General features: G+C 48.1%; 44 protein-coding genes, 1 pseudogene and 1 riboswitch (2 of these 46 cut by a window edge). Of the genes and pseudogenes, 10 read left to right on the top strand and 35 right to left on the bottom strand.

Annotation, left to right across the window (positions count from 1 at the left end; translation table 11 throughout):
• The 26 genes from ACAN56_RS29490 to ACAN56_RS29365 all read right to left on the bottom strand — a co-directional run.
• Positions 1–1,770: the 5' portion of a transglycosylase domain-containing protein gene (locus ACAN56_RS29490; protein WP_379147336.1), read on the bottom strand. Its footprint begins 111 nt before the window's first position; only the first 1,770 of its 1,881 coding nucleotides appear in the window; the start codon lies at positions 1,768–1,770; the stop codon falls past the left edge of the window.
• Positions 1,764–2,372, bottom strand: a complete 609-nt coding sequence (locus ACAN56_RS29485; protein ID WP_038597161.1) for a hypothetical protein — start codon at positions 2,370–2,372, stop codon at positions 1,764–1,766. Before ACAN56_RS29485 ends, ACAN56_RS29490 begins: the two co-directional genes overlap by 7 nt.
• An 85-nt stretch (positions 2,373–2,457) precedes the next feature.
• Positions 2,458–3,585: a sensor histidine kinase gene (locus ACAN56_RS29480; RefSeq protein WP_038597163.1), complete on the bottom strand. Its 1,128-nt coding sequence runs from the start codon at positions 3,583–3,585 to the stop codon at positions 2,458–2,460.
• Between the two features lie 20 nt (positions 3,586–3,605).
• Positions 3,606–4,337 carry a response regulator transcription factor gene (locus ACAN56_RS29475; RefSeq protein WP_379147333.1) on the bottom strand — a complete coding sequence of 244 codons (732 nt, stop codon included), beginning with the start codon at positions 4,335–4,337 and terminating at the stop codon, positions 3,606–3,608.
• 114 nt (positions 4,338–4,451) lie between these two features.
• Positions 4,452–5,378, bottom strand: coding sequence for a hypothetical protein (locus ACAN56_RS29470; protein ID WP_379147331.1), 927 nt, complete (start codon positions 5,376–5,378; stop codon positions 4,452–4,454).
• A 13-nt stretch (positions 5,379–5,391) separates the two neighbouring features.
• The gene (locus ACAN56_RS29465) at positions 5,392–6,687 is read right to left on the bottom strand and encodes an ABC transporter permease (protein WP_379147329.1); all 1,296 of its coding nucleotides are present in this window, start codon (positions 6,685–6,687) and stop codon (positions 5,392–5,394) included.
• Positions 6,674–7,411: an ABC transporter ATP-binding protein gene (locus ACAN56_RS29460; RefSeq protein WP_231578346.1), complete on the bottom strand. Its 738-nt coding sequence runs from the start codon at positions 7,409–7,411 to the stop codon at positions 6,674–6,676. The genes ACAN56_RS29465 and ACAN56_RS29460 overlap by 14 nt, the downstream gene beginning before the upstream one ends.
• A gap of 2 nt (positions 7,412–7,413) precedes the next feature.
• Positions 7,414–9,135: an alkaline phosphatase gene (locus ACAN56_RS29455; protein WP_379147326.1), complete on the bottom strand. Its 1,722-nt coding sequence runs from the start codon at positions 9,133–9,135 to the stop codon at positions 7,414–7,416.
• A gap of 175 nt (positions 9,136–9,310) precedes the next feature.
• Positions 9,311–10,102 (bottom strand): EFR1 family ferrodoxin, encoded by a 792-nt coding sequence (locus ACAN56_RS29450; protein ID WP_038597169.1) that lies wholly within the window; start codon positions 10,100–10,102, stop codon positions 9,311–9,313.
• 38 nt (positions 10,103–10,140) lie between these two features.
• Positions 10,141–10,548, bottom strand: coding sequence for an FMN-binding protein (locus ACAN56_RS29445; protein WP_379147323.1), 408 nt, complete (start codon positions 10,546–10,548; stop codon positions 10,141–10,143).
• A gap of 19 nt (positions 10,549–10,567) precedes the next feature.
• Entirely contained in the window at positions 10,568–11,530 is a 963-nt protein-coding gene (locus ACAN56_RS29440) for an FAD:protein FMN transferase (protein WP_379147321.1), read from the bottom strand.
• A gap of 358 nt (positions 11,531–11,888) precedes the next feature.
• Positions 11,889–13,901 (bottom strand): NAD-dependent DNA ligase LigA, encoded by a 2,013-nt coding sequence (gene ligA / locus ACAN56_RS29435; RefSeq protein WP_379147319.1) that lies wholly within the window; start codon positions 13,899–13,901, stop codon positions 11,889–11,891.
• A 100-nt stretch (positions 13,902–14,001) separates the two neighbouring features.
• Positions 14,002–16,359, bottom strand: coding sequence for a DNA helicase PcrA (pcrA, locus tag ACAN56_RS29430; RefSeq protein ID WP_379147317.1), 2,358 nt, complete (start codon positions 16,357–16,359; stop codon positions 14,002–14,004).
• Between the two features lie 63 nt (positions 16,360–16,422).
• A complete protein-coding gene (gene pcrB, locus ACAN56_RS29425) occupies positions 16,423–17,133 on the bottom strand; it encodes a heptaprenylglyceryl phosphate synthase (RefSeq protein ID WP_379147347.1) in 711 nt (236 codons plus the stop codon).
• A 266-nt stretch (positions 17,134–17,399) separates the two neighbouring features.
• The gene (locus ACAN56_RS29420) at positions 17,400–18,272 is read right to left on the bottom strand and encodes a phosphatidylinositol-specific phospholipase C/glycerophosphodiester phosphodiesterase family protein (RefSeq protein WP_038597181.1); all 873 of its coding nucleotides are present in this window, start codon (positions 18,270–18,272) and stop codon (positions 17,400–17,402) included.
• Positions 18,273–18,361: 89 nt separating this feature from the next.
• Complete coding sequence (locus ACAN56_RS29415; protein ID WP_038597184.1) at positions 18,362–19,762, bottom strand: undecaprenyl-phosphate glucose phosphotransferase; 1,401 nt, start codon at positions 19,760–19,762, stop codon at positions 18,362–18,364.
• A complete protein-coding gene (locus tag ACAN56_RS29410; RefSeq protein WP_052092736.1) occupies positions 19,759–20,706 on the bottom strand; it encodes a glycosyltransferase family 2 protein in 948 nt (315 codons plus the stop codon). The genes ACAN56_RS29415 and ACAN56_RS29410 overlap by 4 nt, the downstream gene beginning before the upstream one ends.
• Before the next feature lie 126 nt (positions 20,707–20,832).
• Entirely contained in the window at positions 20,833–21,792 is a 960-nt protein-coding gene (locus tag ACAN56_RS29405) for a glycosyltransferase family 2 protein (RefSeq protein ID WP_379147314.1), read from the bottom strand.
• A 237-nt stretch (positions 21,793–22,029) separates the two neighbouring features.
• Positions 22,030–22,890, bottom strand: coding sequence for a dTDP-4-dehydrorhamnose reductase (gene rfbD, locus ACAN56_RS29400; RefSeq protein WP_379147344.1), 861 nt, complete (start codon positions 22,888–22,890; stop codon positions 22,030–22,032).
• An 8-nt stretch (positions 22,891–22,898) separates the two neighbouring features.
• A complete protein-coding gene (rfbB, locus tag ACAN56_RS29395) occupies positions 22,899–23,921 on the bottom strand; it encodes a dTDP-glucose 4,6-dehydratase (protein ID WP_038597188.1) in 1,023 nt (340 codons plus the stop codon).
• A gap of 336 nt (positions 23,922–24,257) precedes the next feature.
• The gene (locus ACAN56_RS29390; RefSeq protein ID WP_379147312.1) at positions 24,258–25,931 is read right to left on the bottom strand and encodes a rhamnan synthesis F family protein; all 1,674 of its coding nucleotides are present in this window, start codon (positions 25,929–25,931) and stop codon (positions 24,258–24,260) included.
• A gap of 4 nt (positions 25,932–25,935) precedes the next feature.
• On the bottom strand, positions 25,936–27,240 hold the full coding sequence (locus tag ACAN56_RS29385; protein ID WP_379147310.1) for a glycosyltransferase WbsX family protein: 1,305 nt from the start codon (positions 27,238–27,240) through the stop codon (positions 25,936–25,938).
• A gap of 66 nt (positions 27,241–27,306) precedes the next feature.
• Complete coding sequence (locus ACAN56_RS29380; RefSeq protein ID WP_379147308.1) at positions 27,307–28,524, bottom strand: class I SAM-dependent methyltransferase; 1,218 nt, start codon at positions 28,522–28,524, stop codon at positions 27,307–27,309.
• Positions 28,525–28,545: 21 nt separating this feature from the next.
• A complete protein-coding gene (locus ACAN56_RS29375; RefSeq protein ID WP_379147306.1) occupies positions 28,546–29,856 on the bottom strand; it encodes an ABC transporter ATP-binding protein in 1,311 nt (436 codons plus the stop codon).
• Positions 29,857–29,868: 12 nt separating this feature from the next.
• Positions 29,869–30,669: an ABC transporter permease gene (locus ACAN56_RS29370; protein ID WP_379147304.1), complete on the bottom strand. Its 801-nt coding sequence runs from the start codon at positions 30,667–30,669 to the stop codon at positions 29,869–29,871.
• 2 nt (positions 30,670–30,671) lie between these two features.
• Positions 30,672–31,553 (bottom strand): hypothetical protein, encoded by an 882-nt coding sequence (locus tag ACAN56_RS29365; protein WP_379147302.1) that lies wholly within the window; start codon positions 31,551–31,553, stop codon positions 30,672–30,674.
• Positions 31,554–32,137: 584 nt separating this feature from the next.
• On the opposite strand from ACAN56_RS29365, the gene rfbA reads away from it, so the two are divergent.
• The 3 genes from rfbA (at position 32,138) to ACAN56_RS29350 (ending at position 36,551) form a co-directional block, all read left to right on the top strand.
• Positions 32,138–33,016, top strand: coding sequence for a glucose-1-phosphate thymidylyltransferase RfbA (gene rfbA / locus ACAN56_RS29360; protein WP_379147300.1), 879 nt, complete (start codon positions 32,138–32,140; stop codon positions 33,014–33,016).
• A 21-nt stretch (positions 33,017–33,037) separates the two neighbouring features.
• A complete protein-coding gene (rfbC, locus tag ACAN56_RS29355; RefSeq protein ID WP_379147299.1) occupies positions 33,038–33,592 on the top strand; it encodes a dTDP-4-dehydrorhamnose 3,5-epimerase in 555 nt (184 codons plus the stop codon).
• A 211-nt stretch (positions 33,593–33,803) separates the two neighbouring features.
• Entirely contained in the window at positions 33,804–36,551 is a 2,748-nt protein-coding gene (locus tag ACAN56_RS29350) for an O-antigen ligase family protein (protein ID WP_379147297.1), read from the top strand.
• 201 nt (positions 36,552–36,752) lie between these two features.
• Here ACAN56_RS29350 and galU read toward each other — a convergent pair whose 3' ends face one another.
• From galU to uvrA, 7 genes and pseudogenes are all read right to left on the bottom strand, one after another.
• Positions 36,753–37,640, bottom strand: coding sequence for a UTP--glucose-1-phosphate uridylyltransferase GalU (gene galU / locus ACAN56_RS29345; RefSeq protein ID WP_379147296.1), 888 nt, complete (start codon positions 37,638–37,640; stop codon positions 36,753–36,755).
• A gap of 256 nt (positions 37,641–37,896) precedes the next feature.
• Positions 37,897–40,413, bottom strand: a complete 2,517-nt coding sequence (locus ACAN56_RS29340) for a U32 family peptidase (protein ID WP_379147294.1) — start codon at positions 40,411–40,413, stop codon at positions 37,897–37,899.
• Positions 40,414–40,575: 162 nt separating this feature from the next.
• Positions 40,576–40,801, bottom strand: a pseudogene (locus ACAN56_RS29335) (hypothetical protein); the annotation flags it as partial.
• 101 nt (positions 40,802–40,902) lie between these two features.
• Positions 40,903–42,870: a stalk domain-containing protein gene (locus ACAN56_RS29330; RefSeq protein ID WP_379147292.1), complete on the bottom strand. Its 1,968-nt coding sequence runs from the start codon at positions 42,868–42,870 to the stop codon at positions 40,903–40,905.
• Positions 42,851–44,029 (bottom strand): S1C family serine protease, encoded by a 1,179-nt coding sequence (locus ACAN56_RS29325; protein ID WP_379147342.1) that lies wholly within the window; start codon positions 44,027–44,029, stop codon positions 42,851–42,853. The genes ACAN56_RS29330 and ACAN56_RS29325 overlap by 20 nt, the downstream gene beginning before the upstream one ends.
• A 186-nt stretch (positions 44,030–44,215) precedes the next feature.
• Complete coding sequence (locus tag ACAN56_RS29320; protein ID WP_038597219.1) at positions 44,216–44,425, bottom strand: DUF2759 family protein; 210 nt, start codon at positions 44,423–44,425, stop codon at positions 44,216–44,218.
• Between the two features lie 506 nt (positions 44,426–44,931).
• Entirely contained in the window at positions 44,932–47,805 is a 2,874-nt protein-coding gene (uvrA, locus tag ACAN56_RS29315; protein WP_038597221.1) for an excinuclease ABC subunit UvrA, read from the bottom strand.
• Between the two features lie 163 nt (positions 47,806–47,968).
• On the opposite strand from uvrA, the gene ACAN56_RS29310 reads away from it, so the two are divergent.
• The gene (locus tag ACAN56_RS29310; RefSeq protein ID WP_379147289.1) at positions 47,969–48,145 is read left to right on the top strand and encodes a hypothetical protein; all 177 of its coding nucleotides are present in this window, start codon (positions 47,969–47,971) and stop codon (positions 48,143–48,145) included.
• Positions 48,146–48,267: 122 nt separating this feature from the next.
• On the opposite strand, the gene uvrB is transcribed toward ACAN56_RS29310, so the two are convergent.
• A complete protein-coding gene (gene uvrB, locus ACAN56_RS29305; RefSeq protein WP_038597223.1) occupies positions 48,268–50,259 on the bottom strand; it encodes an excinuclease ABC subunit UvrB in 1,992 nt (663 codons plus the stop codon).
• Between the two features lie 181 nt (positions 50,260–50,440).
• Between uvrB and ACAN56_RS29300 the strand changes: the two genes are divergently transcribed.
• The 3 genes from ACAN56_RS29300 to ACAN56_RS29290 all read left to right on the top strand — a co-directional run bounded on the left by ACAN56_RS29300 (position 50,441) and on the right by ACAN56_RS29290 (position 52,758).
• Positions 50,441–51,226 carry a flagellar motor protein gene (locus tag ACAN56_RS29300; RefSeq protein WP_379147287.1) on the top strand — a complete coding sequence of 262 codons (786 nt, stop codon included), beginning with the start codon at positions 50,441–50,443 and terminating at the stop codon, positions 51,224–51,226.
• Positions 51,223–52,053, top strand: coding sequence for a flagellar motor protein MotB (locus ACAN56_RS29295; protein WP_379147285.1), 831 nt, complete (start codon positions 51,223–51,225; stop codon positions 52,051–52,053). The genes ACAN56_RS29300 and ACAN56_RS29295 overlap by 4 nt, the downstream gene beginning before the upstream one ends.
• Positions 52,054–52,122: 69 nt before the next feature.
• Positions 52,123–52,758: a hypothetical protein gene (locus tag ACAN56_RS29290; protein WP_379147283.1), complete on the top strand. Its 636-nt coding sequence runs from the start codon at positions 52,123–52,125 to the stop codon at positions 52,756–52,758.
• An 82-nt stretch (positions 52,759–52,840) separates the two neighbouring features.
• Here the strand turns inward: ACAN56_RS29290 and gcvH are convergent, their stop codons facing one another.
• The gene (gene gcvH / locus ACAN56_RS29285; protein ID WP_038597232.1) at positions 52,841–53,233 is read right to left on the bottom strand and encodes a glycine cleavage system protein GcvH; all 393 of its coding nucleotides are present in this window, start codon (positions 53,231–53,233) and stop codon (positions 52,841–52,843) included.
• A gap of 182 nt (positions 53,234–53,415) precedes the next feature.
• Positions 53,416–53,512: riboswitch (glycine riboswitch) on the top strand.
• 237 nt (positions 53,513–53,749) lie between these two features.
• Between gcvH and gcvT the strand changes: the two genes are divergently transcribed.
• The 3 genes in view from gcvT to gcvPB are tightly spaced (each overlapping or abutting the next) and all read left to right on the top strand, a layout consistent with a single transcriptional unit that may run on beyond the window.
• Complete coding sequence (gene gcvT, locus ACAN56_RS29280) at positions 53,750–54,874, top strand: glycine cleavage system aminomethyltransferase GcvT (RefSeq protein ID WP_379147280.1); 1,125 nt, start codon at positions 53,750–53,752, stop codon at positions 54,872–54,874.
• Positions 54,871–56,223, top strand: a complete 1,353-nt coding sequence (gene gcvPA / locus ACAN56_RS29275) for an aminomethyl-transferring glycine dehydrogenase subunit GcvPA (RefSeq protein WP_379147278.1) — start codon at positions 54,871–54,873, stop codon at positions 56,221–56,223. Before gcvT ends, gcvPA begins: the two co-directional genes overlap by 4 nt.
• A protein-coding gene (gene gcvPB / locus ACAN56_RS29270; protein ID WP_038597238.1) for an aminomethyl-transferring glycine dehydrogenase subunit GcvPB crosses the window boundary here: on the top strand, positions 56,220–57,671 show its 5' portion. 9 nt of this gene lie beyond the right edge of the window; 1,452 of the gene's 1,461 nt are visible here — the first part of the coding sequence; it begins with the start codon at positions 56,220–56,222; the stop codon falls past the right edge of the window. The genes gcvPA and gcvPB overlap by 4 nt, the downstream gene beginning before the upstream one ends.

Here is a 57,671-nt window from a genome sequence, read left to right as displayed (position 1 = left end):
TACAGCGGCTGTCCAATCCGGTGTGTAGCCGACAAACCAAAGATCCCGATTAGCCTTGCTGTCGACACCGGGAAGCGCTGCCTGAGTCGTTCCGGTCTTGCCGGCAACCGGTATGTTCATCCGCGCTTTTTTCCCGGTTCCTTGATTTACTGCATTGCGGAGCATGAACGTCATGCTTTCCGCAGTTCGCGCCGAGATCACTTGACGCTGGCTGGAGACATGCTTGTATAGAACCCGCCCGTGCGCATTGGTTATGCTGCTAATGGTATGAGCTTCATTAAACGTCCCCCCGCTCGCAAACACACTGTAGGCCTGGGCCATTTTCAGAGGAGATACCCCATTGTGGAGCCCGCCGAGCGCAATGGACAGATTATTATCCTCCTGCGGCAGTTCTAACCCCAGCTTTCCGGCAAATTGACGGGCGCTGGAGATTCCCACCTGCTTCAGCAGCCATACGGCCGGAGCATTGATGGATTGCTGGAGCGCCTGGTTCAGGCTAACTTGGCCACGGTATACGCCATTCAGATTACCCGGGCTGTAACTCCCGTAAGACTGCTTACGGTCGGGAACTATACTCGCTGGAGTAAAGTTGCCGCTTTCCAGCGCAGGCCCGTAATCAATAATCGGCTTAAAGGCGGAACCCGGCTGGCGTGCGTCAATAATCGCCCGATTAAGGCTGCCCGCTTGGGGATTGCGCCCTCCCATCATGGCGGCAATTTCTCCGGTGTGATGATTGAGTATCACCATGGCCGCCTCGACCTGCTGGTTTTTCCCGTCGGGAGGAAAGGCATCTGCGTTACGAAATGCTTGCTCCAGTGTCTTCTGGATGCCTGTATTCATCCCTGTCTTAATCCTGTAACCGCCTGTTTGCAGCTCTTCCCTCGACTTACCCGTAAGCCGGGAGGCTTCTTTCAGCACAGCGTCAATATAGGAAGCACCTGCAACCTCAGTCTCAACTTCTACTTGAGGCCGGTATTTCTGTTTGCGCGCGGCAACCATTTGCTGTGGGCTGATCAGCCCCCGCTGCTGCATGATTCCCAGAACAAGCTCCCTCCTCCCCTCGGAAACCGCATTGTTCTCCGCAGGATTATAGATGGAAGGACCTTTCGGGATAGCCGCTAAAGCAGCGATTTGCGAAATCTCCAGCTTTTTGAGGTCACTTACACCGAAATAGTACTCTGCTGCCGCCTTTATTCCATACTGCCCCCGGCCCATATAGATTTGGTTCAGATAAAGCTGCAAAATATCCTGCTTTGACAACCGTTTCTCCAAAGCTGTAGCAATGGAGGCCTCGTTCAGCTTGCGCAGCATATTTTTATCTCTGTTTAAATAGAGATTGCGGGCTAACTGCTGGGTGATGCTGCTGCCTCCCTCTGTTACTCTGAAGTTCACTGTATTGTTAATGGCGGCACGCAGGATTCCCGTATAGTCCAGTCCCTGATGGCTGTAGAACCGGCGGTCCTCGACTGCCAAAAAGGTGTCGATCAGCAGAGCCGGCATCTCTTCCAGCTGAGCCATCGTCCGATATCCCGATTCCGGCAGCGGAATTCGGCGCAGCACATTCCCCTCTGAGTCGGTAATGACGCTTGATTGATCTAAAACCAGCTTCCCGGCCTGACGGCTTACCACAGCCTCTCCATATACACGGACATAAAACAGCATTGCCAGCAGCAGTAACACGCCAATTACCGCAAGATCAAATCCGGTATAAAAAACACGCAGCAGCTTTCGCCGGGTGAGCCGGGTGCCGGTATTGCCCCTGCTCAGCACTTTGCAATCAGGTTCACAAGGAACCGCTCCAAGCCCGCCGCTTCACGTTTCACCGCATCCACCTGAACGGCTTCTCCTTCTGCAGCCTTCAGCTCATCCAGCAAGCGCAGCAGCGTCTTCATCCTTAGTATGAGGGCCATACTCTCTTCACTGCTCCATCCCGCTTCTTCTGCATCTGCCGATTCAATCTCTGCTGTACCGGTGAGTTTTGTTTGCTGGCCTTTGTTCAGTTTCCGCAGATTAGCAGCCAGCCTGCCCAGCTCTCCTCCGGTGGATACCTCCAGTTCCTTAAAGAAGCCATTCGCCGCAAGCTCATCCGATGCCCGCAGCAGCGCCTTGAAATCATCGGATAATTTTTGCGAACGCAGCAGAAAAAAACCGCCGGAAAGAGCGGTAAAAAGAATTACAGCCAAAGGCAACCTGCCGATATGATTGATCATCCAATGCATTAAGCGGACTGTAAAAGCCCCGGAATCCGCGCTATGCCGCGAATATAGAAAGGAAACCACCGCCTGTAGCACCATAAGAACACCACCGCTGAGCAGCAAGCTTCCTCCAATAACATACAAATATCCGGTTCGTACCGTATTTAGTCTTCTCAAGTTTATCCCCTCCCGGTATCTGTGCATTTACTACTCCATGACACATAGAATACCGGTAAGTTCTTAAGAACCTCCCGCACAAGTTCTAAAGATTCTCTAAAGACTCCTGTGGAGATAACGGGAAGCGGGTGATAAAGTCGGTACGGTTCACATCGCTTTGGGCTGTAATTTCTCCATGGTGGCGTTCCACAATCCCTTTGGCTATAGCAAGTCCCAGCCCCGAACCTCCGGTATGCCGGGAACGGGAGCGTTCGGCCCGGTAGAATCGTTCAAAAATATGCGGAAGGTCGCTTTCGGCAATCATTTCTCCAAAATTGCTGATCCGCACGACTGCTTCATCCCCTTCTCGGGTGAGTACGATCTCCAGTTTTTTCCCTTCACGCCCGTAACGGATGGCATTGGTAATCAAATTTTCATAAGCGCGCAGCAACTCGTAAGGCGCTCCCTGAATCCATAAGGATTCTGTATGATCCACCAGCTCATAGGCCATGCCTGCCCTGGCAAGCTCTGGAACCGCCTCTTCCGCCAGCTGCCGAATAAACGCCTTGAGGTCCAGCTGTTCTGCTGCAAGCGGCAGTCCTCCACTGTTGACACGGGTATATTCGAACAGATCATCAATCAGCTTACGCAGCACCAGTGCTTTCTGATAAGCAATGCCTACATAATAACGCACCTCTGTCTCTTCCCGGCAGCGGTCCTGCTCAATATAATCCAGATAACCCAAAACCGAGGTCAGCGGAGTGCGCAAATCATGAGAGACCCCGGTAATCAGCTCATTTTTGGCCTGGATCGCCTTACGCTCTTCAAGCAGGGACTGCTGCAGCCGTTCGGACATAATATTAATATTCTCTGCCAGTACACCTAGCTCATCACTGGTCCGCACTTCAATCCGGTGTGACTCTCCCAGTTTGGTGATTTGCTGAATCCCCTTTGTGATCTCTTCGAGATAGGATACTACTTTTCGTGTGTACAAAAAAAAGAACACCAAAAAGCTGATAATACCTACGGCTGTCATTACCGGCACTGAGCCAATATGGTTAATAATCCATTTCAAAACCAGGGAATAGGGTGCCGACGGTGAACTCGTGTTCATGTGAAGCAGAGAATTCACCAGCCGATAACCTCCCCATAACAGGATGGCTCCTGACAACATGCTGAGAATAAACGCCCAAATGAATTTCCAGCGGATAGTACTTATATATTTTGCATTCACAGCATTATCACCTCAAGTTCTCAAGATGGCCCGTCCAATTTATACCCGATCCCCCATACAGTTTGCACATAACGGGGCTGCTTCGGATCCAGCTCAATTTTCTCGCGGATATTGCGGATATGTACCATAACCGTGCTGCCTCCGTCCAGAAAAGGCTCATTCCAGATATTCCTGTAAATCTGCTCCATGCTGAGCACCTGGCCCTGATGTCTCGCCAGCAGCTCCAAAATGGAAAATTCACGGGGTGTCAGCCTTACTTTACGTCCATCCACGCAGACTTCGTGTTTCAATATGTCGATGACCAGATCCTCGAAGATCAGCTCATTGTCATTCATCCTTGGTTGGGTATCCTTGTTGAATTTATGATAGCGGCGCAGCTGTGATTTGGCCCGGGCCACAAGCTCCAGCGGATTAAACGGCTTTCCGACATAATCGTCGGCGCCTATACTGAGTCCAAGAATTTTATCCATATCCGAATTTTTGGCGGACAGCATGATGATCGGCATATTTTGCTCTTCACGGATTTTCATGCAGGCTTCTATCCCGTCCATCTTGGGCATCATCACATCCATAATAATGAGGTCCACCTTCTCCTCTTTTAAATATTCCAGCGCTTCCTGTCCGTCAAAGGCTTTGAGCAGCCGATAACCTTCGTTGCAGAAATAAATATCCATCAGGTTAACGATCTCCCGCTCATCGTCCACTAGCAATATTGTTTCTTGTCTCACAGGTAGGTATCCTTTCCATTCCATAAGTGGTAATCTACCTTCTAATATATTAGAAATTATCCAATCTATAAACCCAAAAAAAGCCCCGTATCCCCATAAGGTATACAAAGGCTGGTATTACTCATTTTATTAGTTCCATTAAATACTCTTGAAAGAGGCATCATAAAGCCGGAACATCGTTTTGTAGCCCGACTCGTCAATCTTGATACCCACGTCCAGACGTCCGGTAATTTGCAGTGGGCCGGAGGTATGCCGGAGCTTGCTGCCTTCAGGCACAAAGACAATCATAATCTTGTTCCAGTAGGTCTCATCCCCATTATCAAAGGGACACTCCGCCCCGGGCTCTGGAATCAGCAGAAACCAGTTCTTCTCAAAGGAAAGGACTTCACCCATAAAACCCTTAATCGTAACCTCGCTGCCGCTGAGATCCCAAAACTGCTCCGAGGGGCGGGTTTGGTCGCTGCCGTCAAAGAAGCCGTTCCAATCAATGGCAGTGTGGCCTGTGGAAGAAGTCTTCAATTGGGCCGCTGCGGTTGGGGCAGGGCTGGCCTCAGGGAGGGAGCTGGCTTGTGGAGACGGAGATGCAGCGCTGCTCTTTCCACCGCTCTTGTCTGCTTCACCTGTTTTAGCCTTTGACTTCGTTTCAGGTGCTGGAGATGCCGGGCTCTTGCTATTACTCTTGCTGGAGCCTACAGTCTTCTTCGATGTATCCTGAATAACTGCTGCTGGAGCAGAAGGTTTCGGCAAAGGTTTGGATGTACTTGGTGCGATGGATGGCGCCGCAGCCAGTTCGGGTTCCGGTGAAGGTCCAGCTGTGGCCGTGGCGGCTTCTGGAGAGCGCTCCATGGTTGGCGAAGCTGCCGGTGATTCTTTTGGAACTATGGGTACTTGTGTAGCTTCGGGTGATTGTGCCACATCCTCTGTTACCGGACTGTCCGCCTCCACCGCAGCAGCAAAGGACTCTCCACCGCCATCAGCTGCACCGTTCTGGCCGCATGCTTGAAGCAGCAGCATGCTTGTAATAGCAGCCGTCATCAGGATCAACCTACCCTTTAATGTTATCAAGTGAATGTACCTCCTAGGATTTGAACAAAGCAAGAGGATGCATCCGGTACATCCGGAATGCAGGCCCCAGCGAAGATAGCAGACCAATGGAAAGCGCCCCTGCAGCAATAAGCCAATGATCAGGTGTCCACTGATAAGGTTCAATTTGAATGCCAGCTTGGGCGAACAGTGCATCCTTCAGCAGGTAAGCGCCAAGATGACCCAGCAGCAGTCCGGCGATAAGTCCGGTAGCTGTCACCAACAGACCTTCGCTCGTTAAGGTCAACCATACATAGGCTCTGGATTTGCCGAGAAGACGCAATAGCCCCACATCCTTGGTACGTTCCCCGACTGCGGCAATCAAAGACAGTAGGATCGCTATCGCTGCCAGAATTACGCATAATGCCGTGAGCACACTCAATAGCTGTGCTCCCTGATCAACAGCGTTCAGCACGTCGGAAACCGCCTGGCTTGTATAGGCAGCCTGAACTCCATTACTGCCGTCCAGCACCTCTTTCAAATCATGGGCCCCCAGCAGACTGGCCGGTTTAACCAGCACGGCTGTAATCTCCCGCTCCTCAGGAGGCAAGCCATGTACGGCCCAGGCATAATCTACGGTCGTAAATACTGCGCGGTCATCAGGGGTATTGAGGGCCGGAAGAATGCCCACAACGGTATACTGGAAGCTTTCATGTGCGTGTTCTTCGCCATGTTCTTCGTCATGTGCTTCGTCCGGCGAATCTCCGGCCGCCTCGGCAGCATGGCCTTCCTCATGATCTTCCTCATGCTCCTCTGTGTGTTCCGCCTCCGCAGTTTCATGGCTGTCTCCCTGAACAAGTCCATGTGCGCCCGTAAATGTATCTCCAATGTGCAGACCCAGAGATTCCGCCACATACGATCCAATAATGGTCTCACCGGTGTGCGCATATAAATTCCCGTCCTGAAGGTTACGGTCGCCGTATCGGGTAACAAAATATCCGGAGTCCATGCCGACGATCGGAAAGCCTTTATAATTATCTCCCGTTGTCATCGCAAAGGCCTTATCCACATCCTGATCCTGCTCCACTTGATCCAGAACAGCAAGCGGGATATTGCCTGTCGGCGCACCGATATGATAAAAGGTATTCAGCACAAGCTGGGTTTCACTGCCGGCTGCACCAATTACGAGATCGAAGGGGCCATACCCTTTTTTGGCGCCTTGCTCAACGCTTTGCCGGGACAAGGATAGCAGGACGATAAAAGCAACCGTAACTGCGACCGCACATACCGTCAACAGCGACAGAAACCGCCGATGCAGCAAATTACGCAGTGTTAATTTAAAGAGACTCATACAATTCCCTCTTCCGTTTCTCCCGGCTGCTCTGGAGTTTGGGCGCTGATTCCCGGCGTATCCGGTTAATCTCTTGAATGTTCAGACAGCGGGGAAAACGGTTCGCCATATTGAGATCATGCGTTACAACAATTAAGGTATGTCCATGAGCGACGCTGAGATCCAGTAAAAGAGAGGCAATTTCATCTGCCGTTTCCCAGTCCAGACTGCCGGTGGGTTCATCCGCCAGCACAAGTGGCGGCTCATTCACCAGCGCCCGCACAATCGCTACCCTCTGCTGCTGCCCGCGGGAAAGCTGGGAGGGAAGATGCCGGCCCCGGTCTGCCAGACCTACCTGATCCAGCCAATCGTCGACTACCCTTCTTTTCTCCTTAAGCGGAAGCTTTGCGGTCATAGCGATCTCCACATTCTGCCTTGCCGTCAATGAGGGGATCAGATGGAAATCCTGCAGCACATACCCGATATTGGAAGCCCGGAAAGCATCACGCTTCGCCTCTGTGAGCTCGCGTAGCGGCTTGCCGTCCACGACAATCCCGCCGCTGTCGGCCAGCAGAATTCCGCTGATCAGATGCAGAAGAGTGCTTTTACCGGACCCGCTGGGTCCGGTAATCGCTACATTCTCTCCTTTTTCAACACTCCACTCAGGAATATCCAGTATCGGCACATTTCTTCCATCTACACGAAATTGCTTTTTCAAATCGTGAATTTGGAGCAACAGAGCCACTCCTATCTCAATTTAATACGTTCGGACAAGGCATCCCAAGTCAAGGTTGTGCCCTTCAGCTGGCTGAATGCACTAAGCGGCAGGTACAATACGCCGTTATCGATATCAACGATATAAGAAGCAGCCTTGCCGTTCAGCTTAGCGGTTTTGTCTGTCAGATTCACATCAATTACATTCTTCTGCAATGTCAGCTTCGCAGCAGCAGCATCCCCTTTGTAAGTGCCTCCCAGCGCCTTGATCAAAGCTTCAGCAGGATACAGTACTTTGTTATCGCGGCTGATTTTGAACTTCGGATATACGTATTGGGATTGAAGCTCTGCGGAACGTTTGTTCAAATCAAGGCCCAGTACGCTGGCACCCGCCTTCGCGATCTCGGTGTTGTCCACCTGTCCTTTTACCTGCTCCGCAATCGGACCATAAGCCCAGACACCCACATCTACTGCGGAATGGCCATGGCCTGACCAGCCCACGAGCAGACGTTTGGAAACCACTGCATTGTAGGCTCCTTCACGTTTATACGAAGACCCGTCGCCTTCCATAATTTGTGCAACCTCTTCGTCTGTAAGATCGGTAATCCATGTATTGGCTGTTACGATGCTGCGGATCTCTTCTGGTGTCTGTGCTGCTTCCAGAGCGGCAGCCAGGCTTTCCGAGGAATGTTTTTGCTTATCCCACAGGTCGATATTAATTTCGTAAATGTTGTCGCGGGAGAGGGACAGTCCGCCCGTTTCATGGTCGGCTGTGACCACAACGGAGGTGTTGCCGTTTTTCTTCGCGAAATCAATCGCTGTCTTGACCGCGGCATCGAAGTCGAGTGCCTCCTGGACAAGTGTCGGCAGATCGTTGGCATGACCGGCATGGTCAATCCGTCCGCCTTCAATCATCATGACAAAACCCTCTTTATCCGCTGATAAAATATTCAGCGCTTTGGAGGTCATTGTCGCCAGGCTTGGAATTTCCGCTGTACGGTCCGGAACATAAGCCACATGGGAACTGCCGAACAGGCCCAGCACCTTGCTGTTTTTGGAGGTAAGCGCATTTAAGGCTGTCTTATTTTCAACTACAGTGTAGCCTTTGGCTTTAAAATCAGGGAGGATGTTCTTATCCGTCCGTTTGCCCTTTTCATCTTTGGTTACAAAAAACTGCTTGCCCCCGCCCATCAGAACATCTACGCCGCTCTCCAGGTATTGCGAGGCAATCGCCGATTCATTATCACGGCTGCGGACATGGGAGGCGTAGACAGCTGGCGTCGCGTGAGTAATCCGGGCTGTGGTAACAAGTCCTGTTGCCTTGCCGCTTGTTTCCGCAGCCTCAATAATGGAGGCAAACGGTTTGGATACATCTTCATTGGAAACGCTGATGCCTGCGTTGTATGTTTTGTGGCCTGTAGCAAATGCAGTACCGGCTGAGGCGGAATCTGTAACGATCCCCGAAACGATTTTCCCGCCGTCCTCACCACGGTCTGCATATGTAGTCGCTTGTCCCACGTAGTACGGATCAAGATTAAGATGGCTGACTCCCTTGGTGTATTGCTGAAAATATCTTGCGGCAGAAATTTGGGCCGGACCCATGCCGTCACCAATTAGTACGATAAGATTTTTGGACTGGGCTTTTGCAGCTCCCCCAGAAGTTTTAGCACTTTGTGCCGCTCCGGCCAGTGTAGCTCCTGAAACTACAGCTGCTGCCAATCCTCCAATTACCACACTCTTCATCAGCTTTTTCATTATTAACCCCTTCCTTGTTATAAAGATCTTTAACCAATCTTACCTTCGAAAGGTTAACCAATTGTCAACTGTAGTCAGGGGTTGTATTAAATTATCAACTGTTCATATATCACCGGGACACAAAAGAACCCACACCTTGTCACCAAGATGAGGGCTAGTAACGTTTTCTGTACAATCATCTTTCATTTATAAATTCAGCAATGGTTATATGGGGATTTGTATATCTTCCTTTGTTTTCGGTTTTTTGGCCATATTGAATGGCTTTGACGGGGCAATAATGAATACACGCCAAACATAGCGTACAATTTTGCCCCCACTGTGGTTTTTCAGAAACTTGAATGTTATTGCAGTTACAGACCTGCTCACAAGTACCACAGCCGATACAACTATCATCTGCCTGAAACTTGGTCGGATCAATGGCCTTTTTAGTAAACATCGGATTTATAATACCGGTTAACAGCCACGGAAACTTGCCTTTATCTATCCTGAATGCTCCTGTTGTTCTTTGCTTAATGTCATGGTTGATTTGTTTTAGAGTCTCCTCTGCTGCAGATAGCTTGTGGTGCTCCACTTCTTTGGAATCTACATCGCCCATGATGATAAAATTATTTGGCATTTTGATAGAAAATCCGCTGTTTAATTTTATCTTTTTTCTGCTCAGACAATCCTTCATCACTTTCATTGAATTGCCGATGCTGCCTCCGCAGGTTGCGACGGAAAAAACGTAGTTCCCCTGGAAATTGTTCAGCTTAAGCTTTCTAATAAATTCAAGGACGATTCCAGGCGGTCCCCACGAATAAGTAGGATGGACAAATCCAATAATTTCATGATCCTTCAGATTATATTCATTGCATTCATTGCCTGTGTTCTCTGCGGCAGATATGGAAATTAACTCTTCACCCGAATGAAGGGCTATATTTTTAGCAGCATATAACGAGTTCCCGGTTCCCGAAAAGTAAAATATCATCGGATGCTCCTCTCGATTCCTTGTAATGATTCCCTTGATTAATCCAGCGCATTTTCTATCGCTTTGAGAAAAGCTTTGCAGGTGAGCGTTGCACCACTTATGGTATCTACCTGCAGCGACTGCTCCCGGATTACCCTGCCGAACAACTCATCTGTGAACTCGGCCGGTTTTTTCTCTGCTTGCTCTAACACCTTGATGTCTGTAACTTTGCTGGAGGTCACAGTCACTTGAACTTTATTGGCCCTCCATTTGTACATACCTCCCTTATATTCCCCAACATATGTGCCATTCTTAATCTGCTTAAAATCCAGTGCTCTGATCGGGAGGTTTTTAGCTTCACACCGTTCCCCCGCAGTAAAGAGTAATGCTCCCCCAGCACCCCCCGCAATGAGTACCACCAGTACAATAACTGCGATTAGCATTTTGTTTCTCCCCTTTCGTTTCATTGCAATCTACTCCCGTCTTTTATCCTAAGATATTCGCTCTTATCCCCATCTCCGGCTGAAAGCAGTTGTTGAGACCTCGGGTAACATGAACCTGCAAGTCCGTATCCACGAGAACCGCTTCGGTTCCAGGGAAGCTTGTAAGAAGTTGAATCCCCTTATTCATCCCGGCTACAAATACCAGAGTAGACAACGTATCCGCAAGCGTAGCGTTATCAGCAACAATGGTCACGCTGATCAAGCCTGATTCCGCCGGATATCCGGTATGCGGATTCAGGATATGATGACGCCTTCTCCCCTCACGATCGATGAAGAATCGCTGATAATCCCCGGAGGTAACCACAGCTTTGTCCGCTACAAACACAGCTCCAATCAATCGATTATCCTGCCTGGGGTGACGGATACCTACACGCCAAGGGGAACCATCCGGCTTCACTCCCACAGCTGCCACATTTCCGCCAATGTTTGTGAAAGCCGATGAGATACCAAATTTCTTAAACAGCTCTACAAACTTATCGCTGGCATATCCTTTGCCTATCCCCCCTAAATCAACGGACTGCCCCACTCTTTGAAGTCCAGCAGTCTTTTCATGAGGATCTAATATCAAATCTGCAGCATTCACCATACGAAGTACCTCGGTAATTCTTACCTCATCGGGAATTTCGGATGAATTCTTATAATTCCATAGATCTACTAAGGGGCCGATAGTGACATCAAAACATCCATCACTATAATTTGAGAACTCAGCAGCAAGCGACAGCACCTCATAGGTATCCGGACTCAACTTCTCACATTTCATACCCGCTGACCTGTTAATCCTGCTTATCTCGCTATCGGGTATAAAGCGGCTTAGTAGGTTTTCCAGCCTGGCAGCTTCATACTCGACAGCTCTGAGTACTTCTTCCCCATGATCGCCGAAAACTTTGTGGATCATCTCTGTACCCATCCCATAGTGAACAGACTGGGCCGTCATGGCTTTATTCATCTTTAGTCCTCCTTTCATGGACCGTTACAATGAGGCGTATGCTTGACCAAGGCAATTGATAAATCTGCAGCTACAACCATGTATATGTGAATGAATATATTATTATTCATTCATTTTAGCATAGAAATGATTCGCCGCCAGGATTAATTTTCCATTCAACACTGCACTTCTCTTTCCACCACAACTCGAAAGAAAAGCTTCTCCTCGACAGGGATGATCCTGCTGTTGCAGATGTAAACGTAGAATTGTATATCCTTAAATTTCAAAAAGCCCTGTGACCTTTCGCAGGAAGCGAAATGATCACAGGACTCTGTATCTTGCTGTACATTGATATTCAGTACTATGTCGTAAAACAATCTTAAATCTCCAGCAGCCGGATCAATTCTTCCTCATCCTCAATGACCTGAATACCCAATTGCTGTGCTTTGGCCAGCTTGCTGCCCGCTTTTTCGCCGGCGATGACCAGATCGGTTTTCTTGGAGACACTGCCCGATACTTTGGCGCCAAGTGCCTCGAGACGTTCCGCAGCTTCCTCACGGGTAAGCTTCTGCAGCGAGCCGGTTAACACTACGGTCTTGCCGCTGAAGAAGGAATCGGTACTCACCGGCCGCGGAGCCTCAGGCGCCTTAGCTTCTACACCCAAAGCCAGCATGCGGTTAATGCCAGTTACCACAAAAGGATCAGCGAAGAAGCCCACGATGCTCTCTGCCACTATCCCGCCGATATCCGGCAATCCAGATAATTCCTCTGCTGTAGCAGACATTACAGCCTCCAGACTTCGGTAATGATCGGCCAGCATCCGTGTGGTTGCTTTACCGGTATTCGGAATGCCTAGGGCAAAGAGGAACGAGGCTAAATCACGCCCTTTGCTCTCTTCCAGCGCCTTCAGCAAATTGTCTACTTTCTTCTCACCGAAGCGATCGAGCTTGACCAGCTGTTCAAAATTCAGTTCATATAAATCGGCAGGCTCCCGCACATTCAGCTCTTCGTGCAGCTGCCCGGCCGTCTTGTCGCTGAAGGTCTCAATGTCCATCGCATCACGGGAAGCGAAATGGGTGATCCGTCCGATAATCTGCGGCTTGCAATCCAGCTTGTTGTTGCAGAAAAGATGCGCCCCGCGCATTTCGAGCGGGAAGCCACATGACGGACAATTCTCGGGGAATACAATTTCCCCGCCGTCGCTTTCTTCCGTCACCTTGCCAAGTATCTCTGGAATGACATCATTGGAGCGGCGGATAAACACCCGCGTGCCCAGCGCATGCTTAAGATTCTTGCGTTCGATATCCCCGACGTTGTTCAGCGTGCAGTTCTGGACAGTAACTCCAGCCAGTTCTACCGCCTCCACACGGGCCAGAGGTGTGACTTTGCCTGTGCGGCCTACGTTCCAGCTGACTGACTCCAATATCGTCGTCGTTTCTTCAGCTTCGAACTTGTAGGCAACCGCCCAGCGCGGGAATTTATCGGTATAACCCAGCGCTTCGCGGATACGGAAATCGGTAACCTTGATTACCGCACCGTCAATCAGATAGTCCAGACCGGAACGGCTCTCTTCAATCTCCGCCAGCTGCTCTGTAACCTCGTCAAAGTTAGCGAAGTAGGTGAGGTACGGATTCACCTTAAACTGGTTGGTCCGCAGGAAATTCATCATCTCCTGATGATCGGCAAACTGCACCCCTTCAGCATAACCCACGTTATAAAAGAAAGCATTTAGCCTGCGGTTCGCCGTAGTCTTAGGATTAAGGTTGCGCAGCGCTCCGGCAGCGCCATTGCGTGCATTCTTCAGCGGTTCGGCAGCCCGTGTATTGTAGTCGGCCAGCACCGAAAGGTTCATAATCCCCTCGCCCTGCACTTCGATAAGACCTTCCTTGAACGGAATCGTTAATGGAACAGACTTGATCGTCTTCACCTGAGCCAGTATGCCTTCACCCGTCACTCCATTTCCTCTTGTCGCCGCCTGCACTAACACACCGTCACGGTAGGTCAGGTTCAGGGTCAGGCCGTCGAATTTCAGTTCGACGGCATAACAAGGCTCGGGCAGAGGTGTATCCGGATTCTTCGTGTTGTAGTCGTTCACGAGACGCAGCACACGGGCATTCCAGCTCCGCAGCTGCTCAATATTCTGCGCTTTGTCCAAACTCCATAGCGGAGCAAGGTGACGATGCGGGGTAAAGCCTTTCAGCAGTTCCCCTCCCACACGCTGGGTAGGAGAATCCGGCAGCACAATGCCGCTCTCTGCTTCCAGGGCCACCAGCTTATCGTAAAGCACATCATATTCCTTGTCGCTGACCTGCGGCGCATCCAGCGTGTAATAATGGTAATTGTATTGATTCAGCTCAGCCACAAGCTCTTCCATCGTATGCATAACGTCCATCCGGGCGTATCCCTCCGTCATAAGGATAATGTAAAGCATGTGAATGATACTTCTACCTTATCTTTATATTCTAAAAATGCATTCGTTAACCGTCGCCGGATTATTCGACTTTGGTAATCGGGGCAAAACCCGCAAGCAGCCGTTTCACACCGACCGGTGCCGGAAAAGCAATTTGCAGCTCCGTGTCGTTGCCGCTGCCTTTAACGGACACAATGGTGCCGGTGCCCCATTTGCCGTGGGCTACCTTGTCGCCGGCTTTATAATCGCCTGGCGCCGCGGCCCCCGCTCCTGATGCGCGCTGTGCGCCGCTTCCGGAGGTTACGGTCACGCGGCCTGCTCCGGCCGCTGACGCTGTGCTGCCGCCAAAGCCGGCGGTCCCGCCGCCTGCCGGCGCATTCCCGGCAGCGCCTCCGCGGCTGCCGAAGTTCCCCCGGGCGCCGCCGGTGAAGCCACGGCCGCCATAGGCACCACCAACCTCCGCGCCACCGCGCCGGAAGCGGTCCGAAGCAGAGCCGGTATCTTCCTTCAGCTCCTCCGGAATCTCCTCCAGGAAGCGGGACGGCGGGTTGGCCGTCGTCCGTCCGAACAGCGTGCGGCTGCGGGCACAGCTGAGGAACAGCTGTTTCTCCGCACGCGTAATGCCTACATACGCCAGCCGCCGTTCTTCTTCCAGTTCGTCATTGTCCTGGAAGGCGCGGCTGTGCGGGAATACGCCCTCTTCCATCCCGATAATAAACACGGTCGGGAATTCCAGCCCCTTCGCGCTGTGCATGGTCATCAGCACTACAGCATCGTCGCGTTCCTCCTCATCGTCATTCACACTGTCGATGTCAGCGATCAGCGCCAGATCCGTGAGGAAGGAGACCAGCGACTTGTCTTCGTTATTCTTCTCGAATTCCATCGTCACGGACAGGAACTCATCGATGTTCTCCAGCCGTGAGCGGGATTCTAGCGTATTCTCGTTCTGCAGCTCCAGCCGGTATTGCGAGAGCTCCAGAATCTTCTCCGTCAGCTCCGTTACCGAAAGGAATTCGACCATCCGGTGCAGCGCTTCGATCATATCATAGAACTCCACCAGCGTATTGCGCGTCCGTCCGGCAAAGCCCAGATCGTCCACCGTCTGCAGCACACGGAAGATGGATACCCCACGTTCTGCTGCTGCTACAGCCAGCTTGCCTACAGTAGTATCACCAAGTCCACGCTTTGGTACATTGATAATACGCGTCAGACTGATGTCATCATCCGGATTGGAGAGCAGGCGAAGGTACGCCAGCAGATCCTTGATTTCTTTACGGTCATAGAACTTGATCCCGCCGACGATCTGATAAGGAATGTCCGATTTGATCAAAATTTCTTCTATTACACGAGACTGTGCATTCGTGCGGTACAGGATGGCATGATTCTGGTAAGCCTGGCCCTGCTTGGCATTCTTACTGATCTCTCCGGTGACAAAATAACCTTCATCATGCTCGGAGTCGCCGCGGAACACTTTGATCTTCGGACCTTCCTCTGAATCCGTCCACAGCTTCTTCGGTTTACGTCCGGAGTTCAGCGCAATTACGCCGTTGGCTGCGTTCAGAATATTGGAGGTCGAACGGTAATTCTGCTCCAACAGAATCGTATTGGCTTCCGGATAGTCTTCTTCGAAATTAAGGATATTCGTAATGTCTGCTCCGCGCCAGCGGTAAATCGACTGATCGCTGTCACCAACTACGCAAATCCGGTGATGGCTTTCTGCCAGCATGCGGCAAAGCATGTACTGCGCACGGTTCGTATCCTGATACTCATCCACATGAATATATTTGAACTTCTTCTGGTAGAAATCAAGTACCTCAGGCACTTCCTTGAACAATTGGATCGTCTTCATAATTAAATCATCAAAATCCAGCGAGTTGTTGCTTCTCAGCCGATGCTGGTACTTGGTGTACACTTTAGCAACAAGACCTTCAAAATAATCGCCAATCTTCTGCTCGTATTGCGCCGGAGTAATCAGCTCATTTTTGTTTGTGCTGATGACGGCCTGGACAGCCTTTGGCTCAAATTTCTTCGTATCGATATTCAGGTCTTTCATACAGTTGCGGATGACGGACAACTGGTCTGTAGAATCGAGAATTGAGAAATTGGAGGTGAAGCCAATCCGTTCTATATCCTTGCGCAGAATCCGTACACACATCGAGTGAAACGTGGATACCCATATATCCCGTCCTTCTGTTCCAACCAGCTTCGAGACACGGTCCTGCATCTCCCGGGCCGCCTTATTCGTAAAGGTAATCGCCAGAATTGCCCACGGCGGAGCCTTACGGTTCGCAATCAACCATGCAATGCGGTGGGTAAGCACCCGGGTCTTGCCGCTGCCCGCGCCGGCCATAATCAGCAAGGGACCTTCAGTAGCTTCTACAGCCTGGCGCTGTGGAGGATTAAGCCGGCTTACGGCTTCCTGTATGTTAACAAGTTGCATGTGTGACATGCTCCTTTCTCAGTTTAAGCTTAGAATGTCAAGAGCAGCGCTATCTCAAACTTGCTACTCCCAATGCATCTGCGGGGTCTTCTTTACCGCCTGCACGGTGAGCAGTGCTTGCTGTATATCCTGGTAAATAATATTCCCGACCACTACGGTGTCGCAGAGGGCAGCTGCCTGCTCAGCCTCAGCCTCGCCGGTAATACCGCCCCCGTAAAACAGCTGGCTGTTCTCCACCATCTCTCTTACCGAACGAACCGTCTTCATATCACCGAACATGCCGCTGTATTCAAGATACACTACCGGAAGCTGCATCAGCTTGTCCGCAATCTGGGCATAAGCCGCAGCCCCCTCGGCACTAAGCGAATGGTCTGCACCCGTAAGCCGTGCTACGGAAGAATCTCCATTCAGGACAATATATCCTTCAGCCAGCAGCAGTTCCCATGGAATCAGGCTTCCGTAACGTTGAATGGCTTTGCGGTGTTGTCCAATAATCCAGGCCGTGTCTGGTGTATTAAGCACCATAGGAATCATATACAAATCAAAGCCGGGAACGACTGCCTCCAGATCCGAAATCTCCAGTGCGCAAGGCAGCTCATAACGCCGCAGCCGGTTCAGCAGATCAATAGTATTCTCATAAGTCACACCGGTGGAGCCCCCAACCAAAATCGCATCGGTTCCGGACAGGCAAATGGCCTCCAGTTCAAGGTCTCCGAGCTCACGGTCCGGATCGAGCTTAAAAACATGCCGCCAAGGCTGTATCAGTTGCCGCATCATATTCATCAATCGTCCATCTCCATCATTCATCTAGCAAGCCAAATACACTCCCGCTACCTCAAAAAGCCGTAACTCTAGTCTATGCCAGCGCTAAGGGGAGTGTCAATTTAAAGAGCGAAAAAATGCGAACATTTTTTCGCCTTTTTATAATATTAGGATTCATTGTTGTATGCTATAGATCAGTCTTATCTTTCTGGCAGAAGCTATGCTTTAAGTGCAGCGTTCATCGAACAATGATTGCTCATTATCACCTCTGCCGGCTGCTAGTTTCGCCCCAGACCTCTGAGTCTGTCCATGTCATCTTCAGAAACGAAATCAGTATAGAACCCGTCCACACCCAGACGGGACAGCTGGACGATTTCTTTCTCATCATTAATCGTATGCACATAGACGCGGGCACCGGCCCTTTTCAGCTTTTGCACAAAGCTCTTGGTGGCCCTGTCGTCAGACATGGTGATGTCCGCCCCGGTTTCCTTGACGAATTGAGTCACCACTTCATCACTGTCCTCCGATTGATATAAAGTATAAATGACTTTGGGGAAGACATGCACCTTACAGATCATATCCAACATCTCACGACTGTAAATCTGCGGCACAATCCGCTTCAGCAGCGATGGATCCCTGCGCTCAGCTGCCTCGACAATCATTTCGAATTGCTGTGTGACCAGCTCCGCTTCAACCTCCTTCGTATCGGTTACGATATAGGCATCCGGATAAGCCATCATCAAATCCATGATCTTCTCAATATCAGCCGGCGAGTATAGGCCCAGAATCGGACTGTCCATAAATTCGGCATAATCCAGTACTTCCCCTTGCTTGTCAGCAGGAAGCACTTCCTGCTGTCCTAACTGCTTAGTCATATCCTTTGACCACTCATGACGGGCCACTAGTTTCTGATCCCCCGTGAACAGCAGATCGGCTTCAAATACACGTGTTCCCTGCTCATAATTGGCGATAAAACCTTCAACAGCGTTGGTATAGTCATGCCCGTTGATGCCACCCATTGCATGGGCAACAACCCGGTGGGCAGCAAAGCCGGCGGCCGGCTCTTTATCTTCCGGTATCAGCGTAATCACAAGCAAAAGTACTATTGCTATAACCATGATGACTGATGCAGTACTCTTTTTGTTATCCATTATAGTAGGTTTCCTTTGCAAAAGTTGGAGTATAAAAACAAAAAACGGCTGTGGCCTTGGGTAAGGATAGCAACCGTTTCTATGTGAAATTAATAGGCATTTTTAAATCCGTTGCGAATCGTTTTGACAATAATCCGGATATCAAACAGCAGCGACCAATTTTCAATATAGAAAATATCATGCTTAATCCGTTCTTCAATCGAGGTGTCCCCACGCAGACCATTGCTCTGTGCCCATCCGGTAATACCCGGACGCACATGATGCTTCACCATATACTTGGGGATCTCTCCACGGAACTGCTGCACGTAGAACGGCCGTTCCGGGCGGGGTCCTACCACACTCATATGCCCCAGCAGCACATTAAAAAATTGCGGCAGCTCATCCAGACTGGTTTTACGGATAAAACTTCCGAAGCGGGTGCGCCGCGGATCCTCCCGCGTACTCCAGCCTGTATCTTCTTCGCCGTCCTGCTGCATTTTCATCGAGCGGAACTTATACATCATGAAATTATGCCGGTTAAGTCCTACACGTTCCTGCTTGAAGATGACCGGGCCAGGAGAAGTCAGGCGAACACCAAGAGCCACTATGAGCATTACAGGCGACATTACAATAATTGCGAAGAGCGAGAAAATAATATCAAACAGCCGCTTGGCCAGCTTATTCCCAGTCATATCCAAAGGAATATCACGAACATTAATCATTGGCATTCCGGCAAAATTATCAAAATAAGGACGCGCCGGCAGGTAGTCGAAGAAATCTGGAATAATCAGCGTCCGTACCCCAGCCTTTTCGCAGGCGGCAATAATGGCAGGATACTTGGAGTGGGCATCAAGCGGAAGCGCCAGAATCACCTCGTCTACCGGCAGCAGCTCCAGCATTTCAGCCAGTTCATCCACCTTGCCGAGAATTGGCTTAAAGCGCCGCTCCTCTATCCCGTCCCATTCCTGATAATCATCAAGAAAACCAATGGTCTCATATCCCAGCTCCGGGTACTGCACCAAATTGTTGTAGAATCGTTTGCCGAGCGAGCCTGCACCGATAATCAGCACGAATTGACGGTTAAAGCCTTTTTCACGGAGTGATTTCAGCATCGTCTTCAGCACATAACGGTAAAGCATGATGGAGAGAATATTAAAACCCATATATATGGCCAGATACTGACGGGAAACGTCGATTTCCTTCAGGAAGAACATCAGGCCAAGCAGGATAAAGACTGCCATGATATGCACCTGGAATATTTTGAGGAATTCATCGACAAAACGTTTCTTACGCTTCGGCAAATACAGGGAAAGCACAATCCCTATAAATACAGAAATCACACCATAAATAAGGCTCCAATAGGCATAGGATTCAACCGGAAGCGTATTATAGGATTCCAGCCAGCCACTCTTGAACTTCAGCCACCAGGCCCCCAAAAAGGAGATTTGGATAATCAGGAAGTCGGCAACCATATAGAGTTGTGTTAAAAACCTCTGATTACGGCGAATCATAATCTCACCTCAGCATTCGTTTCATTGCGTGGACCTGCTTCTCCGGAATCCGCAAGGCTCTGTGCCGGTGAAGAAACCACGCGTGAAGACTTTAACATATTGCGGACAAGCGAAAGGGTGAACTTTACCCCGACTCCGGCATATACCGCTCCATTAATCATACTGTTGTACCTCTTGCTATAATGCTTGCGATGAAATAAAATCATCGCTCTGTGAAACTCATAGACAATTTTAAATGGCCTGCGCCGCGCGCTGCCGCCTTTTAGATGCACGATGGAGGTCTGCGGATAGTAATAAATCCCCCACCCGGCTTCTTTAATCCGGAAGCACCAATCCAAATCTTCACCATACATAAAGAACTCTTCGTCCAGGCCGCCGACCTGCTCGATCGTCGCCCGCCGCACCAGCATAAAAGCTCCGACTAGACAGTCTACCGGGTAATCCAGATCTGGATCCAAATAACCTAGCTGGTAGCCGTTGAATCTGGGCCGGTCGGGAAACAGCTTACTGAAACCAAAAGCGTAATAAAAGGATGCCGAAGGCGTCGGAAATCCTCGCTTGCAGGCCTTGTCCAGCGATCCATCCGGCAAAATCACCTTGCAGCCCGAAGCACCAAGATCCGGCCGGCTGTCCATAAAGGAAACCATCGTCTCAAGCGTATCCTTCCGCACTACCGTGTCGGAATTGAGCAGCAGCACATATCGTCCGGAGGCCGCCTCCATCCCCTGATTATTACCCCGGGCGAAACCAACATTCTCAGAGTTGGCAATCAGCAGCACATCCGGGAATTCCTTGCTGATCGACTCGACAGAATGATCACGGGAATTATTATCTATTAAAATGATCTCATAGGAATAATTAGTTACCGAGTCATATACCGACCTAATACAGTCCATCGTCAAGCCGCATGTGTTGTAATTTAAGATTAATATACTGACATCTATATTCACTTCACTACGCTCCTGACAAATATAGTAATCTACCGACAACTATTATAACATAAAAACCTCCCTGATAGGCGGAGCCTAATTAAGGAGGTTTTTACAGATTTCCCGTGCCGGTAAATTACCTTACGCGTCCGGTTTCCTGGATGCTTTATTTTGTATATATCGCCGTTTCTGTTTAAGATGTCTCCATTGTTGGAAAAAAGCAGACCAGGCCTTTAGCAATTGGCGTTCCTTAAGCAGCGTATAACCGTGTGCGGCAAGCTCATACGGCAGTGAATACAGCAAAGTGAGAAGCAGCGTGCCGGCAGGCTCATTCTTGTAAATCATCTTGTAGCGGTTAATATACGAGATCCGCCTAATAAACATCGGTTTGCTGTCCCGGCCGGAAGGTTTCCAGCCACGTTCGTGGTAGCCTATGGCTTCTGCTTCAAAGTAAGCCAACCAGCCGAACAGCCCAGCCCGCCATGCCACGTCCACATCCTCCTTATAGGCGAAGAAATCCGCATCAAAGAACTCCCCCTCAACGCTGATATCTTCAATCATCCGGCGCGAATACATCGCTGCAGCGCCGGATACGCCAAATACGAAATCAGATTCCGGCCAGTCTGTGGAGGGATCTCCCGCCCCGCGGTCAAAGGCACGCCGGGCTCTATTCATCCGCAGCCCTGTGCTGTCCACTAGCGAGTGATCGGCTTTGAGCAAAAGCTTGCCAGTAGCGCTGCCAATACGCAGATTTGACTCCATCTGCAAGATAAGCCTGGAAATATAACTGTTCTCAAGCGTCAGATCCGGGTTAAGCACAAGTATATAATCTGTATCCGTTGCTGCCAGAGCCTGGTTATGAGCGGGGGCGAAGCCAGTATTAATCTTATTTTCTATGAGAACAAGGGAGGGAACCCCGGCCTCTTCGATCTTTTGATAAAACGCCTTTACTCTTTCCACGCATCCGTCCGTTGAGGCATTATCCACCACCACAATCTGCTTCACCGGATAATCCTGGGCGAGTACTGCCGTCAGACAATCAATAATATCATCCGCACTGTTAAAGGTAACAATATGTACACTGACTGTTTTGTTATTCATAAATATCCTCGGATTCTTGAATTCATTATGGTTCTGAAGCTGTTAAACATTATTATAACGAAAACATCAGGTTGCGGCTACGTTACCCTGGAATGATGACATCCCTTGGAGAAGGAATAAAAAGTGGAATTTTAGCCATGGTGTCAGCACTTTGTAATGTGTTAATGTGAACAGTCGTTACTGCAGCAAAAAGCTCCCGACCGTCGATGACGGTTCAGGAGCTTAGCTTGCGCTTATCTATTTCAGTTCCAGCAAAAAGTCCCTCAGTCCGGCCCGCCAAGGCCGGATATCTTCAAACCCGTTCGTGCGGATGGCTAAATGCTCCATTACCGAATTGCGTGGACGTGGCGCCGGGCGTGGAAACTGTTCTGTAGCACACGGCTCTAGCTTTGCTGTGAATTTCAGACCCAGAATATCTTCTGCCTCCGCAAAAATTGCCTGTGTAAACTCATACCAGGTGCAGGACTCACTGTTAGAGGCATGATAAATTCCATACTTCTCCGTTTGAATCAGCTCAAGCAGGAAACGGGCCAAATCTACCGTGTAGGTAGGTGAGCCTTGCTGGTCGTCTACCACCTGCAGCAGCGGCTTCTCCTGTCCCAGCTTCAGCATCGTTTTCACGAAGTTGTTGCCATACTTGCCATACACCCATGATGTACGTACGATAAAAAATTTCGAGGACAAAGACTGCACTAGGATTTCTCCTGCCCGCTTTGACTTGCCATAAATACTTTGCGGATCCGTATTATCATATTCATGATAAGGCTGAGTTCCCATGCCATCAAAAACATAATCCGTACTAATGTATACCAGCTTGGCTCCGGATTTCTCCGCAGCCAGTGCTACATTGCGGCTTCCGGTGGCATTAATCAAATAGGCGGCATCCACATCGGTTTCCGCAATATCCACCGCCGTATGGGCGGCACAATGAATGACAGCATCTGGACTGAACCCGCTGATAACCTCAGTACATTGATCAAGATCTGTAATATCCATCTCCTGACGGTCACAGCCTAGAACCTCATGTCCTTGCTGCTGCAACAAATGTACAAGGTCCTGCCCCAACTGTCCAGCGGAACCCGTAACCAATACTTTCATCTTTGACATTACAGGGAATCCCCCAAACGGCTGCCATACTGAAGTTCGGCATATTTCTGGTATTCACCGGATTGAATACGGGTCCACCACTCTTTATTATTCAAATACCATTGAATGGTTTCTTTAATTCCGGTTTCAAATGTATGCTTTGGCTTCCAACCCAACTCGTTCGTAATCTTAGTCGGGTCGATGCCATAGCGGCGGTCATGTCCGGGACGATCCTGCACGTAAGTAATCAGAGAATCCGGTTTGCCCAGTTCCTGCAGCACAGTATTCACGATATGCACATTTGTGCGCTCATTATTGCCGCCAATATTATAGACCTCACCGTTTACCCCTTCGTGAATAACCAGATCAATTGCACTGCAGTGATCTTCAACATACAACCAGTCACGAATGTTCATTCCATCACCATAAACCGGCAATGCCTGGTCAGCAAGCGCACGGGAAATCATAAGCGGAATCAGCTTCTCCGGAAATTGGTATGGCCCGTAGTTGTTAGAACAGCGGGTGATATTAACCGGCAATCCAAAGGTTTCGTGGTAGGCGCGCACAAGTAAATCTCCGCCTGCTTTGCTGGCGGAATAAGGACTGTTTGGAGTAAGTGGAGTTTCTTCAGTAAAGAGTCCCGTAGCTCCTAACGTTCCATACACCTCATCTGTAGACACTTGAACAAATTTGGTCACACTATATTTCTTTGCTGCATCCAGCAGCACCTGTGTGCCGAGCACATTTGTCTTCACAAACACATCCGGCTCCAGAATACTCCGGTCCACATGTGATTCCGCCGCGAAGTTGACTACGATATCGACTCCCTGGCTGAACAGTGTGTCCATCGCCTCCACATCCGTAATGTCCGCTTTGGCAAACGTATAATTCGGATTGCCCTCCACCGACTTCAAATTCTCCAAATTCCCCGCATACGTCAACGCATCCACGTTCACGATCTGGTAATCCGGGTGCTGCTGCAGCATGTATATTACAAAATTGCTGCCGATAAATCCGGCCCCGCCGGTAACAAGCAGTTTCATATGTTAGCCCACCTTTTATTGATATAGTGATATTTCCACAACAGAGTTATAGAATTGAGCGAGCCCTCTTAAAACTCCTCCAACCTGTTGGATTCTTGATAAATTCTTTAGGTGAGTCCTTCTAAATCAAATGTTCAAATCAATATCCAATGTTACTTCCTTAAACACTGAAAGTAGTCTATTCTTAGTAACAAAAATGGCATACCGGTTGTTTTACATTATTCCTTTACCATTCTTCATGGAATAGTATTCGTCTAAACTATATAAAATTTGGGCGTGCATCAGCACAAAGCCTATCAAGTTTATAAAAAACCAAAATACAAATTATAAAGTGTCTTATAACACCGGGATTCTTTGATTGATATAATTTCCGTCTTGCAATTCTGTATCAAGATACTCCGTAGTTGAAATTTTATAACCCTTCTGTCTAGCGAGCAATACAAATATTCTTTCTAGAGCATGAGCCAAAGTTCCATCTTGCATTCCATTTTCGAAATCAAAATCGTCTGCAGTGATACATAACTTTGTTATGGAATTAATTGCTCCTGGATTAAACCAAAACATAGTCCCCGCAAAGAAACTCAACGTAACTTGTTCTTTATCGATTCCAATTTTCGAGCAAAGTTCCTGAACTCTTTCTTTATTGGCACCCCAAAATTCATCATTAATCAAATATGATTGTTCTGGTCCAATCATTCCCAGGTGCGGATCATTCTCAAACTGATTTATGATAGACAAAACCCTTGTTGCAGAACCCAATAACTCGTTATATATCCCTTGTCTCCAGTTGGTGCCTTGAGCACTATAGAGACTTTTTTTCGAATGGATTTTACAAACACTGTTGTACTTATCTAAAAGCCCAGTATTAAACAGAGACAGGAATGGGGCCACATCTCTACCTCTATTTTCAACATAATAAACATATACATTAGCATTCGTAAAGTGCTTGAACTTTTCTTCCACTTCAAAAGCGGCCCCCAAGCTTACGACTGAAATGTACAAATCAAACTTAACAGGTATATTCTTCAAATAACGAATAATTTCATCTAGCAGTTCCAGATAAAATAAATGTAGAACAACTGCAGTTTCAATTGATTTATCGGTTACTCGGCTAGGAAGATTCTCAGAAGAGAAATATAATTGAGTTGAAGTATGACCAATATCATTTAATAAGTCATCTAACTTTTTCCCTTTATAGAAGGAGGCCTTATTAACTATATAGTCTTTCACTTCAACTGCATCTTCTCCCCTACCCTTCTCGATATATTCAACTGCTTCTGGATAGTCCCTCACAGCTTCCCACTTACAAATTGAAAACTGATTATAAATATCTTTCCATAGTAGGTGACAAGCATTTCCTTCTCTCAAATACTTGAGACTAAAAAAACTTAAAGCCACAAGTTTCCAATTTTTCTTTTTGTAACTATTAAACAATGCTTGAAGATAGCTTTTAGAAGACCACTGGTAACAAGAACCCACCAGTAACGAATGACTCATTGCACTTTGAGACATTCCAATCTCATACTTAAAAATAATATCCGTCTTTTTATCTAGTATTGTTACATTTCTCCAAAATTCCCCAAACCAAACACTTACTAAGGCCTCTTTTTTTAGAACCACGAAAAAACTTTGCACATGATAATTAAACTGATAGGAATCTACCAATCCACATATATCATAGATGCTATTATCAGCAATTTCTAAAATACTTTGAATATTAAAGGATGAAGATATAAAGAAACTATCATTAAGAAGTAACACCTGGTCATATATATATACATTTCCAATTTTCTCAATCCCAAATTTATAGCTGTAAAAGTCATACCCTACATTTTCTCTTACAAAACATTCCACTTTAGGAGACAATAAATCCAATTGGTCAGCATGTAAATTTGTCGAGACCATTATGATACGTTCACAAACTGCTTCAAGATGCCCTAAAAGCTTTAGTACATTATTAGATAGTTTCCCATCTTTGTCATAATGCGCAAAAACGGCAATTCTTTTCAAAGTGTTACCTCCTAACTCTTAGATATATCTTTTTAGCCAAATTGAAAAATCTAGGATATCTCCTTAGCCGATATTTAATTTTATCCTTAGTAAAATATGTCCATGCCGTTTTGTCTTGCAGTTTGAGATTTAAATTTCTATTCTCATTCGCATAAAAAATTGACATATTGATAGCTTTATTATATTCATCCGTAAATATTTTCATTTCGTTTTCGGTAAGAGCTATACAATCAATAACCTCTCGCAATTCGAAATCTTGTTTCTGCAAGGCCGTTGATGTCGCTTCAAGGTACGCATGTCCATACTTTAGATCCGGTTCTAGATGACAGCCTTCTCCCCATTCATTCCAAGCATTTATAAAAATATACTGGTTGTGTATTGGGTTTGTTTTTTCAGTAAATTCAACGAGATATCTTAACCAGTACCTGTAAAGAGCAGGAGATGCGTTAATAATTGAGTGTGGATTATTTTGCCTACGCGCTGTATTATCCCAAGATGGAATTATGCCTCTGTACCATACATAGTCCTTCGATTTAGCCTGAATACCTTGAGCCGCTACTTTAGGATAATCAACAATTCCACCTGCAAAATTGGGATTAGTTATATTCGGCATATTGGAAGGTCTATTTTCTGGAGTTATAAATTTATGCGGAGGAAATTCTATGGCTGAATCAAACCCCCATTCAGTAGGATCGTCTATTCCATAGAATTGTACAGCGCTTAAATGAATATCCTCAAAACCAGCATTACGTGCTTCCTCTCTCCATATTTTCACCGTGTTCTTTATGTCCGGAAATAAATCGACTCGATAAACTATAAACATTGGCTTTCCATCAACTTTAATGTAGCGTTTATCTTTAAATACAGGAATTAAAGATCTGATCAAATCCCTATCATCTTCTGGTGTGTGGTTTTGCTCCAAAAGTATTTCTTTATCTAAGCCATCCCAAGTACGTGTCCAATTTTCATTAGCCCAACAAAAGCATATTGGAAAGTCTATGTCTGATTCCAGATACTGATTCAAAGGCTTCTCTAATATTCTTCTACCATTAAACCAGTAAAAGTAAAAACAAAAACCATGAATTCCATATAACTCAGCCATCTTTGCTTGTTCTCTCATTACTTCAACATTGCTCAGATCATAAAAGCCTAAGTCTTTTGGGACATGTGGCTGGTAATGTTCAGGAAAATTCGGCTTTGCCTTTGCAACATTTGTCCATTCGGTAAAACCCTTTCCCCACCATTGAGAATTTTCTTTAACATGATGATACTGTGGTAAATAAAATGCAATAGGTTTTACTTTACTCATTTATATCCTCCAGTTAACTGTACTATAAACTTATTATTTATATAGCTAAGTACTTATTTGTATTACTCAATTCTCATGTGAAATCTCATCTTGAGAAAGCAAATCATCTTCTCCAATACTATTTTCACGAATTCCATTCAAATAACCATTAATTTCACTTAAGCAAATACTAAAGTCAAACTTTTCAATTTTAAGTTCGATATAAATTGAAAGTTCCTCAGAATGTTCATGAACCGAATTACCCAATAAAAGTTGAGGGTCATCAGACATTGAGATAAAGTTAATAATCTTTCCATCGTTTTGCAACTGTACTAGTCCTAGAGAATCTTTTATGGCTATAGGTTCTAATGAGACTTCATTAGCCGTTTTAAATATCATATCTTTTTTGATTTGGAAACTAGCCGGTTTATTCCCTATATCCAGCCTGATTTTCCCAATGGAGTGCTGGGGTATTGTAAAACAATACGTATGAAACTCATCGCTATATTTAAATTTGGCCTTTCTTGAATTGGACTCACTAAACCCATCCATTTCATTAGCCCAATAGAGTTGCATATAATCTTCATCGATTATTTCTTTAGTCGAATTATTCTCAAACAATGAATTAAGTGTAATGTTGTTTGAAATCTTTTCATTACTACATATAGCAATTATGAATCTGCCTTCTTTTTGTGAATTTATTGTATTGATTAACTTAACCTTTTCTTCTACGTTCTCATTTCGGTCTACAATCAACCCGTATTCACCATAATTCTGGTTATAAAAATTAACATATTTAAATTGTTTTTCTAGAAAATCCTTATATTCAGAAAAATAGAATTCTTTCACATGATAAGGATTTCTATGATTAGGCACGTCAGTGTATAGGTATTTATCCGGAGTTGAAATTATCAAAATACCGCTATTGTTTAATACTCGACTTGCTTCTTTTAAAAATTTATCCTGGATTAATTCATCGACATGTTCAATCGTTTCAAATGAAACAATCATATCAAAAGAATCATCCTCAAATTCTAGTTTTTCTACTGACCCCTGCTTGAAATTCAAATTATACCTAGTATACTTCTCTCTAGCATAGGAAATAGCTTCTTCGCTGATGTCAACTCCGCACACATTTGCTGCTTTCCTAGCCAGGATAGCTGATCCAAAGCCCTCTCCGCAGGCAATATCCAAAACATTTTTCCCGCTAGCAATATCCAAAACAGCATTATATCTATGCAAATGCTCCGTTTCAATCTCACCTTCAGCTTTTCCCAAAACGAATCTTTCACCGGTATATTCCATCACTACACGCCCCTTTAATGCTTATTCTAGAACCACATTCTCTATTTTGTGTTTATATAACGTCGTATCGGCTTCAATCTCTACCAAAGAAAGGTTATAGCTTGGGTTTTCCACAATTATTTTCTTAACATTTGTTAACCATGTAAGCATAACATGACTATCTTGAGTTCCTTGAGCAATGGCTGGACTCAATAAATAGTCTCCTTTCATTATTCGTGGTAATTTAAATCCAAAAACAATTTCTATAATATCACCTTTTTTTGCATTAAAGTTCGTACTACTTTCAATAAAAGTATTTACAGCAAATAAAGAAACTCCCCTGTTACTTTCCCATACAAAACCAGCAATCAGATGATCCATATTAGTTTTCGCACTAACTATGATATGACAATTGTAAGTATTATCAACTTCTAATTCTTCAGTTACATTGTTTTTAATATCAGTAATGAAAAAAGAGATAATCTCAATACTGTCTGAAAAAACACTATTTTCCCTTGGAATAATTTTAGGGAATTTCACGGAGGAATTATCAGCTTCATTTAATTTGATACTGTTATATTCAAAGGTGTCAATGAGTTCACTATTCATTTCATTATTCTCTGCAAATCTCTTATTAAGATATTGAGCACATACCACTTCTCTATCATCGTACAAGATTTGTACAGATGAATCTAACCATAAAACTCTGCTACACATTTGTCTGATGCTACCGATATCATGAGAAACGAAGATAATGGTAGTATTTTTTTCCTTAAGTTCATCAAACTTTTTAAAACACTTATTCTGAAAGAAAATATCGCCAACACTCAACGCTTCATCTACTATTAAAATGTCTGGTTCAACATTAATAGCAACAGCAAAGGCTAATCTCGCAAACATACCACTAGAATAAGTTTTCACAGGTTGGTTGATGAAATCCCCGATATCAGCAAATTCAATTATTGCTGGAATTTTTTTTTCAACTTCCGCACTTGAGTACCCCATCATAGTTCCATTTAAATAGATATTCTGAATACCAGTAAATTCAAGATTAAAGCCAGCTCCTAATTCTAGTAATGCCGAAACCCTGCCGTTTACTGTTACCTCCCCAGAGGATTGGGATAAAACTCCTGTTATTATTTTTAATAAGGTTGATTTTCCCGAACCATTCTTCCCAATGATTCCAACAGTTTCACCTTTTTTCACTTCAAAAGAGATATCTTTTAAGGCGTGAAAGTCTCTATGATAACTTTTTTTCGAAATACTCAGAGATTCTTTCAATCTATCAATCGGCTTATCGTATAACTTATACACCTTACTGACATTTTTTATATCAATCGAGATATCGTTCATGGTTGCAACTCCTCACAATACATCCGAAAAATGCATTTTCAGCTTTTTATACACAATAGATCCTATTACAAAGTAAATTAATGTCAAGTTCCAAAACCATAATGATTCATTCATTTTTTCCCAAAACCACACATGATTAAACATCGCATCTCTATATCCTTCAACAACATAATATATTGGATTCATTTTAAAAACCCAGCGCCAATTTTCAGGAACCATTTTGTAATTCCACATAATAGGGGTAACCCAAATCCCAAATTGCAGCACAATACCTACGATTTGCCCGAAATCTTTGAAGAAAACGACTATTGAAGAAGTGATGTAACTCAGAGCGATCGTAATTGCTATTAAACATCCTACATAATAAATTAATTGAATACTGTATATTGTGGGATATTCGCCATAAATCGCAAAAATAATTAACATAACTGCAATAAAAAATATGTGAACAAAAAAAGAAGACAATATTTTAACAATAGGTAAAATGCTAATTTTAAACAAAACCTTTTTAACTAAATAACTATATTCAAAAAAACAATTGGTCGCACTAGTCATTGCCTCGTAATGAAAGAACCAAGGAATCAACCCTGACATGAGCCACAAAATGAAGGGAACTCTCTCTACTTGACCAGAGCGAAATCCAACTTGAAAAACTGCCCAGTAAACTAAAATAGTAACAATTGGCTGGATAAAGGCCCATGTGATCCCTAAAAAAGATCCAGCATATTTCATTTTAAAATCATTTATAGCCAAGGATGTAATCATCTTTCTGCTGTTATAAATCTCTTTTGAAAAGCCTTTGACACTAAACATATTTACTCACCTATACTTTCTTTGGACCAGTGAAAACCAGCTTTCGCACCATTTTTTATATAAAGCCCAATTTTATATCTTTCATTCTTTAAATCATCTTCATTTATCCTTGATATAAATCCACTTTTATCTAAATCAAGTTTTTTTGAATAATAAGCTGTTACATCTTTACGAATTTGGGTTTGCGTATCATATACTATTATTTTGTTGCTTTCTTCCTCTTTGAGAACCACATAAATAGTCGAGAGTTCCGGAGAAACATCCTCTAAAAAACCCCATCCTTTAATCTTTATGATGCCATTTTCTACTTTTACTTCTTCTATATTAGCTTGCACCTTATCTTTCACTTCATCAAGCTGTAAGTTCAGCTTGTTATTCGTCTTTTCTTTCAGCTCTATACTGGCGTTACTTTTAATCACGTTAAGGCCTGAAACTGAAAGCGAAAATTCTTTCTGAGAACCGTTTTCAATATAAAATGCAATATCATAAGTATCAGCAGCTAATTCACTCATGTTAATTAAACTTCTCAATCCCGAGCTTTCCACTTTATTACTTTGGTCATTTAATGCAGCTGGCAGGTCTCCCCGCTCAACCTTCTCAGTATCAAACACATATCTATGGTTTTTTGAGAGCAATACTATATAGGCATTCTGCTTATCTGCCTGAAGATCATTAATGTAGGCCCACCCTTCAATTCTGAGTAATTTTTTGAATTTCATTTTTTTAACATCAATTTTGTCAATTCCAGAGTTAATATTGTTACTCTCTCCTGGCAATTCAATATTTTGAACATTAGATGTTCCATATACATGTGTAAACTCGTAATATACCAAGGTAAAGAAACATAGTGACAGAATCAGTAGTAGTATTTTCCCTTTTTTCATATGGCGATCCTTCTCTTCCCTTCATTCATACACTAGGTTGAATTGTTTAGCTTTCTCTTACTTACGTTGAAATCAATGAGAACTAACTTAACTATTATAAGGTGAACAAACCTTGCAGTCGATAGATGCCAAATAAGCTAAGCTTTTATAAATAAACTTTGATCTTCTAGTACATTCTAGTTTTAATGCAAACTACCTTTCAAGTGGGATTATTTAACGGATTGCAGATAAGATAACTGCCATCCAGATAAGTCACATGATTACTCATTTCTTCGTTTTATTAAAGAATCGTTAAACAAAATACCTCCAATCCATCGTTGCTGGTAGCGCAACACTATTTCTCAACTTATAATAAAACAATCTAATGTTACCATACAAAAGGAATGGATAGAAGTGACAGTTCGTAGCTACGCTTATATGAAGTATCAATTTTACATTATTTAACTAAAATAACTCGCATGGAAAATAGACATGAGAGAACTAATCAGAGTAAAATGGATGATGTACAATTTCAACATAGTAATTAACCCTATATTATTAGTAATACATTTTATACAAATAATAAATAGAGAGTTGGAATAACAATGAAAGGCATAATCTTGGCAGGCGGTAGTGGAACACGTCTGTACCCATTAACCATGGTTACAAGTAAGCAGTTGCTTCCGATTTATGATAAACCGATGATTTACTATCCGTTGTCCACCTTGATGTTAGCTGGTATAAAGGATATTTTAATTATCTCTACTCCTGATGATACACCGAGATTCAAAAATCTTTTGGGTGACGGCTCGCAATTTGGAATCTCGCTTGAGTATGTGGTTCAGCCCTCTCCAGATGGTCTGGCTCAAGCTTTTATACTGGGGGAAGACTTCATTGGAAATGATTCAGTTGCCATGATTCTTGGAGACAATATCTATTATGGAAACGGTATCCGCAAAATGCTGAAACGTGCTTCCGACAAGGAAAAAGGTGCGACTGTGTTTGGTTACCATGTACAAGACCCGGAGCGATTCGGCGTGGTAGAATTCAACGCAGATGGCAAGGTACTTAGTGTTGAAGAAAAACCGGCACATCCTAAATCCAACTACGCTATAACCGGTCTGTATTTCTTCGATAACCGTGTAGTGCAAATTGCGAAAAATGTAAAACCATCAGTCCGTGGAGAGCTTGAGATCACTTCCATTAACGAAGCCTATCTGAAATTGGGAGAACTGGACGTCGAGCTACTTGGCCGCGGGTTTACTTGGCTGGATACCGGAACTCATCAAAGTCTAGTTGATGCTACCAACTTTGTAAGAACTATTGAAGACCATCAAGGCATCAAGATTGCAGCTTTAGAGGAGATTGCATACATTAATGGATGGATCACTAAAGAACACTTATGGGATTGTGGACAAAAATTAAATAAGACGGGTTATGGGCAGTATTTAATGAAGGTAGCAACAGGGAAGATTCAATACTAAAAAACAGAGGGTGTGGCTACAATGAAATTCACAGAAACTGCGTTGGATGGCGTATGGGTTATAGAACCTCAAGTCTTCGGTGATCACCGGGGATGGTTTATGGAAACATACAGTGAGAGCAAATTTCAAGAACACGCTCTTAATCTAAACTTTGTTCAGGATAATCAGTCGTATTCTGCAACCAAAGGAACACTAAGGGGATTACATTACCAATTAAATCCCAAAGCTCAAAGCAAACTTGTTCGTTGTACACTAGGAAGTATTTTTGATGTCGCTGTAGATATCCGTAAAGGTAGTCCAAATTACGGAAAATGGTTTGGAATTGAGCTATCCGCTGAAAACAAGAAGCAGTTGTTGATTCCAAAAGGTTTTGCGCATGGTTTTATGACCTTAGTTGAGAATGTAGAAGTACAATACAAAGTGGATGAACTATACGCTCCGGAGTGTGATGGGGGTATTTTATGGAGTGATCCTGCCATTGGCATAAAGTGGCCTATAGATGTTGTACCGGTTTTATCCGCTAAGGATGAGCACGCGCCTCTTTTAAGCGATACGAATTTGAATTTTGTGTACTAAGCCCCGAATGAGATCCTGAATGATTAGAAACTTGGCCTATGCCCTTATTGCTCCAAGACGGAGTTGCAAAGGTATAGGCCAAGTATATTTCTATTCAAAATTCATTCGTCTAAATGGTAAGTCTTACTTCTAAATAATACAAGACTACGCCAATAATTATATGCTAAAATAGCTTTTAGCTCTCGTACCTAGAGGAAAAGGAGATTAAAACGTGTCTAAACCAGTATACGGAAAAAATGCTGTTCAGTCGAGAAATGTTGAAAAGATATCCAGCCCTATATGGGCATTAGTTGTTGCTTTTATTGTGTTTTTGGTTTGGACCCCGTTTCAGGTGGGGGTATTTAATGGACAACAGATTGATTTTGAAAAACCGGTCTATGTGTCTGCCCTGCTTAGCGGCCTGATGTTATTGGTGTGGATGGGCCTCTACTTCAATAAATTCAGGCTCGAGGAGCAGCGCGATCTGCTGGCTGTCGCCTCACTGCTGCTTCCAATAACGTATGCATTATCACTCTTTGGTGCAGCCTCGCATTATATGGCGATGAACCTGCTGTTAATTCAGAGCATGTACATTGCAATATTCATTATAGCGTTATATCTCTTGAAGCAAAAGCAAGTAAATCTTGTCATCCAAAACGCTGTCCTTGCGGTTGCTTACTTTATTGTAGGATTTGGACTGTTAAATTGGCTTGGTAGCTCGAAATTTGCTGGTACTCTGGTTGGCTGGTTCTCCAACACTGTGCGGGATGGTAAATATTTAGATGCTGTTATGACCGACTCCAACGGTCTGCGGCTGACTTCCATATTCCAATACGCCAATACCTATGCTGCCTTCCTGATGGCTTTTCTGTTTGTAGCTGTATTTGCTTTGGTCCGCTCTAAAAAATGGTACGGTACGCTGACTCACGGATTTATGCTTGTGCCCATTATTGTATCGCTGCTGTTGACGTTGTCCCGTGGCGGGCTCGTCATGCTGCCTGTGGTATTCATCCTGCTGCTGCTGTTCCTGAAACCTGCTCAGCAAATTCTCTGGATTATCCACATTGCTATTTCCGGCCTTGCAGCTCTGCTCGTTACAAATCCGCTGACTACGCTGGGACTAGAACTGAATACCAGCTTCACTTCAGGGGCTGCTTTTAAAGCTTGGGCGTACCTGCTTGGGGCCTCTGCTATCGTTGCTGCTCTTGGGTGGGCGGTTCAGCGTTATGTTGCCCCTTGGCTGGAAGCAAAGCTATCCGGCATGTCTTCCCGTAAGTTTTCCGGGCTGTGGCTTCCACTGGTATCGATCGTGCTTGTTGGAATTGCGGCTTTCCTGCTCATTGGTACAAGCGTCCGTAGTGTTCTGCCGGATAATATTGAAACGCGGCTGGAGAATATCAACTTCAAGCAGCACAGTGTACTAGAGCGGTTCACTTTCTATAAAGATGCTCTTAAGGTTGTTAAAGATTATCCGATTCTGGGTGCGGGTGGCGGAGGCTGGGCTTCTCTCTACGAGCACTATCAGAATAACCCTTATACCAGCCGCCAGGCGCATAATTTCTTCCTCCAATATCTGATTGAGGTTGGAATTGTCGGATTCATCGTATTTATGGGCTTTATCGGATACATTTTCTATAAATATATCTGCAGTTATGTGAAACGGGAGAAAGATGAATTTGATAATGGTTTCTTCTTCCTTATTATCGCCTTGTCCATTCTTGTCCACAGCTTGCTGGATTTCAACCTAAGCTATGCCTTTATGGGAATCCTTGTTTTCCTTGGACTGGCTGGAATGGCCGCTGTCATGGACAGCAAACCGCTTCGCCGTGGCTGGAGTAAACCCGGACTGCGTATCGGTTACTTGGCTGTACTCACCATCGGCACCATCTATCTGATCTTTATGTCGATAAGCTATATCGGATCCAGCAATGACGCAATGAAAGCCAAAAAACTGATCGGCGTCAGCCAATCTTATGAGGAAATTAAAGCACCTTTGGTAGCTGCCCTGAAAGACCGTCCATTCCACCCGGAATCGGCGATATACTTATCGTCCATGGATCAGCAAGTCTTTAGCCAAACCCAAGATGAGCAGTATCTGGAGGAAGCTTACAGCGTAGTTTCACGTGCGCTTAAGGACGAGCCTTATAATAAGGATTTGTTGAAGCAATTAGTCGGATATTATGACCTTAAGGGACAGAGCGATCTTGCCCTGGGCGTCTACCTTGATAATGCCGATAAATTTGTGTGGGACATTGATTGGTATGAGACAATAATCAGCCGGTCCCAAGCGCTTGCAAATGCAGCAAGTGTGCAAAAGGATGAAGCTAAAAAGCAGGAATACCTGACTAGTGGCTTTGATGCCTACAAACATGTGGTTGATGGAGTGGAACACCTGAAAACTTTGCCTCCTGAGCAGCTGCAAGGCCGTCCATTCTCGATAACACCAAACATTGCTTTAAATATCGGCAGAATGCAGTTGCTGGCCGGAGAAAATGATGCAGCGGCAGCAACGTTAAAACTAGGCTTTAACGACAACTATACTGATATCATAAACAGTACAACTCTCTGGGACACGAACTGGTATAGCGCGCTTATCAGCCGTTCCTACGAGCTGGCTCAGCAGGCTTTCACTCAAAAGAATGACGATAGTAAACAGCTTAATCTCAAGATCGGCCTCGAAGCCTATCGTCATGTAACTACAGACTTGCAGGGCCAGGCCATTCCTTCAGCAATTACTTTGAATGCAGGCCGAATTCAGTTAATGGCAGGTCAAACTCAGGTTGCTGCCGCAACATTGAAGCTTGGATTGAGTGAGGATTATACTGATGCTACTAACCGCGAAATTGCCCGTTGGTATCTCGCTGCTCAACAAAAGGCCAACACCGCTCTCGATCAGGATGTGTATAATAAGCTAATCGCTGCTGATCCTGCGGAAATTGAAAAGATTACTGAAATTGCAAGTACATCATTTCAAGAGTAATTAACTGGATAACAAGGTAGCGGACGATGTTCTATGTGGAATCAGCGCCCGCTGCAATAAGAACTATGAACATGATCGTTTTATAAGTCTTTAGTTCGAAAAATAAATAAGAGCGTCCCGCAGTTGTAGACAGCGGAGCGCTCTTATTTATTTTATGTTATGGCAGATACCGTGCGCAGATATAAGGGTACCGGCACTCAGTTAATTAACGACTTTCTGAGCCTCGCTCTGGATCACTTCCTGGAGGTACTGCAGCAAACCTTCCTTAAGCTCCTCATGCTGGAGCGCATAATGGATCGTTGTCTGGATGAAACCCATCTTCTCGCCGACGTCATGGCGTTTGCCTTCAAAGTCGTAAGCGATGATCCGCTCCACTTCGCTTAAACGGGCAATGGCATCCGTAAGCTGGATTTCGCCGCCTACTCCAACCTGTTGTTCTCCGAGCATATCGAAAATACGCGGAGTCAGTATATAACGTCCCAAGATCGCCAGGTTGGAAGGAGCCTCTTCTCTTTTTGGCTTCTCAACAAGGCGGTTAGCTTTGTAGACACGTTCAGCCAATGGTGTACCATCTACAAGACCATATCGGGATACCTCTTCCCAAGGCACCGGCTGAACTCCGACTATGGAGGATTTATATTGATCGTAAACTTCGATCATCTGTCTAAGGCAAGGTTTGTCCGCTTCAACAATATCGTCTCCGAGCAATACAGCAAACGGTTCATTCCCGATGAATTTGCGGGCACACCAGATAGCATGTCCTAGTCCGCGCGGTTCCTTTTGCCGGATATAGTGAATGTCGGCCATTTCAGAGGATTTGCGCACAGATTCCAGCAGCTCCCACTTCTGTTTCTCAGCCAGGTTGAACTCCAGCTCAAATGAGTTGTCGAAATGGTCTTCAATCGCGCGCTTGCCTTTACCCGTCACGATGATGATGTCCTCAATCCCGGAGGCAACGGCTTCCTCCACAATATATTGAATCGTTGGTTTGTCTACAATCGGCAGCATTTCTTTGGGCATCGCTTTGGTCGCGGGCAAAAAGCGGGTTCCGAGACCGGCAGCGGGAATAATCGCTTTACGGATCTTCATCATATAGCTCCTTCGTATTCTTCTCTTTTTCCGGTTTTAGAAGATATGGTAAAATGCATAATTATTTTAATTATAGCAGTTATGGATGGTTTTTGGCAGTTATATGGTTAATCCTCCAGTAAGAATAATCCTGCAGACAAAAAGAGCCAGTGCGGCATGGAGGATTCATCAAACCTCCTTTGCCACACTGGCTCTGCATAGATTCGGAGCTAGGGACTGGCTTACCATGGGATTGGTAAGCCAGTCCCACTCTTCTTTATTTCGCGTTGACGAGCTGTCCGCGTGTAACCCCAAGCTGGTTGGTGGCTTTCAGACTCTTCCATACCTGCGTGCCGGAGATTTCCCCACGGAGCGCACGGGAGTAGAGACTAATGACCTCGGCAACCTGCTCCGGTGTTTCTTCCAGAAATTCGACGCGGAAAGAAGAAACGCCTAGTTCGCGGAAATTGTTCAGGTATTCCGCGCCTGACTGTTCAACCGCATTGTATACGGTATTGCGGCAGCCTTCATCCACGCGCACAGGATGGGACATGCCGATCCGGTCCTGCAGAGATGCACGCTGCTCCTCGCAAGGGCGTCCGCAGTTCGTATAGTCTGTGCCTTCACTCATGAAGGTGCAGTACACGCAGTGCTCGGTGTGGAACATCGGCAGATGCTGATGGATCACAACCTCCATCCGCGAGGTGTCGCTGCGGCCCAGCAGATCGACCATTTGCTGAATGTTCAGGTCATAAGAAGGCGTGACAACATCGCAGCCCGCTTCCAGGAACAGATCCACCGCCTTATGATTGGCGATATTCAGCGAAAAGTCGCCAATCAGCCGCGGATGCACAGCATCCGGCTGCTCCATGCGGCGGCGCAGATAATAATACAGCGCGCCGGTATTGCGCACCAGCACAGCATCCGGCTGCAGGCGCAGAATATTAGCGTGATAGCCGTTCTCGCCCGGCATATGGATACGTGGCGTGGCCAGCGTGATGCTGGCCCCCGCAGCCCGGACAGCGTCTACCGCTGCCGGGAACTGCTTGATAAATTCGAAGTCGGCGTAAATGCTTCTTACGCCGGCTTCGAGGGCAGCCTGCACTTGAGGCAGGCTGCGGCACAGCGCGGTGAGCTCCGCATCACCGCGTGCGGCGACGTCCCTGCGGGAGGCGTCGCTATAGATCTCTACCGCCCGTTTCACGTAGACGGGCGGTTTCGGGCGCTCGCCGGCAAGCAGCTCCACCGCTTGGCGGCGGATGCTGTTCAGCTCGCGCATAGGCACGATCACGTCGCCTTCCAGCTGCGACGTAAGCGCCTCAAGCTGGAACACGGTCCCGCCCAGGCGGCCGAATTGTTCTTCCAGCAGGGCAGCGTCCATCGGGCGCTTTTGCGCGGTCTCCAGCAGCAGCTCCGAGTCCACACGGACAGTCACGTCCTTCTGCACGTCCGTCCACCATGTAGCCAGCTTCTCTCCGGCGCGGCCTTCCACCTTGACATGAACCGGGAAGACGCGGTACGGCTTCTCCGTTTCGTAGCTCTGGCGCAGCGCCTTGTCGAGCGCCGGATCATTGGTCTTCCAGATGCGGTCGCCGACATGCAGGCGGCGCAAATCCACATCGTTGCGCCCAGGCACAATGTCGATGATCCAGCCTTCCCCGGCCTCGCCCTCAAGCTTCACGCCTTTGCGGCGCAGGTCATACACGCGTCCGCCTTCTTCCTTCTTGGTCGGATCACCGGCGTCGAACACAATGCCGTCTCCGCGTTTAAGCGGAGCATGAATGCGGCAAACTACGCCATCACGGAGAATTTGTTCCACCGTGCCCATATACACACCACGGCTTTTCGGGAAAGTCCCGTCAACCAGCTTCTTGTTGTTTGTACCCTCAAGGAAGCCATGCGTAAAGCCGCGGGAAAAGCTCTGCTGCAGCTCACGGATATCTTCTTTAGAAGTCGGAGACCAGTTCCCGTCAAAATACCGGTCAATAGCCTTACGGTACTTGCTCACCACGTTTGCCACGTACTCCGGGGTTTTGAGACGGCCTTCTATTTTGAAAGAGGTCACACCCGCTTCGATCAGCTCCGGCATCAGATCAATGGCCGCCAGATCCTTGGGAGACAGCAGATAGGTTACATCACCCATCGGCTTCACTTCACCGTCGACCATCAGGTCATACGGCAAACGGCAGGCCTGGGCACACTCCCCGCGGTTCGCGGAACGTCCACCCCACATTTCCGAGGTCAGGCATTGCCCTGAATAGGACACACAAAGTGCTCCATGCACGAAAACTTCCATCGGCAGGCGGGCCTGCTCCCCGATCGTGCGGATCTGCTTCAGATTGTTCTCACGGCCGAGCACTACACGCTCCAGCCCGAAGGGTTTCGTAAACTCCACCGCCTCCGGTGAAGTAATCGTCATTTGCGTCGAGCCGTGAATCGGGAAGTCCGGAGAAATCTCGCGGATCATTTTGACGAGCCCCAAATCCTGTACAATTACCGCATCCACACCCGCATCTACACAGGCATCAATCAATTCTTTTGCATCTGCCAGCTCGTTCTCAAACACCAGTATATTAAAGGTCAGAAACCCCTTCACGCCATAGCTGTGCAGGAATGCCATGATCTCCGGCAGCTCCTCCGAGCGGAAGTTGTTTGCTCTGGCCCGTGCATTAAATTTCTCTACGCCAAAAAAGACAGCATCTGCCCCGTTTGCCACCGCTGCACGCATGCACTCCCAGTCACCTGCCGGAGCCAACAGCTCCACGTCTTCCCTGCGTATTCCTTGCTCGTTCATTTATATCCTCCCAAACCGTCATATGGACGGGTCATTTCCATCTCTTTAACTTATTAATTGTATCAAATATCACAGCCTTGCGCCATTGATTTGCCAGAAATTATACAGGGAAAGGACTTTAACCGGATTATTTAAACCCAACTTATTCCTAACCTATCCCTTCCGCCTTTGTACATCGTCGAATGAGAAATGAATGATTCTCCAACCCGGCCCTGATAAAAAAGTATCCCGGTTCAAAGAATAACCAGGCCAAAGAAATTGCGACTTGCGATTCCAATCGTAAACTTCATATTCAGGATGCAGGTCATCAAAATTATCAAAGAGTGGCCACCAGACATTTTGCAGCAGAAGCTTTTTCGGCATATAGATGCCCTCTAGCCAAACTCATTTCTCCATAAAAAAGAACGCCCCAGCCAAAATTGGCAACTTGGAACGTTCTTCGTCTGCAATAATCATACTATTTATTCCTTATTCCTCAACATGTCCTACCTATTCCCCCTCCCCCGCCAACACAAAAGACTTCAGCGTCTTGTCTATAAGAGCCTGCTGTTCAGGTGTTGCGTTAGCGTCGTTTAGCGTGACAGTGAGGGTATAGACCCGTTCATTTTTGCTGAAAACGATGAGCTGGGTGCGGTAAGGAATACCATTTTTGCTCTGGTGCACAGTAAGGCTTGTGGCTGGAACTTCGGCAAAGGTGATGTCCTCCACACGTTCGACCTGCGGGCCTTTGGGGTCATTCTTCGTGTTCTGATAGTAGCTTTGGAGCTGGCTCACAGTGTACTCGGCCGAACCTCCGGGGCTCACAGTGATTTGGAAACGCCCTCCGGTGAAGCGGTACTCTACGTTCTGGGTTTCAAAGACATCCTGGACCGCTGTCCATAATGACGGAATATGAATGCTGTAGCCATAGATTTTGGAGCTTTTGTTGACTGTTTTAGCGTAAAGTACCGGATAGTCATCAGTTTCCAGCCGCCCGAAGTTCTCTTTTATTAATTCAAAATCAATATCGATTGAGCTTAAAATATCTTTGAACCGTGCCTTGTCCTCATCCTGACCGGCAACTGCCACATATTCTACGTAATAGCGGTGCCCATTCTTCAACAGCAGGGTTTGATATTTCGTAATCCAGCCGCTGCCCGGATTCAGCAGACTTTCAATGACCCGCGCCGGTTGACCGGAAACTTTTGCAGACGTGCTTTCTTTAATCGTATAAGCCCCGTCCACATAGTTGGCTCGAATCTGCGCCTCCAACTCCTTGCTCCAGGTTTCCAGCGTAGAACCGGACGGAGCAGCTGTCACTTTCACGCGCAAATAGCTCCCTTGTTTGCTCTCATAATACAGATGCTGGTCATCCATACTCCAGTCTGCAGGGACCTGCAGTGCAATACCGTAATCCTCATTGTACCCTTCTTGCAGCCCGTTTTTTACTGTGGAGAGATCACGTTGGCTTTTATCATTCGGGTCAAAGCTTGGCCGGAAGGAGTTCAACAGCACGGCATATTTATCAAAATCCTTATAGTTCGCTGCATTGTCATCAGTCAGATACAGCTCATACAGTCTCCCACCGGCATTATATTGCCTGTTCTCCCACAATGCGCCGCTGGAATCCTTGCTGACAATTCGCGCGTAGGGAACAACGGCATTCGGATAAGTTTCCCGGTCCAAAATCGTTTCCCCGCCTTCTTCAGCCGAGCGGAGCAACCCATCCAGCAATTGTTCCGGGTCTGCCGGATTCTCCTGCGGTGAGGCATGAACCTCCAGATAATACTGATTCTCTGAATTCATAAAGGTAGCCACGCCTTCATTGCCGCCGCTGTCGCCAACCACCAGTCCGGGAGGATAATTCATGCTCCACTGAAAATGGCTGTTCCCTATCCGGGTCTTACCGACATCGCTGTCAATGCCGCTATCCCCGGGCGCCTCTTCTTCAGTGACCGATGGCACAAGCGACACTACCAGCTCACCGTTGCTGCCGGAAGTTACACGTGCGTCCAGCACTCCCGCCACGAACCTCAGCGGGACCATCAAAACCCCGGAGACCATATGCGGCGGTGCAGCAAGTTTGATTTTGACGCCATCCTTCCAGGCAGTGCTGCTGCCTATCACCATCGTTCCCGTATGCCGTCCGTACATCACCTTGACCACATCGCCGGGTTCGAGGGAAACTGTGCTGCCAAATGTTTTCTTGAACACGCCGAGCGGCACCATGACGGTACCATTCTTCATAAAAGGCTGCTTAATCGTAATTTTTTTGCCATTCACCGTTGCAGCCGGACTGCCGACCTTAAGGGTGAGCTGCAGCTCCGCCTTCTCCGCCGCGTGCACCTCTGTGGCCGGGAGTACAGTCAGCAGCAGCACCAAAGCAAGCATCATTGTACATAGACCACGAAAAGTATATCTGCGGTCCCTCTTCCGCCCCTCTCTTCCCAGTGCCTTTTTACTCTTCCGCTTGTCCATCAGCATCACCCTCCACATCAGCTTCTTCATTGTTTATCAGGGGATCGCCCTGGCCAAGCGTGAGCTTCCGGGTAACAATATCGCCGTCGCTCTGCATAAGCAGATTTACCACCGCACCCGGTGCGTAGCTTTTGAAAAGTTCATTAACATCCACTAAGGAGCCGACACGGTGGCCGTTAATCGCGTATAAAACATCCCCTTCAAGAATCCCTGCCTTGTCTGCTTCCGCAGAGATGACCTTCGTAACTGTTAAGGGATCTTGTGAGGGCAGGCCCACTAAGGCAGACCAGCTTTCCTCCAGCTCCAGGCCAAGACTTGGATGTTTTACCTCTCCATACTTGAACAGCTGGTTCATAATGTACTGTACCGTATCAGACGGGATAGAAAATCCCATATTCTCTACGCCTACTGCGGCAAATTTCAGACTATTCACGCCCAGCACCTCGCCTTTCATGCTGACGAGCGGACCGCCACTGTTGCCTGGATTAATCGCTGTATCACTCTGGATGAGCCGATAGGCAGCATCCACTGAACGGTTAAGACCGCTGACCACCCCTACCGTGGCAGAATTTCGCAGCGAGAAGGAAATGGGTGTACCGATGGCAATCACTTTGTCGCCAACCTGAAGGCTGGCAGCAGATTGGGCAAATTTCGCAGGCTTTAATGCCTTGGCATTGATCTTGATCAGTGCCAGATCACTAACCTCATCCAGATACGTATTTGTGATGCTGTAGGACTTCGCGTCCGATGTAACGACCACAGCATTCTGCAGACCCTTCATCACATGCGCATTCGTAATAATCCAGCCGTTTGCCCTGACGATGATACCTGATCCATGGGACAGATTAAAACGGTCATTGGGTGCATTAGAGCGATCTTCTGAATATTTACCGATGATTCCTACTACCGACGGGGAAACCTCTTTGATAATTTGCGGTACCGGATCGGTTATCGAGGCTGCACTCTTTTTGCTGCCGGTCAGGGTATTTCCTATTTCTTTAATCTTTCCTGAAGACGATACATTCCCCGCAGTCTGCAAGCCATCCGGAAACGGCGCCCCCTGCGCAGAAAGCGATCCGCCTCCTATTCCTGTCAGCAATACTCCGCACAGCAACAGTCCGAGGCTTTTCTTAACCATGTTCTTCCCCCATTTCCCCAGCCTTCGCCGGGCGCTCTCTCTGACCTTGTTCCAGGTTGTACATAATGCAGTTGACTCATATGAAGACGTGCATAATTTGAAAAAGACGCCTTTAGTCACGCCAGACGGCGGTTAAAGGTGTCTTTGGGTAAACTTAAAATCTGCAATTGTTTTGACTTGAATTTGAAGCAGGGCAGTGTTCCTGTGTCAGCTTAACCAGTGCATAAGCATCGCGTAGTCCGAAACCGCAAATACCAGCAAGCTTACCACTCCGAAGCCAATCGCAAATTTGTTCTTCTGCGGAGCCCGCAGCAGCCGGATGACCCCGATGAGTATCAGGATGGTAAAGGCGATCATAAATACATCGAAGGTATGAAATTTAGACGGTTCTTGCGCAGCAGCTTCTGCAAGCAGCATGGCATTACCTCCTCGAAAGTGTTGTCAAGCAAGTTCATCTAATCCATATCTCCCTCTATGTTATCGCTACCATTTCAGTGACGCAATAGGAATTGCATAAATTTTATGTAAAAGTCACGATAAATATTTTTTAGCGCCGGATTCGGGATAATAATCATGATATTTTTAATTGACACCTTGTTTTTTATTGATTTTTCAAAGAGCAAATTATATGTAAGGCTGTTTTCCATCTCTCCTAATCATTCAACGCAAATCCTTCTCTTTGAATCTTACTGCGGACATGCTCCCGATATGCCTGATTCAACTATTAAGCTGTCCTTATTTCTATAATGGCTTTCAAGCCTGTTTGAGGGTACAATGCTTGCTGACCTGGCCAAGTTTTAATTTGGCAAAGTGCAGAAAGACGGGCTGAACATTATCCGAATGATTATTGAAAAACAATGCCTAAAAAACTAAAAGAACCACGGCGAAAATGCTGTGGCTCTTTTGTCCTTCATGAAGTGCAGTTATACTGTCTCCGACGTCTGCAGCTGCAGAGCTTCAGTCCGCTCCGTATCGCGGATCAGAATCGGCTTCAAGTATTTGCCGGTATAGGACTCCGCAACGGTGATTAACTTCTCCGGTGTCCCTGTAGCCAGTACTGTTCCCCCGCCGCTGCCGCCTTCCGGTCCCATATCAATAACATAATCTGCCGTCTTAATCACATCGAGGTTATGTTCGATGACCAGAACGGATTCGCCGGAATCCACCAGGCGGTGCAGCACCTCCAGCAGGCGGCCGATGTCATCCACATGCAGCCCTGTTGTCGGTTCATCCAGAATGTACAATGTCTTGCCGGTACTGCGGCGGTACAACTCGGAAGCCAGCTTCACGCGCTGTGCTTCACCCCCGGACAACGTTGTTCCCGGCTGGCCAATCTTGATGTACCCAAGACCCACATCCAGTAAGGTCTGCATTTTGCGGTGGATACGCGGGATGTTCTGGAAGAACCCGGTTGCATCCTCTACCGTCATCTCCAGCACATCAGAGATGTTTTTGCCTTTGTATTTCACTTCCAGCGTTTCGCGGTTATAACGTTTGCCTTTGCATACTTCGCAAGGCACATAGACATCCGGCAGGAAGTGCATTTCAATCTTGATAATCCCGTCTCCACGGCAGGCCTCGCAACGGCCGCCTTTGACGTTGAAGCTGAAGCGGCCCTTCTGGAATCCGCGCACCTTGGCTTCATTAGTTTTGGAGAACAGATCACGAATATCATCGAACACCCCGGTATAGGTAGCCGGATTGGAACGCGGCGTACGGCCGATCGGCGATTGGTCGATCTCTATGACCTTGTCCAAATTGTCCAGACCGCGAATTTCCTTATGCAGTCCGGGACGGACCTTAACAGCCTTATTCAACTGACGAGCCAGGCTCTTATAGAGGATTTCATTAACCAGCGACGATTTGCCGGAACCGGAAACTCCAGTCACTGCAGTAAAGACACCTAACGGAATCTTGACATTTACATTCTTCAGGTTATTCTCTTTGGCTCCGCGAATTTCCAGCCAGCGGTCATCGGTTGGCCGCCGTTTGGACGTAACCGGAATAAACTTGCGTCCGCTTAAGTACTCTCCGGTCAAGGAATTCGGGTCTTTCATGATTTCCTGCGGCGTCCCTTGGGCAATAACCTGTCCGCCGTGGATACCGGCACCCGGTCCGATATCAATAATATAGTCTGCCGCCATCATCGTATCTTCATCATGCTCAACCACAATTAATGTGTTGCCGAGATCGCGCATATGCCCCAGTGTGGCGATCAGCCGGTCATTGTCTCGTTGATGCAGACCAATACTTGGCTCGTCCAGGATGTACAGAACGCCCATCAAGCTGGAGCCAATCTGCGTCGCCAATCGGATCCGCTGCGCCTCACCGCCGGAGAGTGAACCTGCCGCACGACTGAGTGTCAAATAATTCAGACCCACATTCACCAGGAAGCCAAGTCTGCTGCTAATCTCTTTCAGGATAAGATGGGCAATGGCCGTTTCCTTCTCGCTAAGCACCAGATTATCAAAGAAGTTCAAACAGTCGCCAATCGAGAGATCCGTAACATCCGCTACATTCTGCTCATTAATTGTGACCGCAAGAATTTCTTTCTTCAGCCGTTTGCCCTTGCACACATTACAAGGCTTGGCACTCATAAAACCTTCGATAAACTCACGGATTCCATCCGATGCCGTATCGCGGTAACGTCGTTCCAGATTCGGAATAATTCCTTCAAAGGCAACCAGCGCATCTTTTTTCTGGCCGAAGTCATTTTCATACCGGAACCGGATCTTCTCGCTGCCTGTGCCGTGGAGCAGCTTGTTCATGTGTTCGGGAGTCAAGCTGCTCACAGGAACATTTTGCGGAATCTTAAAGTGCTCACAGACAGATTTCAGAAACTGCGGGTAGTAGTTCGATGTGCTGCCGGTCCAGGCCAGAAATGCTCCTTCTTCAATCGATTTCTCGGAATCCGGAATTAATAGATCGGGATCGACAACCATATTCATACCAAGTCCATCACACTCTGGACAAGCGCCGAAAGGGCTGTTGAAGGAGAACATCCGCGGTGCCAGCTCTTCAATACTAAATCCGCATACCGGACAAGCAAAATTCGAACTGAACAGAAGTTCTTCCTGGCCGATAACATCAACCAGAATCTGTCCACCCGAGAGCTTCAAGGCTGTTTCAAGCGAGTCGGTCAGACGAGTCTCCATATCATCCTTGATGACAATACGGTCAACCACGACCTCGATGGTATGCTTCTTGTTCTTCTCCAGTTGAATATCTTCAGTGACTTCCCGCAGCTCGCCGTCAACGCGCACACGGACAAATCCCTGCTTAGAGATGTCCGAGAACAACCCCTTGTGTTCACCCTTGCGCCCGGAAATAACCGGTGCCAGAATCTGCAGCCGCGTCTTCTCGGGATACTGCATAATCCGGTCCACCATCTGTTCGACGGTCTGTGATGTAATTTCGATCCCGTGATCCGGACAATGAGGATGGCCGACCCGGGCAAACAACAGCCGCAAATAGTCATAAATCTCCGTAACCGTACCTACCGTTGAGCGCGGATTGCGGCTTGTAGTCTTCTGGTCGATCGATATTGCCGGAGATAATCCGTCGATGGAATCAACGTCCGGTTTCTCCATCTGGCCCAGGAACTGGCGGGCATACGCCGACAGGGACTCGACATAACGGCGCTGTCCCTCCGCGTAGATCGTATCGAACGCCAGCGACGATTTGCCGGAGCCGCTAAGTCCCGTAAGCACGACGAAGCGGTCCCGCGGAATCGTTACGTCAATGTTCTTGAGATTATGCGCCCTCGCGCCTTTGATTACTATATTTTCGTTCGCCAACGGTACCTCTCCTTTATATACATCATTTAGTTCAAAGCTAGTTCAAAGCCTTATTTAAAAACACATTTCAAAATATTTTCGATCCCTCCCAAACCCTCCCTTCCAAGGGAGGGCCCCAAGGGCTGCGCCCTCTGGACACCCGCAAGGTTGGCGAAGGAGATGGATGGGGCTGTACTTAGCTGTTAGGGTGCTCGGAGCGCTTGTCCCTAAAGGGACCGCTTCAACGTCCGTGCTCCGCTGGTCGGCACGCTGCATGCTGCTGCGTGCCGGGAGGCTGTCCCTGACGGGATGCGCTAAAACTGAAAACTTTCAGGACGGCTGTCCCTACGGGATGCGCTAAAACTGAAAACCTTCAGGACGGCTGTCCCTGCGGGATGCGCTGACAACAGGCAACAAAACAACGGAGCAGTTTATCTAAAAAGAACGGCCTGGGAAGCGCCGTTCCGGTACTCGCTTAAATATTTACTCGGCACGTAGCTCCAGCAAAGCATCACGCAGCTCGGCGGCGCGCTCGAATTGCAGGTTCTTGGCAGCGTCCTTCATCTCGGCCTCCAGACGCTGCATCAGGCTTTGGCGGTCCTTCTTGCTCATCTTGCCGCCCACACCGGTGAGATATTCGGCTTTGGATTCGGCGACTTTGGTCGCCTCGATGATTTCGCGGATTTTCTTGTTGATCGTCGTCGGGGTGATTCCATGCTTCTCATTATAGGCAATCTGGATCGCCCGGCGGCGTTCGGTTTCGCTCATAGCTTTCTCCATGGAATCCGTAATACGGTCACCATACATAATGACGCGGCCGCCTGAGTTACGGGCGGCACGGCCGATAGTCTGAATCAGTGAGCGTTCAGAACGGAGGAAACCTTCCTTGTCGGCGTCGAGAATCGCGACAAGGGATACCTCTGGCAAGTCCAGTCCTTCTCTTAATAAGTTGATACCCACGAGGACATGGAACGTACCGAGACGCAGATCACGCAGAATCGCCATCCGCTCCAGCGTCTTGATGTCAGAGTGCATATATCGGACCTTGATCCCGATCTCCTTGAAGTAATCGGTCAGATCCTCGGACATTTTTTTCGTAAGTGTCGTTACCAGTACCCGTTCATCGCGTTCCACACGCTCGCGGATTTCACTGATCAGATCATCGATCTGGCCTTCTGTCGGACGCACCTCAATAATCGGATCAAGCAGACCGGTAGGGCGGATAATCTGCTGCACCATCGTATCGCAGTGTTCCATTTCGTATGGACCTGGCGTAGCGGATACATAGACAATCTGGCTTACCTTGTCTTCGAACTCCTCAAACTGAAGCGGCCGGTTATCCAGCGCTGACGGCAAGCGGAATCCATGCTCTACCAGAACGGTCTTCCGCGCACGGTCACCGTTATACATGGCCCTGATCTGCGGAAGGGTAACATGAGATTCATCAATAATAATCAGCATGTCATCCGGGAAGTAGTCCATCAAGGTATAAGGGGTTGCTCCCGGCTCACGGAAGGTGAGCGGTCCCGAATAGTTCTCAATCCCGGAGCAGAAGCCGACCTCCTTCATCATCTCGATGTCATAACGCGTCCGCTGCTCCAGCCGCTGGGCTTCCAGCAGCTTGCCTGCGTCGCGAAGAACGGCCAGCCGTTCCTCCAGTTCACGTTCAATGTTGACGATCGCAACCTTCATCGTTTCTTCCTGGGTTACAAAGTGAGATGCCGGAAAGATCGCGATATGCTCACGTTCACCGATTAATTCTCCGGTCAGCACGTCAATCTCGGTAATCCGTTCAATCTCGTCGCCGAACAGTTCTACCCGGATGGCATGTTCTCCCTGTGAAGCCGGGAAGATCTCAACCACATCGCCGCGCACACGGAATGTACCGCGGACAAAATTTATGTCATTGCGCTGATACTGGATATCTACTAGTCTGCTTAAGATCTGGTTGCGCGGCTTCTCCATCCCTACCCGCAGCGAGAGCAGGAGGCTTCCGTATTCCTTCGGCGAACCGAGGCCGTAAATGCAGGATACGCTCGCTACAATAATAACATCGCGCCGTTCAAACAATGAACTGGTCGCGGAGTGGCGCAGCTTATCTATCTCTTCATTGATGCTGGAATCTTTCTCGATGTAGGTGTCGGAGGAGGGAATGTAAGCCTCTGGCTGGTAGTAATCGTAGTAACTGACGAAGTAATCTACCGAATTGTTCGGAAAAAACTCTTTGAATTCACTCGCCAGCTGCGCAGCAAGCGTCTTGTTGTGCGCAATTACCAGCGTGGGGCGGTTTAACTTGGAAATCACTTGCGCGACGGTGAATGTCTTACCTGTACCCGTCGCTCCCAGCAGCGTCTGGTGCTTCTTGCCCTGCCGGATGCCGTCCAATAATTCCTCAATGGCATGAGGCTGATCGCCCTGGGGTGTGTATTCGGACTCCAGTTCAAAAGTCTTCGTACTGACGACAATATCGCTCATTTGCCCGTCTCCCCTCTATCGTCTAAAATATAGTAGTATAGTATAATTGTGGCCCTAAGTACTGGCTCTCCATACAATCCTGAAAAATATGGAAGATAAGAATACTTGTTCCCGTTTATTATACAGTGTTGCCTACATTCATGCAAACCATAATATATAGAAAAGTAAGGAGTCATAACCTATGGATATCACCGCAATTATCGGCCTCCTGGCTGGACTGGCCGCTATGATCGGCGGCTTCTTTTGGGAAGGCGGCAATCTCTCCGGATTGCTGCAGCCTAATGCTGCACTGATTGTCTTTGGCGGCACATTGGCCGCTGTTCTCATCAGCTTTCCCGCATCTAAACTGCGCCACATCCCTGCTGCTCTGCGCATGGCCTTCGGCAGGCATCCGGACCTGAGTGAGCAGAACGCGGAGGAACTGATCTCCATGGCCGCTATTACCCGGCGCGGCGGTGTGCTCCTGCTGGAGCAAAAAGCCGAAGAACATCCCAATCCCTTTACCCGTGAAGGATTGCTGCTGATCGTCGACGGCACAGATGCTAACGAGGTTCGCCAGATTCTGGAGCTGGACATGGATGCCAAAGAGTTGAAGTACAACGGCTACGCCAAAATTTTTGAGGCGGCCGGAGGCTACGCACCAACGATGGGGATTATCGGGACGGTCATGGGACTGATCCATGTACTCAGCAATCTGACCGACCCTTCCAATCTGGGAGCATCCATCGCAGTCGCTTTTACAGCGACGCTTTATGGTGTAGCCAGCGCTAATCTAATATTTTTACCCATTGCCTCCAAGATCAAATCCCGCAGCCAAACCGAGCTGGCTGGCATGGAGATGCTGCTGGTAGGCATTCTGGCCCTGCAGAACGGGGATCATCCGCAGCTGGTGCGCAAGAAGCTTAGCTCCTTCACTGCGGATTCTGAAGGAAGCCGTAAGCGTGAGTATGCAAGAGGGCTGCTATGAGGCAGAGAAACCGGCGTAAGCAGCACGCCGAAGGCCGGGAGAGCAATGACCGCTGGATGATCACTTATGCCGATCTCATTACACTTTTACTTATATTTTTCGTCATCATGTACGCCATGAGCAGTCTGGACGTGCAGAAATACAAGATTGTCACCGGTTCCCTTTCGGAAACGTTCAGGAGCGGCAACCCCGTGCTTGAAGGTGGCGATGGCATTCTGGAGAGCCAGCAAGAAACGGAAAACATCGGCTCAACAAACAATCAGGATAATGGAACAGGAAGCGAAGCTGCAGGCACAGCCAATGCCGGAGAGACGGCTCAGCCGCCTTCGTCACGTGAACTGGCTTTCAAGGAACAGGAAGCGAAGCTTGCCTCATTGATGGGCGTCATCACCAAATATGTTGAAGACAACAACCTCGGGGATCAGATCTTTGTTGCAGATAAACCACAGGGCATTGCCATTACGCTTAGCGACCGTTTCCTGTTCGATGCCGGCAAAGCCGAGCTGAAAGCACCTGCATTCCCTGCGCTCCGCCAGCTCTCAGGCCTGTTCCGCGGCATAGGCGCATCCATCAGCATTGAGGGGCATACCGACAATACCCCGGTGTCGGTTGGCTCACGCTATAACGACAACTGGGAGCTGTCAGGCGCGCGGGCACTCTCCATCCTGCGTTTCTTCCTCGACAATGAAGGACTGGATCCGGATACCTTCCAGTATGCCGGCTATGCCGATACCCGGCCCGCTGCCGACAATACTACGCTGCTTGGAAAACAGAAAAACCGCCGCGTCGAGCTAATCGTGCTGCGGCAGCTTCAAGACGAAGAATAATTCCGCCTATCAGCCCAGAACAGCAGATGATGAAAGGTTACATTTGCTTCTTAAGGAGTCTTAATAGGTATGGAAACTCTAAACGGAACATCACCTGATCCCACCCGATTTCTAAAAAATCTGCGTCTGCTAGTTTCGCTATTGGTTACCGCGTTTCTCCAGGGAATCATTACGTTCTTCGTTGGGGGCATGGCTTCTTTCCTTTTACTCTCGTCGTACTCCCTTTTCTGGGGCGAACAAGCCAATGTGTATCCGCTAAGCAAGCTGATTCAAATCGCCGTTCGTTTTTTGCTTGCGGGCGGCGCTTTTGCCTTGCCCTGGCTGGGAGTCTGGTGGATGCTCTACGGTCTGGCCGACAACGGACGCATCCGCTGCTTTTTTCTGCACCTGTTTTTCGCTTATGCGCCGCTTGTGGTTATCTTTTTGCAGCTTGATCCCGTGTATTACCCGGACACAATGATCCCCAGCTCAGCCGGTGAGATGACCTTTTTTGTCTGCATGGCCATGGCAGCTGTCCTGCTGTATCCCTTTTACTCTATCGGCGTTTACTACTTTGTGCTCAGACCGGCTGCACCCCCTCGCAAAATCTGCAGATTTATCCTTTTATGCTGTTTATTCGTCCTGATTAGCCTTGCACTGCTGCCCCTCTTGTGGCGGATGGCTCCACATTTTTATCCGGGACTTGCAGATTTTCCAAGCCGCTGAAAGCGCAAAAAGACAGACTTCTCACATTAGTGCAGCTAATGCGCGAAATCCGTCTTTAATAATTTTTTTATAAAACCAATTGCTATTCCCCAACCCGTTCACGGTAAGCGGCTGCGTCCAGCAGTCCCGATACGGCGTCGGCATACTCGCCTTCGATCTCCAGTTCAAAAATCCAGCCCCCGCTGTACGGCTGATCGTTAATCAGCTCCGGGCTGTTCTCCAGTGCATCGTTAATCTTGGTCACCGTTCCCGATACCGGTGAATATAATTCGGAAACCGTCTTCACGGATTCAATGCTGCCCACGCTGTCCCCGGCAGAAATAGCCGATCCAACTTCAGGAAATTCCACAAATACGATATCGCCTAGTAAATGCTGGGCATGATCCGTAATCCCAACACGTATTAAACGTCCTTCGCCCTGCTGCGCCCATTCATGCTCCTCGCTGTACAGCAGGTTATCTAGCACTTCACTCATTTCAAGCCGCCTCATTTCCGAATTGGAGTTGTAAATTTAGTTATAGACTAAGTTATCGTCCTGCTCAATGTCAATATAACTGACAGGAAATTTAAATTTGTCATCTTTTTGACGTTTTTTTGTTGACAGTGCACCTCCATACCCGGTTTAATGGAGACAGCAGAAAATTATACGGTTTGCGAATGATGGCATAGGGAGAGACCGTCTCTTGAAGACGGCGCCGAAGGAGTAAGCCCTCTACGGGGTGAATCTCTCAGGCAAAAGGACCTTTGCCGGACGCATCTCTGGAGAGCATCAGGCCCTGCTATTGCAGCGTACTGGTCACCAACGGGGAAACCTGCCGGGTTCACAGCAGGGTAACTCTCAGGTACAAAGGACAGAGCGGAAGTCTATATGCGTGTGCGCATATTTGGCTTCCGCCTGTCCTTTTTTTTAATGGGCAGAAACGGACTCCGTCCCTGCCGGCAAAGGAAATCCCGTTAGGCTTGCATGTAATCAGACCAAGGGAGTGAGCACATGAACGCTTTGAAAAAAACGCCTTTTTATGACCTTTATTCTGCTTATGCGGAGTCCAGATGCATTGACTTCGGCGGCTGGGAGCTGCCGGTGCAGTTTACAGGAATCGTCAAGGAGCATGAGGCCGTCCGCGGGCAAGCCGGACTGTTCGATGTGTCGCATATGGGTGAATTCATGGTTAGCGGCAGCGGCTCCGAAGCCTTCCTGCAAAAAATGACGACCAATGATGTCAGCAAGCTGGCAGACGGTGGAGCGCAGTACACGCTGCTTCTATATCCAAACGGCGGTGTTGTCGATGATTTGCTCGTATACCGCCTCGGCGAAGAGCGTTACATGCTTGTCGTGAACGCCTCCAACATCGACAAGGACTTTCAGTGGCTGCAGGAGCATCTCACCGCAGAATTCAGCGGCGTCAGCCTGAGCAATATCTCGGATGAGACTCTTCTGCTCGCCCTGCAGGGCCCGCTGGCTGAGGCCATCCTCTCCAAAGTTACAGCGGCTCCCATTGCTGAGCTGAAGCCTTTCCACTTCATCGAGAACGCCGAGGTATGCGGCGTGAACGTTCTGCTCTCCCGCACCGGATATACCGGCGAGGACGGATTCGAGCTCTACGCGCCGCCGGATACGGCGGCTGCGCTGTGGAACGGCCTGCTGGAAGCGGGTGCTCCGCACGGCCTGACACCGGCCGGTCTTGGCGCACGCGACACGCTGCGCTTTGAAGCCAAGCTGCCGCTGTACGGCCAGGAGCTGTCGGCGGATATTACGCCGCTGGAAGCAGGCGTGCAGTTCTTCGTGAAGCTGGACAAAGAAGATTTCATCGGCCGTGATGCGCTGGTGAAGCAGAAGGCTGACGGTCTGCCCCGCCGCCTCGTCGGTCTGGAAATGATCGACCGCGGCATTCCGCGTTCCCACTACCCTGTATACGGAAATGGAGTAAAGATCGGTGAAGTGACCACCGGCACCCAGTCACCGACACTCAAACGCAATCTCGGACTTGCGCTGCTGGATGCAGCTTACAGTGAAATAGGCACAGAGGTAAACGTAGAGATCCGCGGCAAGCAGCTCAAGGCTGTCGTGGTCAAAGCGCCATTCTACAAAAAGAGCCAGGGAGTGAAGCCGCAATGAAGCACCGTTATCTGCCAATGACTGAACAAGACCGCCACGAAATGATGGAAGCAGTCGGAATTCAGTCCATGGAGGAGCTGTTCTCCGATATCCCCGAGGCCGTCCGTTATCAGGGAACTATGCCGATGTCGGAGGCGCTGGATGAATACGCCTTGCTGCGCCATATGAAAGAGCTGGCCGACAAAAATGCCAATTTCGATACCCACGCCAGCTTCCTCGGCGCCGGCCTGTATGACCATCATATCCCGGTTGTCATCAATCATGTCATCTCCCGTTCGGAATTCTATACTGCTTATACCCCTTACCAGCCGGAAATCAGCCAAGGCGAGCTGCAGGCGATCTTTGAATTCCAGTCCTACATTTGTGAGCTGACCGGCATGAAGGTGGCCAACGCCAGCATGTACGATGGCGCTACGGCTTTCTCGGAAGCGGCAGTACTTGCAGCTGGTGCCACCAAACGCAAAAAGCTGATTGTCTCCCGCACCGTGCATCCGGAGGCCCGCCAGGTGCTGCGCACTTCGGCAGGGGCCTGGGGCCTCGATGTCGTAGAGATTGACTATAAAGACGGTGTAACCGACCAAGCGAAGCTTGCCGCAGCCATCGACGGCGACACGGCGGCTGTCCTGGTGCAGTCACCGAACTTCTTCGGCGCGATAGAAGATCTCGGTGCCATCGAGCCGCTGATTCACGGCGTCAAAGGCCTGTTCATTGTCAGCGCCAACCCGCTGGCGCTCGGCGTTCTGGAAACGCCTGGCAAGCTCGGCGCCGACATCGTCGTCGGTGACGCGCAGCCGCTGGGCATTCCGGCTTCGCTGGGCGGACCAACCTGCGGATTCTTCACCGTAGCGGAGCATCTGATGCGCCGCATGCCGGGCCGGATTGTCGGCCAGACCGTTGACCGGAACGGCAAACGCGGCTTCGTGCTGACGCTGCAGGCCCGCGAGCAGCATATCCGCCGTGAAAAAGCCACTTCGAACATTTGCTCCAACCAGGCGCTGCTGGCGCTATGCGCTTCCGTCTATTTGTCCGTGATGGGCAAAGAAGGCATGCGCGAGGTTGGCGAGCTGAACATCCGCAAGAGCCACTATGCCGCCGGCAAACTCGGCGAAATTAACGGTGCTGCGCCTGCGTTCTCAGCTCCTTACTTTAACGAATTCGTCCTGAAGCTTCCCGAAGGAAGTGAAGTGAGCGGGATTAATTCCAAGCTCATAAAAGAAGGTTATCTCGGCGGTTACGATCTGGGCCGTGATTATCCGGAGCTTGCCGGACATATGCTGGTTGCCGTCACGGAGAAAAGAAGCAAAACCGAAATTGACCAATTCGCCAGCGCACTGGAGGGCTGTTTATGAAACCGGAACAAAGTCTGATCTTCGAGCTTAGCCGTCCCGGCCGCTCGGCCTACTCCCTGCCGCAGTGTGATGTTCCGCAGGATGAGAACCTTGATGCGCTGATCCCTGCAGGACTTCTGCGCAGCGAACCGGTCGTGCTGCCGGAAGTATCCGAAGTGGATGTCATCCGCCACTACACCGCGCTGTCCCGGCGCAACTTCGGCGTCGACAACGGATTCTATCCGCTCGGCTCCTGCACGATGAAATACAATCCGAAGATCAACGAAGATGTTGCCCGCTTCCCGGGACTGGCCAAGATTCATCCTTACCAGCCGGAAGAAAGCATTCAGGGTGCCCTGGAACTGATGTACACCCTGCAAAATGATCTTTCCGCTTTGACCGGCATGGATGCCGTCTCCCTGCAGCCTGCCGCAGGCGCACATGGTGAATGGACTGGCCTGATGATGATCCGCGCCTACCATGAGAGCCGCGGCGAGACCCGCACGAAGGTGATTGTGCCGGACTCCTCGCATGGCACCAACCCGGCCAGCGCCGCAGCAGCCGGACTCGATACGGTGACGATTCCTTCCAATAATAAAGGAATGGTTGATCTTGAAGCGCTGAAGGCAGCTGTCGGCAGCGATACCGCTGCGCTGATGCTGACCAACCCCAGCACACTCGGCCTGTTCGAAACGCAGATTGTGGAGATTGCTGCAATTGTACATGAAGCGGGCGGACTGCTCTATTACGATGGAGCCAACTCCAATGCCATTATGGGCATTACCCGTCCCGGCGATATGGGCTTCGATGTGGTGCATTTGAATCTGCACAAGACGATGAGCACCCCGCACGGCGGCGGCGGCCCGGGAGCCGGACCTGTCGGCGTGAAGGCGAAGCTGATTCCTTTTCTTCCGCAGCCTACGGTGGTCAAGAATGAAGATGACAGCTTCTCGCTGAACTATGGCGGCCCGGAATCCATCGGGCGGGTCAAGGCCTTTTACGGCAACTTTGGAATTCTCGTCCGTGCCTATGCCTATATCCGTACCTACGGGCCGGACGGCCTGCGCGAGGTTTCCGAGAACGCCGTGCTGAATGCCAACTATATGATGCACCGGCTGGCGCCGTATTTTGAAATTCCGTATCCGGGTGTCTGCAAGCACGAGTTTGTGATGTCCGGCAAGAACCTGAAGCAATACGGCGTGCGCACGCTGGACGTAGCCAAACGCCTGCTCGACTTCGGCTACCACCCGCCAACGGTCTACTTCCCGCTGACTGTGGAAGAGTGCATGATGATTGAGCCGACCGAAACCGAAAGCAAGGAAACGCTTGATGGCTTCATCGAAACGATGATTCAAATCGTCAAGGAAGCCCAGGAGACTCCGGAAATCGTCATTAATGCTCCGCACACTACGGAGATCAGCCGTCTGGATGAAACGCAGGCCGCACGCAAGCCAGTACTGAATTGCTCT

This window comes from Paenibacillus paludis, from assembly GCF_042610515.1.
Lineage (GTDB): Bacteria > Bacillota > Bacilli > Paenibacillales > Paenibacillaceae > Paenibacillus_AQ.
Note: the sequence above shows the minus strand (reverse complement) of the source record. Positions and strands in the feature narration are given on the sequence as shown.

What these genes read in the sequence shown, in the direction of transcription:
- ACAN56_RS29475 (WP_379147333.1), bottom strand. Translation starts at nt 4,337, where the DNA reads ATGGAATGGAAAGGATACCTACCTGTGAGACAAGAAACAATATTGCTA.
- ACAN56_RS29465 (WP_379147329.1), bottom strand. Translation starts at nt 6,687, where the DNA reads ATGAGTCTCTTTAAATTAACACTGCGTAATTTGCTGCATCGGCGGTTT.
- ACAN56_RS29455 (WP_379147326.1), bottom strand. Translation starts at nt 9,135, where the DNA reads ATGAAAAAGCTGATGAAGAGTGTGGTAATTGGAGGATTGGCAGCAGCT.
- ACAN56_RS29450 (WP_038597169.1), bottom strand. Translation starts at nt 10,102, where the DNA reads ATGATATTTTACTTTTCGGGAACCGGGAACTCGTTATATGCTGCTAAA.
- ACAN56_RS29445 (WP_379147323.1), bottom strand. Translation starts at nt 10,548, where the DNA reads ATGAAACGAAAGGGGAGAAACAAAATGCTAATCGCAGTTATTGTACTG.
- ACAN56_RS29440 (WP_379147321.1), bottom strand. Translation starts at nt 11,530, where the DNA reads ATGAATAAAGCCATGACGGCCCAGTCTGTTCACTATGGGATGGGTACA.
- ligA (WP_379147319.1), bottom strand. Translation starts at nt 13,901, where the DNA reads ATGGACGTTATGCATACGATGGAAGAGCTTGTGGCTGAGCTGAATCAA.
- pcrA (WP_379147317.1), bottom strand. Translation starts at nt 16,359, where the DNA reads ATGCAACTTGTTAACATACAGGAAGCCGTAAGCCGGCTTAATCCTCCA.
- pcrB (WP_379147347.1), bottom strand. Translation starts at nt 17,133, where the DNA reads ATGCGGCAACTGATACAGCCTTGGCGGCATGTTTTTAAGCTCGATCCG.
- ACAN56_RS29420 (WP_038597181.1), bottom strand. Translation starts at nt 18,272, where the DNA reads ATGGATAACAAAAAGAGTACTGCATCAGTCATCATGGTTATAGCAATA.
- ACAN56_RS29415 (WP_038597184.1), bottom strand. Translation starts at nt 19,762, where the DNA reads ATGATTCGCCGTAATCAGAGGTTTTTAACACAACTCTATATGGTTGCC.
- ACAN56_RS29405 (WP_379147314.1), bottom strand. Translation starts at nt 21,792, where the DNA reads ATGAATAACAAAACAGTCAGTGTACATATTGTTACCTTTAACAGTGCG.
- rfbD (WP_379147344.1), bottom strand. Translation starts at nt 22,890, where the DNA reads ATGAAAGTATTGGTTACGGGTTCCGCTGGACAGTTGGGGCAGGACCTT.
- rfbB (WP_038597188.1), bottom strand. Translation starts at nt 23,921, where the DNA reads ATGAAACTGCTTGTTACCGGCGGGGCCGGATTTATCGGCAGCAATTTT.
- ACAN56_RS29385 (WP_379147310.1), bottom strand. Translation starts at nt 27,240, where the DNA reads ATGAGTAAAGTAAAACCTATTGCATTTTATTTACCACAGTATCATCAT.
- ACAN56_RS29380 (WP_379147308.1), bottom strand. Translation starts at nt 28,524, where the DNA reads ATGGAATATACCGGTGAAAGATTCGTTTTGGGAAAAGCTGAAGGTGAG.
- ACAN56_RS29375 (WP_379147306.1), bottom strand. Translation starts at nt 29,856, where the DNA reads ATGAACGATATCTCGATTGATATAAAAAATGTCAGTAAGGTGTATAAG.
- ACAN56_RS29370 (WP_379147304.1), bottom strand. Translation starts at nt 30,669, where the DNA reads ATGTTTAGTGTCAAAGGCTTTTCAAAAGAGATTTATAACAGCAGAAAG.
- ACAN56_RS29365 (WP_379147302.1), bottom strand. Translation starts at nt 31,553, where the DNA reads ATGAAAAAAGGGAAAATACTACTACTGATTCTGTCACTATGTTTCTTT.
- rfbA (WP_379147300.1), top strand. Translation starts at nt 32,138, where the DNA reads ATGAAAGGCATAATCTTGGCAGGCGGTAGTGGAACACGTCTGTACCCA.
- rfbC (WP_379147299.1), top strand. Translation starts at nt 33,038, where the DNA reads ATGAAATTCACAGAAACTGCGTTGGATGGCGTATGGGTTATAGAACCT.
- galU (WP_379147296.1), bottom strand. Translation starts at nt 37,640, where the DNA reads ATGAAGATCCGTAAAGCGATTATTCCCGCTGCCGGTCTCGGAACCCGC.
- ACAN56_RS29340 (WP_379147294.1), bottom strand. Translation starts at nt 40,413, where the DNA reads ATGAACGAGCAAGGAATACGCAGGGAAGACGTGGAGCTGTTGGCTCCG.
- ACAN56_RS29330 (WP_379147292.1), bottom strand. Translation starts at nt 42,870, where the DNA reads ATGGACAAGCGGAAGAGTAAAAAGGCACTGGGAAGAGAGGGGCGGAAG.
- ACAN56_RS29320 (WP_038597219.1), bottom strand. Translation starts at nt 44,425, where the DNA reads ATGCTGCTTGCAGAAGCTGCTGCGCAAGAACCGTCTAAATTTCATACC.
- ACAN56_RS29310 (WP_379147289.1), top strand. Translation starts at nt 47,969, where the DNA reads ATGGGGCTGTACTTAGCTGTTAGGGTGCTCGGAGCGCTTGTCCCTAAA.
- uvrB (WP_038597223.1), bottom strand. Translation starts at nt 50,259, where the DNA reads ATGAGCGATATTGTCGTCAGTACGAAGACTTTTGAACTGGAGTCCGAA.
- ACAN56_RS29300 (WP_379147287.1), top strand. Translation starts at nt 50,441, where the DNA reads ATGGATATCACCGCAATTATCGGCCTCCTGGCTGGACTGGCCGCTATG.
- ACAN56_RS29295 (WP_379147285.1), top strand. Translation starts at nt 51,223, where the DNA reads ATGAGGCAGAGAAACCGGCGTAAGCAGCACGCCGAAGGCCGGGAGAGC.
- ACAN56_RS29290 (WP_379147283.1), top strand. Translation starts at nt 52,123, where the DNA reads ATGGAAACTCTAAACGGAACATCACCTGATCCCACCCGATTTCTAAAA.
- gcvH (WP_038597232.1), bottom strand. Translation starts at nt 53,233, where the DNA reads ATGAGTGAAGTGCTAGATAACCTGCTGTACAGCGAGGAGCATGAATGG.
- gcvT (WP_379147280.1), top strand. Translation starts at nt 53,750, where the DNA reads ATGAACGCTTTGAAAAAAACGCCTTTTTATGACCTTTATTCTGCTTAT.
- gcvPA (WP_379147278.1), top strand. Translation starts at nt 54,871, where the DNA reads ATGAAGCACCGTTATCTGCCAATGACTGAACAAGACCGCCACGAAATG.